The sequence below is a fragment of the Roseobacter sp. genome (genome assembly GCF_039970775.1).
Classification (GTDB): domain Bacteria; phylum Pseudomonadota; class Alphaproteobacteria; order Rhodobacterales; family Rhodobacteraceae; genus Roseobacter.
Window position 1 is genome coordinate 56,716 of the sequence record NZ_JBDVLG010000046.1, and the last position, 57,671, is coordinate 114,386.

The window sequence follows — 57,671 nt, forward strand, 5'->3', positions numbered from 1 at the left end:
CGGGTTGGTAGGCGGCGCTGGCGGCGAACAGCACCCCAGACGTGCCCAACGATATAAACGCCTGCCCCGGTTTCACGACCCCCATGCCAACGGCCGATGCGGCATTGTCACCGGCGCCGCCCGCCACGATAACGCCTTTGGGCAGGCCCCACCGGGTCGCCAATGTGTCGCGCAACTGCCCGGACGCGGCGGATCCTTCGACCAAACGCGGCATGTGATCGCGGGTCAGCCCGCTGACCTGCAACAACGCATCAGACCAATCGCGCGCGCCGGTGTCCAACCAACTGGTGCCTGCCGCATCTGACATCTCTGACACCGCATCACCGGTCAACCACAAGCGCAGGTAGTCTTTGGGCAACAATACCTTGGCGGTTTTTGCCCACACATCAGGTTCGTGCACGCGCACCCATGCGACCTTGGGCGCGGTAAAGCCAGGAAACACGATATTGCCGGTGATGTCGCGCCACTGCGGGTCAGCGTCCAGATGGGCGGCTTCGGTGTGGCTGCGGGTGTCGTTCCATAGCATGCAGGGGCGCAACACATCGCCCGCCGCATCCAGCAATGTGGCCCCATGCATCTGACCGCTCAGGCCAATACCGCGCACCCCGTCCAGCGGGTGTTGGGCCGCCAGCGCGGTCATTGCGTCTTGGGTCGCGGTTAGCCAATCGGCGGGGCGCTGTTCAGACCACCCGCTGTGGGGGCGTTGCACGGTCAATGGTGCCGTCGCTTCGGCCAGCAGCCGTTGATCTGCGTCAATCAGCACCGCTTTGAGCCCCGAGGTGCCCAGATCCAACCCTACAAACATACCTTAGGCCGCCTGATCGGGTTTCTTGCCCATGATGATCATGCTCAGAATATCGTCTTCGGTCACGTCTTCGACCCGTTCGGTGCCGATCATCTGGCCGTTTTTCATCACCGACACGCGGTCACATAGTTCCAACATCTCGCGGGTGTCATGGCTGATCAAAAAGATGCCCAAGCCTTGTTTTTTCAGCTCTTGGATCAAATCTGCGACCATTTGTGTTTCGTGCACACCCAAGGCCGCCGTTGGTTCATCCATGATCAGGATCTTGGCGTTGAAATACACCGCCCGCGCGATCGCCACCGATTGTCGTTGCCCGCCCGACAGCGCGCTCACCGGTTCTTTGAGCTTGCGGAAATTGGGGTTCAGCCGCGCCATGATCTTGGCGGTCTCGCTCTCCATTTTCGCGTCATCGACAAACCCCGCACCGGTGACCAATTCGCGGCCCAAAAACAGGTTCGAGGCGGCATCAAGGTTATCGGCCAAGGCCAGCGTCTGATAGATCGTTTCAATGTTGTGATCGCGGGCGTCACGGGGGCTGGTGATCTGCGCCTGTTTGCCCTCTATCCAGATCTCGCCACTGTCTTTTTGGTAGGCGCCCGATAGGATCTTGATCAACGTGGATTTGCCCGCCCCATTGTGGCCCAGCAGCCCCACGACCTCGCCGGGGTACAGATCAAGGCTAACGTGGTCGACCGCCCGGATGCCCCCAAACGAAATGGAGATATCCTTGAGCTGAACCAGCGGTGTTTGAGACATATCTTTCATGGTATTCCCCCTCACTTGGATTTGCGGCGATACAGGATGTCGAGGTAGACGGCCAGCACCAACACCGACCCCACAACGATCTGTTGGATGGCGGCGTCAAAGCCAATAAGCACCATCCCCGTTTGTAGCGATTGCATCACCAACGCGCCTAATATCGCGCCATAGATCGTGCCCACACCGCCCGCCAGCGACGTGCCCCCGATCACAGCCGCGGCAATCACGTAAAGCTCATCTAGGGTGCCCAACGCATTGGTCGCTGACCCCAACCGTGCAGAGGCCACAACCGCCGACAGCCCGGTTAGCGCGCCCATCAGCGCGAAGATTTTCACCGTCATCCAACGGGTGTTGATGCCCGCCAGTTCGGCGGCTTCGGGGTTGCCACCGATGGCATAAACGTACCGCCCAAACCGGGTGCGCGACATCAGGATCGTCATGAAAATCGCAACCGCGATCAGGATCAGCACCGGAATGGCAAAGCCATGCGAAATGAACAGCCCGCCTTCAGGCACGGTGATGCCTTCGGCCTGCGCATAGCGGCGCACAATGCCGCGCGGCCAGGGGTAGGCATTGACCAACAACACCGCGCCAATCACCGCGCCACAGCCCACAATGGCCAGAAATGTTTCGGCCCAGACCGGGCGTTGAGCGATCTGAAAGGTCGTGCGTTTGCGTCGCCCGATCACCAACATGCCCAACACCGCCGCACAGCCCAGCACGCCCACGATCCAGCTGCCGGTGGACCCGATGGCCCCGTAAGGCCCGCCGCCCATCAACGCGAATGTCGGGTCAACCGGCGAGATCGTCTCGCCGCGCGCGACCAAAAACGCAGCCCCCCGCCAGACCAGCAGCCCCCCCAATGTCACGATAAACGCAGGGATCTTGCCGTAGGCGATCAACGCGCCGTGGAATGCACCAATAAACGCGCCGCATATGACGCCCACAATCACCGCGATCACCCAGATCAACGGATGCCCCAGGCCCAACACCTGCGGCAATAGGTTCACCTGCACCACGCCCATGGCAATGGCGCAAAACCCCAACACAGACCCCACCGACAGATCAATATGGCGGGTGATGATCACCAACACCATGCCGGTCGCCATGATCCCGATAGATGCGGTCTGCACCGAGAGGTTCCACAGGTTGCGCGGTGTCAGGAACGCTCCGAACCCGTTGACCGTCGCGCCATAGACATGGAAGCCGATCCAGATAATGGCCAGCGCGCCCAACATCCCCAACAGGCGGGTGTCCAGTTCGGTCGCGCGGAAAAACCGGGCTACGGGGCCCTGAGGCGGCGCGGTGGCGGCCGTCAGGTCAGAGGTGGGGTCGGTCATGGTACAGCGTGCCTTTTGCAGATCACCTGCCCCCGTCACGCCATATGCGCATCAAGGCAGGTCAATTGGCTGAATGATAAATGGGATGGGTTGGAATGAGATCTGGGCGCAGCACCCTGCGCCCAGATCAAAGCCGTGCTGGATTAGCAGCCAGACACACCTTCAACAGCACCAACGCAAGCCTTGGACTGGTCAATGTGGCCAGACGAAATCGCATCGCCCAGGTTGTCTTTGGTGATCGGCGTGGGCGACAGGAAGATCGCATTCATCTCGACGCCCTTCTCACCACCGGACCACTTCACAGCCCCGTCGATTTTATCAAGCGATGTGCCATTGGCCAACGCCACCGCGATATTGGCCGCAGCCCCGCCCAAATGACGCGCGTTTTTCCAAACAGACACGGTCTGTTCGCCACGGGCCACCCGGTTGAGCGCCGCATGGTCGCCATCTTGGCCACCCACAGGAACGTTCAGACCTTGCGCTGCAAGGGCCGCAATCGCGCCACCCGCCATGCCGTCATTTTGCGACAGAACCGCGTCGACGTTGTTGTCGTTCGCCGTCAGGATCTGTTCCATGTTCTTTTGCGCATTGTCTGGCTTCCAGCCATCGCTAAACGCCTCGCCCACGATCTTGATCTCGCCGCTGTCGACCTTGTCGCCAATCACTTCCATCATGCCTTCAAGCAGGAACGCCGCGTTGGGATCCCCCTTGTCGCCCTTGATGATCGCGAAATTACCGGTTGGCTGAGCGGCCACAACGGTTTCTGCGATGATCCGGCCCACGCCCTTGTTGTCAAACGTTAGGTAAAACGTGCGGTCGTCTTCGATCAGGCGGTCGTAGCCCACCACCGGGATGCCTTCGTTGTCGGCCTGATCAATCGCCGGGGCGATCGCGTCTTTGTCCATCGCAAGGATGATCAACGCGTCTGCGCCTTGTGCGATCAACGCCTCAACATCGGTCAGCTGCTTGGCGGCAGAGGCCTGCGCATCTGAGGAAATATATTTGGCACCGGCCTCTTCGAGGGCGGCCTTGATTGCGGCCTCGTCGGTTTTCCAGCGCTCTTCTTGAAAGTTCGACCAGCTGACGCCGACGGTTAGGTCTTGTGCAAATGCGGCCGTGCTCAGGGCAGCCGAAACGGCCATGCCCAGTATCATCATCTTCTTCATTGTATCCTCCCGGTTGGACAGTTCTGTTGACTGTTCATGCCTGTCTCCAAACATGGCATGCGTTAAAGGATTGACTGTTTTAATTCAGCTGTCAAAATAAATTTGAAGATATTCAGCATAAATATCGGGCGATCCCCGATTTCGCCGCCTTTATTTTGGATATTTCAAATATTTACGGGCTATTACTTTTGGAGAGTGAATAAATGTACGTGGACATCTCCCAGAAGGATCCGGCCGAAATGCCCGCCGGTTGTGGGCCGATTCGACCTGAAACAGAGGGCGTGGGCACGTCTTTGCGCCACCGGGTCTTCGAATCTGTGCGCGCAGCGGGGCAAATTTCGCGGATCGACGTGGCCAAGCAACTCAAGGTCAGCCCGGCCTCTATTACCGCGCTGGTGGGCGAATTGCTTGAGTTGGGGCTCTTGCGCGAATGCACCGACACCGCGCGCAGCACCACACGCGGGCGTCCGCCCGTGGCGTTGGCTGTGCAACCGGATGCGGGATATGTGGTGGGCATCAAACTGGCCCGTGCGCAGCACACCGCGCTGCTGGTGGATGCGGCGGGCAAACCGCTCGCTCAGGCGAGCCTAAGCTGCCAGCCTCGGCGCCGGTCCCTTGATCAGGTCTTGGTAGAAACCGGCGAGGTGCTGGATGCGTTGCTGCAACAAGCCAACCTTGCGCGCGCCGATATCGCCTGTATCGGGCTGGGTCTGCCCGGCATGATTGATCATGCGGCGGGGCAAATGGTGTGGTCCCCCCTGTTGACCGACCTCGACAAACCCCTGCGCACCATGGCCGAAGATGCGTTTGGCGTGCCCGTGGCCGTCGACAACGACGCAAACATCGTGACCTTGGCCGAATTGTGGTTTGGCAAGGGGCGCGCGATGGCGGATTTTGCGGTCGTCACCGTCGAAGAAGGCGTGGGCATGGGGTTGGTGATCAACCACCGGCTTTACCGGGGCGCGGGGTCACTGGGCATGGAGATCGGCCACACCAAGGTGCAAATGGACGGCGCGTTGTGCCAATGCGGCCAACGCGGATGCCTCGAAGCCTACATCGCCGACTATGCATTGGTACGCGAGGCCTCCACCGCATTGGACCCCACAGATGCCACCGGCACCGCCCCCGATGTGATGCTGCAACAGCTGTTCGAACAGGCAAAGGCCGGCAATGAAGCCGCCCGCGGGATCTTTCGCCGGGCGGGGCGGTTTTTGGCCTTGGGGCTGGCCAATGTCGTAAACATGTTCGACCCCCCGTTGATCATTCTGGCCGGGGCGCGGATGCAATATGACTACCTCTATGCCGATGATGTGCTGACCGAAATGCATGCGTTGGCGCTCAACCGTGGGGCCGCGCCGCAAAAGGTTGAAACCCACGCTTGGGGTGATCTGATGTGGGCACATGGCGCGGCGGCGCTGGCGCTGTCGGATATCGCGGATGCAATGGCGGAGGGCCGCGCATGAGGGTGTTGGTGTTCTGTCTGATGGCCCAAACGGCCACCGCCGATGTGGTATTTGAGAACCTGTCGCACACCCTGCCCGCCCACAGCTACACCGGCGGGTGGGACCATTTCGTGGGCGGCGGCGTGGCGGTGTTTGATTGCAACGGCGACGCCCTGCCTGACCTGTTGGCGGCAGGCGGCACGCGCCCGGCGCATCTGATGGTCAACCAAGGCGGTATGCAATTCGCCACCGCGCCCCTGCCCGACTTCGACGCCACCACCGGGGCCTACCCGCTGGATGTGGATGGCGATGGCCACCTAGATGTAATGCTGCTGCGGGTGGGCGAAAACCAACTGCTGCGCGGGGATGGAGCCTGTGGTTTCACCCCCGCAAACGCCGCGTTTGGGTTTGACGGCGGCGCCCGATGGTCCACCGCGTTTTCGGCAACATGGCAGGGGGATGCCCCCGTCATGGCCATCGGCAACTACGTGGACCGCGACGACCCCAACGGCCCGTTTGAGGCCTGCGACGACAACAGCCTGCACCACTGGACGGGCGATGCATTTGCCGCGCGCGATCTGTCGCCGGGGTTTTGCGCTTTGTCGGTGCTCTTTGCCCAAGACGCCAGCGGCGCCAAACGGCTGCGCCTGTCCAACGACCGCCATTACTACGTGCGTGCGGGCTCCGAACAGATGTACGACCTTGACGCGCAACGGTTTTTAGGCCCTGAGGACGGTTGGAACACCTTGCGTCTGTGGGGTATGGGGATCGCCAGCCGTGACATCACTGGCGATGGCCGCGCCGAGGTCATGCTAACGTCGATGGGCGACCAGCTGATGCAGATCGCCCAACCTGACGGCAGCTACAGCCGTGCCCCCTATGGGTTGGGCACCTATGCGCAACGGCCGCATCTGGGCGACGACGGCCGCCCATCCACCGGCTGGCACGCAGAATTTGGCGATGTAAACAACGACGCGCGCCCCGATTTATTCATCGCCAAGGGCAATGTGGACCAAATGCCCGGCCTCGCCATGGAAGACCCAAACAGCCTATTGGTCCAGCGCCCCGATGGCACCTTCTATGAGGCGTCCGTTGCGGCGGGGGTGGCCACGGTAGAGAGGTCGCGCGGCGCGGCACTGGCAGATCTGGATGGCGACGGGCGGCTTGATCTGGTGGTGGTGAACCGGCGCGCGCCGATGGAGCTATACCGCAACATCACCCAAGGCACCGGGCAGTGGCTTGCCATCGATCTGCGACTGGATGGGCCCAACACCCGCGCCGTTGGGGCCCGTGTGACATTGACCGCGGGCGGCGTCACCCAGACCCAAGAGGTCACGGTTGGGGGTGGCCATGCGGGCGGTCAGGCCGGGCCGTTGCATTTTGGGCTGGGGGCGGCAGATGCGGCGGATATCGTTGTGCACTGGCCCGATGGGCAGGAAACCCGCCACAACGGCATCAACGCAGGGCAACGCGTGACGCTGCGCCCCTAACGGTCGATGGGCAGGCCGCTGGGCACGGCGTCGGGCACGCCCATGCGCCCGCGCAACGCGGTTGGGTCGCTGAGCGTTTCCAGAAACGCGACCAAGGCTGCGATATCGGCGGCGGGCAATGACACCGCAGGCCTCGTGATCACGGCGCGCAAGGCGTCTTGTTCCACCGGGTCATTTATATGTTGCCAGTCGTCGACATCGGCAAGATCTGGCAGGGCCACGGATGCGGGCTCGAACCTGTCGAGCGCCGTCCGAGGGGAAAGATGGTCAGTGATGAAACCCGTCAGATCCGCATGGCTGCCGGTGTGCCCATATGGCCCGGTCTGCGCCACATTACGCAGGGACGGCGTGCGAAACGCATAGGCATCTTGCGCCCGCCCCGTCACCCGCATACGGCCCGTGTCGCGGGCGTGGCTTTCGAACCGCGCGCCCTTGCCCGGCCCAAACTGCGCGACCCCCATGGCGTGAAAGGCGTGATCGGTTTGGAACGCGCCTGCGTGGCACGTGCCGCAGCCCGCCGCCCCGTAAAACAAGGTTTTGCCCAAGACCGCCTGCGCAGGCAAAGCCGCCTGCCCGCGCAGATGCGCATCGTACAGGCTTCCGTCAGAGCGCCATTCAAACGCGACAAACGCGGCAATCGCATCCGAGATATCGGTAAAGCTAAGCGTCGCGGCATCCCCAAATGCCTGTGCGATCAGCGGCTGGTACGCCGGCGTCTGCACCACCCGTTGCGCCAGCAAATCCCACGCGCCCCCCGGCCCCGTGATACGCCCCTGCCGGACCGCCTGCGACACGTCGTTTTCGCTGTAATGCCCGGCCATTTCATCGGCGCTCAGCACCGGGAACATGGTCTGCGCCGACAGCAGGTTGGCAAAACCCTGCGTCATCTCGGCGCCCATGGGGGTGCGCAACCCGCCCGGTTTGTCCCTGTCGACCTCTATCCGGCCATCATGGAACATGCGCGTGAATTCATAGGCCCCCAGATTGAACAGCGCGGGCGCGTTGCGCGGAATGCGCTGTTCGGGCATGTTTTCGGGGTCGGCACGGCGCGCGGGGCCAAGCCCAATACCCCCCTCGCCCAGCGACAGCGCCACACCATCGGCGGTCGCAAATTTCGGGTGGTGGCAGGTCGCACATGAAATATTGCGATTGCCCGACAGGATGGGATCGTAGAACAACATCTGCCCCAACTGCACCTGTGCCGCATCAACAGGCATATAATCGCTATCGGCCACGGGCGTTTGCGCCACGCCCGCCCCCGCGCCTGCAAGCGCCACCGCAACGGCGCAGATATATCGTTGAAGTCTCATGGCATCCCCGTTGTGGGTGGTCTTAGGTCTTCACGTCAGGGTCGGTACGACCGATCAAGGCCTGCATCTTTGTGATCTCGACCACAGCATCACGGACCTGTTGCAACGCCACATCTGGATGCAGGGTGTGATCCGCGCCAGATGCCGCGTATTGTTCCAGATAGACCCGCAAAGTGGCCCCTTCAGTGCCCGTGCCCGACAGGCGCAACACCGCGCGCGCTTCGCCTTCAAACCAGATGCGCAGACCTTGGTTGTGGCTCACTGATCCATCCACCGGATCGTGATAAGAAAATTCGTCCGCCGCCGTCACGCCAAGGCCTGCGACCTGTGTGCCGGGTAATGCGTTCAACCCGTCACGCACCCCTTGCATCAAGATGTTGGCGGCCTCGGTTGGGACGGCTTCGTAGTCATGGCGCGAATAATAGTTGCGCCCGTAAGTCGCCCAATGGTCGGTCAAGATATCGGCCACCGATTGGCCGCGTTCTGCCAGAATGTTCAGCCACAACAACACCGCCCAAAGGCCGTCCTTTTCGCGCACGTGGTCCGACCCGGTGCCCGCACTTTCTTCACCGCATAACGTCGCCTTGCCCGCATCCAGCAGGTTGCCGAAAAACTTCCAGCCCGTCGGGGTTTCAAACGATCCGATGCCCAAGCGTTCGGCCACCTTATCGCTGGCGCCGCTAGTCGGCATAGACCGCGCAACCCCCGCCAAGCCACGCGCGTACCCCGGCGCCAATTGCGCATTGGCTGCCAACACCGCAAGGCTGTCGGACGGCGTGACATAGCGCCCGCGTCCCACGATCATGTTGCGGTCACCGTCCCCATCAGAGGCTGCGCCAAAATCAGGCGCCGCGTCGGACATCATCTCGTCCATCAGGGTTTTGGCCCACACCGGGTTTGGATCAGGGTGCCCGCCGCCGAAATCTTCGGACGGCACCGCGTTGATTACTGTGCCCACAGGTGCGCCAAGCGCGCCTTCCAAAATGGCCGTGGCGTAGGGACCCGTGACCGCGTGCATCGCATCAAACCGAATGCGGAACCCACCGGCGATCATGGCGCGGATTTTATCGAAATCAAACAGCTGCGCCATCAACGCTTGATAATCCTCGACCGGGTCAATGATCTCGACGGTCATGCCGCCCAGCTGCGCGGCGCCACAGGCCGTCAGATCCAGGTCCGGGGTGTCTAATGTGGTGTATTGGGTGATGGCTTGGGTCTGCTCAAACATCGCGTCGGTGATGTGTTCGGGCGCAGGCCCGCCGTTACAGACGTTGTATTTGAGCCCAAAATCCTGATCGATGCCGCCGGGGTTATGGCTGGCCGACAGCACAAAGCCCCCATCCGTCTCGCGCAAGCGGATCAGATGCGACACCGCAGGCGTCGACAGCAGGCCGTTTTGCCCAACGATCGCTTTGGTGGCCCCGTTGGCCGCCGCCATCCGCAACATGATCTGGATCGCCTCACGGTTAAAAAACCGCCCGTCACCGCCGATAACAAAGGTCTTATCTGCCGCGCCGCCAATGGCGTTAAACGTGGCCTGCACAAAGCACTCCAGGTACCCCGGCTCCATAAAGACGCGGGTCTTTTTACGCAGCCCAGAGGTGCCGGGTTTCTGGCCCTCGAACGGTCCTTTTGAAATCGTCTGGATGGTCATATGCGTGCCTTTCAAATATCTGTTTTCGGTCCGCCGCGTCCGGCCTGCGACATGATGCGGGCGGTTTTGGCGATCTCGGGGGTGTCGGTCATTTCATCTAAGGGTACAGGAGTTTTTCGCCGCCAATTGGGGTGCGCGTCGATGGTACCGGGTAGGTTTTGGGCGGCTTTCACACCTAGGATATCATCCAATTGAACGGCCGCAAGGGCCGCCGGACCTTCGCCCAGAGTGCGGTGCGCGGTATCGCGTAAATCTGCCGCATCATGACGTGCGAGATCCGCGACAGTGGTGCCCAACAGATCTGCTTTTTCGTCGTCTCGCTGCTGTGTGGCCTTGGTGCGACTGGCGTCATCGATCCAACCCAGTTTGTGCCACCATCCGATGTCTTCGCCCGCCCAAAACCCCGCGATTGTGGGGGTGTCATGGGTGCCAAAGCACGCCAGTGACTGGGGCCGTACGGTTTGCGGATCGCGGAATGTCCCCTTGGGGGTCTTTTCATATTGCAACACCGTGTAGCCATAGAACCCCTTGGCCGCCATGGTGTCGCGAAACCCGTCGGGCACCAGTCCAAGGTCTTCGCCCACGATCAAGGTCCCTGCCCGGTGCGCCTCTAGTGTGATAATCGCCATAAGCGATTGAAACGGTTGGCGGATATACCCGCCCGGGCTGCCATCTTCGGGAATCCAATAGCTGCGATTCATCCCCAGCGCATGATCAATCCGCAACACCCCACAATGACGCATCGCGGCCCGCAACACCTGCCGTAGGGGCGCGTATTGCGCCGCCGCCAACTGAAGCGGCGCATAGGCGGCCAATTGCCAGTTTTGCCCCGCCGGGCTGAGATGATCGGGCGGCGCCCCCAACGCCACACCGGCGGCCAATGTATCGCCCGCACCCCATGCCTCGGCGCCGTCCAGCCGCGCGCCCACGGCCAGATCCAGATACAACCCCAACGCCATCCCGCTCTCGCAGGCGCGACGCTGGGCCTGCTCTAGCTGCGTATCGGCCATCCATTGCAACCAAATATGAAACCCCGCGCCGTCTGGCAGTGCACCCTGTCGCGCCAAATCAGGCGTGCGCAGATCTGCGGGCCACATCCGCCAATCCTGCCCCAAATCAACGCTAAGGCTTTCGAAACGCGCGAAATCCTGCAACGCGGTGCCGCCCTCTTGGGTAAAGCGCGCCAACGCCGCGTGGTCAGCCTGCGCGGCGTGGTCTTGGAACCTCTGATACGCCGCCTGCAATGCCGCGCGGTGGTGCGTGTTATGATGCGCATAATCGATCAGATCGCCGGCGGCGGGTGCGTGATCTGATGCCATTGCAATATGTTGCGTGTTCAAAAACCCGCGGTGGGTCGGCGAATACGGGCTGATCACATCCCCCGCAGCCCAGCCAAGCGCATGCACCGGGTTGATCCCCAAAAACGCAGCCCCCTGCGGGCCGAATATCTCGGCCAATCGCGCCAGATCTTCGAAATCACCCAAACCTGCGTTGCGGTCAAACTGCACCCCGTAAAGCCCCGCAACCACGCCCCACACGCGCGGCACCCCGGCCACGTCGGGTAACATCGGCGTGCGGGCGGGCGCGCAGATCACCACACAAGTCGCATCCGATGCGCCCTGCCGGACAGATAAGGTGTGCACGCCCATGGGCAGTGCTGGTAGGTGAATATCGTCGCGCGCGTGGCCTTCGGCAAACACTACCGTTTGCCCTTCCAGCACCACGTACCACTCTGCCGCGAACGGACAGGGCAGCGTGTAAGGGACGTCGCATGTCATCACCAGTTCTGGTGGAATGATCCGCGCCTGTTGCCCTGCGCGCAGGTGTTCTAATGTATCACGAACCTCGGCTTCGGTCCCGACCGCCAGCCCATTGGCCCGCAACAGCGCGCGGTAAGTGTCGGGGTTGGTGGGACGGGTGACGCCATCCAAATCAACAAAGCGATCAAAGATACCACACAGCTGGGCGAGCGCGGTCAGATTGGCCTGCGCTGTCATTGCGTGCCCGTCTCATCCGCCAGGACCAACACCAAAACCGACGGCCCGGACACATCAATGCGGTCAACCGGGACAGCCCCGCGCACCGTTTGCATCGTATCCAGCGCACAGACCCACATCCGGCCCTCGGGCGCAGCAGGGACAACAACCTGTGCGGCGGTTTCGGCGCGGTTGAACACCACAAACGCCACGTCATCGGTTTGGGCGACGGCGGGCGCTTCGGCGGATCCGCGCAACGTCACGCAGAGGCTCGACAGGCCGGGATCGCGCCAATTCAGGGCGTGACCGTCGAAATCAGACCATTCCACATCAGGCAACCCGTCAGACGGGCGCCGCGCCGCATGCAAAAACCGCGATTGGCGCAAGGCCGGATGCGCCCGGCGCAAGCCCGCCAATTCCGCCACAAACGCCAGCAGGTCTTCGTCGGCCTGCGCCCAGTCCAGCCAAGTGGTTGCATTGTCCTGACAGTAGGCGTTGTTGTTGCCGCCCTGCGAATGCCCGATTTCATCGCCCGCCAGCATCATCGGCGTGCCTTGGGATAAAAACAGCGTGGCCAGCATGTTACGTTGACGTTGTTTGCGCCGTGTCTTGATTGCGGGGTCGTCAGTTGGGCCTTCGACGCCAAGGTTATCGGAATAGTTGGCGTTGTGACCATCGCGGTTATCTTCGCCGTTGGCGTGATTGTGGCGATCAGAATAGCGGGTGATATCGGCCAAGGTGAACCCATCGTGCGAGGCCAGAAAATTCACCGATGACCACGCTCTACGGCCGCCGCGGTCAAATTCGCCGGCGGATCCCATCAACCGCGCACCCAGATCCTGCGCGCTATGTGCATCGCCCCGCCAGAACCTGCGCACCGTGTCGCGATAGGCATCGTTCCATTCGCCGAACTTGGGCGGGAACTGCCCCAAACGGTAGCCACCGGGCCCGATATCCCACGGCTCTGCGATCATTTTGACCCCGGCCAGCACCGGATCTTGGCGCAGCGCATCCAGAAAGCCACCGCGCGGGTCAAACCCATGATCTTCGCGCGCCACGGTCGTGGCCAGATCAAACCGAAAGCCATCAATGCCCATGCATTCCACCCAGAACCGCAGGGAATCCATCACCAACCGCAGCACTTGCGGATGAGACACATTGACCGTGTTACCGGTGCCCGTGTCGTTCACGTAATAGCGCGGCTGGCCGTTGATCAGGCGGTAGTATGAGGCGTTATCAAGCCCCCGAAACGACAGGGTCGGGCCGCGGTGGTCGCCTTCGGCGGTGTGGTTATAGACCACATCCAAAAACACCTCGATACTCGCGTCGTGGAACCGGCGTACCATCTGGCGGAACCCCACCAGACCGGCAGGCCCAAAATACCGTGGTTCGGGCGCGAAAAAACCAATTGTGTTGTAACCCCAGTAGTTTGTCAGACCTTTTTCAAGTAAAAATCCGTCGTTGATAAACCCATGCGTGGGCAAGAGTTCAATGGCCGTGACCCCCATCCGGTGCAAGTGATCTATCACCGCATCCGACGCCAGACCTTCGTAAGTGCCGCGCAGGGCCTCGGGCACATCCGGGTGCAACTGGGTCAGGCCCTTTACGTGGGTCTCGTAGATCAACGTTTCGTCCCACGGGGTCAAGATGGGCTGCGACGTATCGCCAAACAGCGCAGGGTCAGACACCACCGATTTGGGCACAAACGCCGCCGAACACCGGGTGTCAAACGACAGATCCTGCGCGCTGGAGGATTGGTCGTACCCCAAGGTCGCCGTGGTGTTGCGCCACGCACCGCGCATTTCGCGGGTGTAGGGATCAAGCAACAGCTTGTGGGGGTTAAACCGGTGCCCCTGTTCGGGCGCATAGCTGCCATGGGCGCGGTAGCCATAAAGCGCACCGGGCACCAGCCCATCCACATGCCCGTGCCAGATATCGCCGGTCCGTTCGGGCAAGGTCAGACGGGTGGTTTCACGGTTACCATCGGGGCTGAACAGACAGAGTTCGATTTTGGTCGCATTGGCGGAAAACACTGCGAAATTAGTGCCTTCGCCGTCAAAATGCGCCCCGATTTTAACCGGGCTGCCCGAAGATATTGCATAAGCCATTGAGGTCAGTCCTGCGTTACACGTGCGTCGCAAACTGCCGCGTAGATATCACCATATGCCTGCGCAGAGACATCCCACCCCACGCCATGCCGCATGCCCCGCCGGACCAGCCCTGCCCATTCGGTGGGTTGCGCGTAGATATCGCAGGCCCGGTGGATCGCCTGTTCCAAGGCGCTTGCGGTGACCGGGGCAAATTGCACGCCCGTGGCGCATTTTGCACTGCGCGCGGCCTCGTTGGCATCAATCACCGTATCGGCCAGACCACCCGTGCGCGCCACCACCGGCACCGTGCCATAGCGCAACCCATAGAGTTGCGTCAGCCCGCAGGGTTCAAACCGCGATGGGATCACGATGGCATCACTACCCCCCTGCATCAAATGCGACAGCGGTTCGTCGTAGCCAATGATCACCCCAATCGCACCGGGATAGCGGTGGGCGGCCGCAACAAACCCCGCCTCGAGGTCTTTGTCCCCGCTGCCCAGAACCGCCAACTGCGCCCCCCGCGCCACCAACGCGGGCAAGGCGTCGAGCAACAGATCAAGCCCCTTTTGCGTCGTTAGGCGGCTGATGACACAAAACAACGGCCCCCGCTGGTCCGGCGCGAGACCAAAGCGTTTTATCAAAGCGGCGCGGTTGATCGCCTTAGATTTGAGACGTTTGACGGTATAACCCGCCTCAAGGGCGGGGTCGGTTTCAGGGTTCCACGCGTCGAGATCAATGCCGTTGAGAATGCCAACCAAGTCCGAACTGCGCGCACGCAAGAGCCCTTCTAGACCCATGCCAAATTCGGGCTGCATCAATTCGCGCGCATAGCTTGGGCTGACAGTGGTGATTTTATCAGCATAGACCAGCCCGGCCTTCAGAAACCCGATGTGGCCGAAATATTCAATACCATCAGGGGTATATAGCGTCGATGACACGCCCAAAGTCGTCATCAGCGCCGGGTCAAACAGCCCCTGAAACGCGATATTATGGACGGTCATCACACAGGGCGGCGTGGGTGCATCGCGTTGGTGCAGATAGGCCGGCACCAGCCCCGCTTGCCAGTCATGGGCATGCACGACATCAGGGCGCCAACCGTCCAGCGCCCCCATCGCGACCTCGGCCGCGACATAGGACAGCGCGGCGAACCGCACCCCGTTGTCGGGCCAATCGCGGCCATCGGTGCCCAGATAAATCGTACCCGGCCGATCATAAAGATGCGGCGCGTCCAGCAACAGCAAATCAATGCCCTCGGCCTGACAGGCCACCAACCGCACAGGACCCCCATGCAGGGCCCGTTGCCGCCAGACCTCTTGGCCCGTGGCAACAATATCTGCCAATGCAGGGTACGCGGGCAGCATCACCCGCGAGGCCACCCCCAACGTCGCCAACGCCTTGGGCAACGCGCCCACCACATCCGCCAGCCCGCCCGTTTTGACAAAGGGCGCGCATTCTGAGGCCACACACAGCAGTTTCACGTCATAGATCCAATTTATCGATCATGGGTTGGGTGATCAGGCAGGTGCCTTGGTCCGTTCGGCGGAACCGCCGGGCATCTTCGATGGGGTCTTCGCCCACCACCAGACCTTGGGGGATCGTAACGCCCCGATCAACCACAACATTCGTAAGTTGCGCATTGCGGTGGATCTGCACATAGGGCAGCGCGACAACGCCATTCAGTTGCGAAAACGAATGGGTACGCACGCCAGTAAACAGCAGACATTGATCCAGACTAGACCCCGAAATAATACACCCCCCCGACACCATCGACGACACCGCATGCCCGCGCCTACCGTCTTCGTTGTGGATGAATTTGGCGGGGGCTGTCAGTTCCGAATAGGTCCAGATGGGCCATTCATTGTCAAAAAGATCCAGCTCTGGGGTGAAGTCCGTCAGATCCACATTGGCCTGCCAAAAGGCATCCACCGTGCCCACGTCACGCCAATAGGCTTTTTTCTCGATGCCTGAACGCACACAAGACCGGCTAAACGGGTGCGCGATCGCTTTGCCGTCCCGCACGATCCGGGGGATGATATCACCGCCGAAATCATGCCCATACCCTGGTTCAGCCGCGCATTCCGCCAGAATTTTGAACAAATATTCCGTCGCGAACACATAGATGCCCATGCTGGCCAGCGCCTGGTTTGGGTCTCCCGGCATTGCGGGTGGGTCGGCGGGCTTTTCAACGAAATCCAGAATGCGGTCTTCGGTGTCGACCTTCATCACACCAAAACCTGTCGCCTCCATGCGGGGCACTTCGATGCAGCCCACGGTCACATCGGCGCCGCTTTCCACGTGGTGGCGGATCATCAGGGAGTAATCTTGTTTGTAGATGTGGTCGCCCGCAAGGATCACGATATATTTGGGCCCGTAGCCTTCGATGATCTCTTGGTTTTGGGCGACAGCATCCGCGGTACCTTTGTACCAATTTTCATTGTTCAGCTGCTGCGATGCTGGCAAAATATCAAGCGATTCATTGCGTTCAGCGCGAAAAAAGCTCCACCCGCGTTGCAGGTGTCGGATCAGCGAATGCGCCTTGTATTGTGTGGCCACGCCAATACGCCGGATGCCGGAATTTACCGCATTGGACAGCGGAAAATCGATAATCCGGCTTTTGCCGCCAAAATACATCGCCGGTTTCGCCCGCCGGTCGGTCAGTTCATACAGCCTGCTGCCGCGCCCCCCCGCCAGCACAAAGGCCATGGTCTGTTGTGCCAATCGGTGTGTTTCTCTGTCCATGCTTTGATCTCCCCCCAAAGTCGTGTTTTTGTACGTTTAGCTGCGCTCCAGCTCAAAAAAGAGCGTGGTGAGCGGCGGCAGCGTCAGGCAAATAGACACCGCTCTGCCCGATGCGGCCACCTGTTCGCTGTCGACACCGCCCATATTGCCTTGGCCGTCCCCACCGTAGACATCTGCGTTGGTATTCAAACGCTCAACCCAGCGGCCTTGTTCCGGCACACCGATGCGGCGGCCCGTGCGCGCCACCGGCGTCAGGTTGCACACCACCAACATAGGCGCCGCGCCGTCGGTCCCGTGACGGACCCAAGCAAAAATGGATTCCTCGCCGTTGGTTTCCTCAATCCACTCAAACCCCTCGGGCTTGGTATCTTGCGTATAAAGCGCCGGTTGATCCCGGTAGAGCCGGTTAAGATCGCCCACCAGCCGCTGCATGCCCTTGTGCGGGTCATACCCCAGCAAATGCCAGTCCAGACTGCTGTCGTGGTTCCATTCTGCGCCTTGGGCAAATTCACAGCCCATAAACAGCAGCTTTTTGCCCGGATGCCCCCACATAAACCCATAATAGGCCCGCAGGTTGGCGAATTTATCCGGCCCTGTGCCGGGCATTTTATCCAGCAACGACCCTTTGCCATGCACCACCTCATCGTGGCTCAGCGGCAGGATGAAATTTTCCGAAAACGCGTAATGCAGCCCGAATGTCATCTTGGAATGGTGGTATTTGCGGTTAATCGGGTCCTCGGCCATGTAGCTGAGGGTGTCGTTCATCCAGCCCATGTTCCACTTGAACCCAAAGCCCAAACCGCCCCCATCGGTGGGCGCGCTGACCCCCGGAAAGGCGGTGGATTCTTCGGCCACCGTCATGATGCCGTCGACCTCGCCATAGGCCGCCACGTTCATCTTTTGCAAAAACGCGATGGCCTCAAGGTTTTCGCGGCCGCCGTCTTTGTTGGGGATCCATTCGCCGTCTTTACGGCTGTAATCGCGGTACAGCATCGACGCGACCGCATCCACGCGCAGCCCGTCAATGTGGTGTTCTTGCAACCAATAGAGCGCGTTCGCGATCAGGTAGTTCGACACCTCGACCCGGCCATAGTTGAACACCATCGTGTTCCAATCGGGGTGAAAGCCCTCCTTGGGGTCGGCGTGTTCATAAAGCGCCGTGCCGTCGAATTTCGCCAACCCGTGCGCGTCTTCGGGGAAATGCCCGGGCACCCAATCCAAGATCACGCCGATCCCAGTTTTGTGCGCGGCCTCGATAAACGCGCGGAATTCACCCGGCGTGCCATGCCGGATCGTAGGCGCAAAAAGCCCCACAGGTTGGTAGCCCCAAGACCCATCAAAGGGAAATTCGGAAATGGGCATCAGTTCGATATGGGTAAAGCCCAGATCTTTGACGTAGCTGATCAATTGGTCGGCATGTTCCAGATAGCTGAGCGGGCGGTTGCCGTCTTCGGGCACCCGGCGCCACGACCCAAGATGCACCTCGTAGATCGACATAGGTTGATCAAACCGCTGTGCTGCGGCGCGTTTGGTCATCCAGCCCGCATCTTGCCACTGATGCGTGGTGATATCGCGTACCACCGACCCCGTGCGCGGCGGGTGTTCGGCGCCAAACCCAACCGGGTCGGCCTTTTGCGGCAACAGCTGGCCATCAGCGCCCAGAATTTCGAATTTATAGACCTCGGCGGGGCCGATTGCGGGGACGAATACCTCCCACACGCCGGTCTGGCCGCGCTTGCGCAACAGCGTGCGCCGCCCGTCCCACGTGTTGAAATCTCCGACCACCGATACCCGCGCGGCGTTCGGCGCCCAAACGGCGAAATGGGTACCCGAGACGCCCTCATGATCACAAGGGTGCGCGCCCAGAACTTTCCACAACTGCCGGTGCGTGCCTTCGCCCAGCAGATATTCATCCCATTCGCCCATAACAGGCCCAAAGCGGTAGGGATCATCGGTGATCCAACTGTGCCCGTCGCGGGTGATCTTGAGATGATAGGCAAACCGGTTCTTGCGGCGGGTTGCCCGGCCCTCAAACGCCCCATCGGTGTCACCTACGGGCGCGAGCGTCACGATACGCCGCTTGGTCTTGGGGTCGAGCACCTCGATGCTATCCGCCCCCGGAACATAGGCCCGCACAGTCCATTTGTCTGCGATCTTATGCAGGCCCAACACAGAAAACGGATCTCCGTGTCGGCCTGCGACAATTGCATCTATATCCTGTGCGTCCAATTCCAAATCACAATCCCCCTAGGCGACATCCTTGCGCGCAGCACCCGCCCCGGTCAAGCGAGACGCCCCCCAAATATCGCGCGCATAGCCCGCAATTGTGCGATCAGACGAAAACCACCCCACGCGCGCCGTGTTCAACGCCGCCATCCGGGTCCAACCTGCGGGGTCAGCAAAGGCTTTGTCCACCACACGTTGCGTGTCAAAATAGCTGTCAAAATCGCAGGTCACGAGGAAATAATCGTGATCCATCAAGCCTTGGACCAACCCCGCATACCGGCCTTTGTCAGACGGCGAAAACACGCCGCTTTCGATTTGGTGCAACACACGGGCCAACCGCGGGCTGGCCTCGATGGCGCGGCGTGCATAGTTGGGTTCGGCGCGGCGGGCTGTCACCTCTGATGCCGTCAAACCAAACAAAAAGAAATTCTCGGCGCCAACGCAGTCGCGGATTTCCACGTTCGCCCCATCCAATGTGCCGATGGTGGGCGCGCCGTTCAGGGCAAATTTCATGTTGCCGGTGCCGGATGCCTCTTTGCCCGCTGTCGAGATCTGTTCTGACAAATCCGCCGCCGGGATCAGCAATTCGGCCATCGAGACGTTGTAATTTTCGGGGTAGACGATCTGCAGATAGTCGCGCGTGACAGGGTCGGCGTTGATCAATTTGGCGGCATCGTTGATCAGGTGAATGATCTCTTTGGCCACCACATAACCGGGGGCCGCCTTGCCGCCGAATATCTTGACGCGCGGGGTCCAATTGCCGTTCGGATTGTCGCGGATGTCGTTCCACAGGGCAACCGTTTCGAGCAGGTTCATCAGCTGGCGCTTGTATTCATGCAGCCGTTTGATCTGTACGTCGAACATCGCGGATGGGTCCAGCGACACCCCATCGCGCGCCTTCAACCAGTTGGACAGACGTGCCTTATTGGTGGTTTTTGCGTCCTGAAACCGTTCAAGAAACGCGGCGTCATCCACGTGACCGCTCAGCGCGTCGAGCTGTTGCAGATCCGCAGGCCAGCTGGTGCCGATGGTGTCGTTGATCAGCCCGCGCAGCGCCGGGTTGCACGAATACAGCCACCGACGCGGGGTGATCCCGTTGGTTTGGTTGATGATCCGGCCGGGATAGTCACGGTTGAGGTCGGCAAAGACGGTTTCCTTGACCAGATCAGAATGCAACGCCGACACGCCATTGACGTGGTGGGCCATGACAAAGGCCAGTTCGCCCATTTTGACCTCGCCGTGCTCGAGGATCCGCACGTCGCTGTTGGTTTCGGCCAGATGCGCCGCCTCGATCAGTTCGATAATCCGGTGGTGGCGTGGCAACACCCGGATGAAAAGGTCCTCAGACCAACGCTCCAACGCTTCGGGCAGCAATGTGTGGTTGGTGTAGGCCAGGCACCCGCGCGCGATGCTGATGGCTTGCGCGACCTCAATGCCATGATCATCCGCCAACAGCCGCACCAGTTCGGGGCCCGCAATCGCGGGGTGCGTGTCGTTGAGCTGGATCGCGACGTGGTCGGCCAATTGCGTCAGGTCGCCCCCTTCGCTGAGGAACCGGTGCAGCAAATCTTGCAGCGACGCCGAGGTAAAGAAATACTCTTGCTTGAGCCGCAGTTCCTTGCCGATCTCGGTGGTGTCATCGGGATAAAGCACGCGGCTGATCGTGCGGGCCAAGGCCTCGGGGGCGCTGGCGCCCATGTAATCGCCACGGTTAAAGCTGGCCAGATCAAAGGCCGTTACCGGTTTGGCCGCCCACAGCCGCAAGGTGTTTGCCCACGTGCCCTGCCAGCCCACAACCGGCGTGTCATAGGCCGCTGCCATGACGGTTTCGGCCGGGTGCCACACGGGTTTGCCGTCGGTGTCACGGATGTCACCGCCGAAATTGATCGGGTAGGAGACCTCGGGACGTTCGAATTCCCACGCGTGGCGCTGCGCGAGCCATGTTTCGGCGGTTTCCATCTGGGCACCATCTTCGAAATGTTGCTCAAACAACCCGTGCTCATAGCGGATACCGTAACCGTAGGCCGGGATGCCCAACGTGGATAGCGAGTCCATGAAACACGCCGCCAACCGGCCCAACCCGCCATTGCCCAGTGCCGCATCCGGTTCACTGGCCACGATGGTTGCGTAATCCTGACCCAAATCTGTCAATGCCGTCTCGGCGACCTCATCAAGGCGCAGATTGACGGCCACGTCTTCGATCAAACGCCCGATCAGAAATTCCATCGACAGGTAGTAAACACGTTTGCCTTTAACGGCTTGGGCTTTGCGGGTGCTTTCCAGCCACGGGTTAACAACCTGATCACGCAGCGCCAATGACAGCGACATGCGCCAATCATAGGTCGATGCGTCACTGGCATCTTTGCCTTGCGATTGTTTGAGGTGGCGCAGAATGTGCGCGCTGAAATCTTGGGGCGAAACAGGGGGGATCGTCATGTCAGACATCATCGCTCTTTTCATCTTGGTGTCACCGTGTCGGAGCACGGTAAGGTCCAGTTCATCCATCGCGCCGGTTGTGCCGCACAGACATCAACCAGCCGCAGTTACAGTTCGTTGGCCCAAGGCGGGTTGGCCCCCGCACGCGACACGGTCACCGCAGCAACCCGCGCTCCAAGCGCCAACGCGCGGCCCAATGCCTCTGGCCCGATTTGTGACACCGCGTCCTTGGACAGCAGCCCATCTTGCGCCAATTGCGCCAGCACGCCAGAATTAAACGTATCGCCCGCCCCGACGGTATCGACGATCTCGACCCGTTGCGCGGGCACATCGATCATCGGGCCCTTTGCGAAAACGCCCGATGCCCCATCGGCACCGCGCGTGACGATCACCGCATGCGGACCCGCAGCCAGCATAGTGCGCGCCTTGTCTTCAAGGCCGCCCGCGCCCGGTATGATCCAATCCAGATCTTCGTCCGACACTTTCACAATGTCCGACACCGCGATCATCCGGTCCAATCGCGCGCGGTACCGGGCCTCGTCGCGGATAAAGGTCGCGCGGATGTTGGGGTCCAGCACGATCAACCGTGTCGCGGTTTCACGCTCGGCGAGGGCCGCGTAGAAATCGGCGCAGGGTTCGCTGATCAGGCTGATCCCACCAAAATACAGCGCCTGCGCGCTATCTGGCAGGTCCGGTAGGCTGTCAGGTGTCAGGCTGCGCCCGGCGGTGTTTTCGTCATAAAACGTATAGCGCGCCTGCCCGTTGGTCAGTTCTACAAAGGCCAAAGTCGTGGGCAAATGCGACCGGATCACATGGCTGCAATCCACGTTGCTGTCTTCGAGGGCGCGCGACAGCTGCACACCAAACAGATCATCCGACAGGCCCGTGACGAACCCAGTTTTCTGCCCAAGCCGCCCCAAAGCGATGGCAGTGTTGAACACCGCCCCGCCGGCATGGGGCGCAAAACAGGGCCGCCCGTCTTGGGCCGCCGTTGGGATCATGTCGATCAGCGCTTCGCCGCAACAAATAATCATCGCCCCACTCCCGATGTTTTATGCCGCCCCTACCGGGGTCAGGCCGTTAGTTTGGCCGCATCGCGCGCCAATGCTTCGATCCCGGCCCAGTCTCCTTTGACCACCAGATCCGATGGCGCCACCCAGCTGCCGCCAGCACACAACACATTGGGCAGGTCCAAGTAGCTTTGCGCGTTGCCGGGGCTGACACCGCCGGTCGGGCAAAACGAAATCTGCGGCAATGGCGCGCCGATCGCCTTGAGCGCAGGCACACCACCCGACGCTTCGGCGGGGAAAAATTTGAGCACGTCATAGCCACGTTCAAACAACCGCATAGCCTCTGAGGCCGTCGCAGCCCCCGCCAGCAACGGCAGATCTTCGGCCTCACAGGCGTCCAGCAACACGTCTGTCGCACCGGGCGACACACCGAACATTGCACCCGCAGCCTTGGCGTTTTTGACGTCTTGCGGCGTGACCAACGTACCAGCCCCCACAATGCCGCCCGGCACTTTGGCCATCTCTGCGATCACCTCTAACGCGGCGGGCGTGCGCAATGTGACTTCAAGCGCAGGCAACCCACCGGCCACCAAGGCCTCGGCCAAAGGGCGCGCGTGTGCGGCGTCTTTGACGACAAGCACCGGTACAATCGGCGCACGGGTGCAAATTTCACGCGCGCGTGCGCTGGCCTCTTGCGGGGTCATAAAGTCATCCTTCCTTCGTCAAAAAAATACGCTGGCGCCGGTGTCTGCCGTGCCAACGGACCGCCGGAACTGCGCGAATAATTCGCGGCCCAGGCCGTATTCATTGGCCCCCAGATTGATGCGCACCGCTTCGCGATCCAACACACCGGGGGTTTTGATATCCAATTCGCCGGTCACCGCATCCACACGCAGCACGTCACCGTCTTGTAGTTTGGCAATGGCACCGCCGTCCAGTGCTTCGGGGCTGACGTGGATCGCAGCGGGCACAGACCCCGACGCGCCCGACATCCGGCCATCGGTGACCAGCGCCACATTGATCCCCCGCCCTTGCAGGTTTTTCAACAGCGGCGTCAGGCTGTGTAATTCAGGCATGCCGTTGGCTTTGGGCCCCTGAAACCGCACCACAACCACAGTGTCTTGGGTGATTTCACGCGCTTTACAGGCCGCTTTGACTTCTTCTTGGTCGTTGAACACCCGTACCGGAGCCTCGACAACCTGATGTTCGGGCTTGACCGCAGACACCTTCATCACCGCATTCCCCAGCGACCCGTTGAGCCGTTTAAGCCCGCCTGTCGGTTGGAACGGGTCCGCCACGGTACGCAGAATTCGGTAGTTTAAGCTATGAGAGGTGCCCTCTTCCCAGCTCAGCGTCTCGCCTTTGAGCTTGGGTTCTTGGGTGTAGGCATCCAGCCCGCCACCGCCGACGGTTTTGGTGTCTGCGTGTAGCAGCCCCGCGCCCAGCAGTTCGCGGATCATGTAACCCAAACCACCCGCCGCATGGAAATGGTTTACATCTGCCAGACCGTTTGGATAGACCCGTGCCAGCAACGGCGTGACCTCGGACAGGTCCGAGAAATCCTGCCAATCCAATATGATACCACCCGCCCGCGCCATCGCAACCAAGTGAATAAGCAGGTTTGTGGACCCGCCCGTGGCATTCAACCCGATGATGCCGTTCACATAGGCTTTTTCGTCCAGAACATCGCAGACCGGCAGATAGTCGTCGCCCAGATCAGAATGCGCCAGCGCGCGTTGTGCGCCCGCCTTGGTCAGTGCATCGCGCAACCCACTGTTGGGTTGCACAAAGCTGGTACCGGGCAAATGCATGCCCATGAATTCCATCAGCATCTGGTTGGTGTTGGCGGTGCCGTAAAACGTGCAGGTGCCGGGGCCATGATAGGCGCCCATCTCGGCCTGCATCAGTTCGTCGCGGCCCACTTCGCCTGCGGCGAATTTCTGCCGAACCTGCGATTTTTCTTCGTTCGACAGGCCTGATGACATCGGCCCGGCGGGCAAAAACACCGTCGGGATGTGGCCGAATGTATGCGCCGCAATGATCAAACCCGGCACGATTTTGTCGCACACACCCAGATACACCGCCGCATCAAAGGTATTGTGCGTCATCGCGATGCCCGTGGCCATCGCGATAAGATCCCGTGAAAACAGGCTGAGTTCCATGCCCGGCTCACCTTGGGTGACACCATCGCACATCGCCGGCACACCGCCTGCGACCTGAGCGGTCGCGCCCACCTCACGTGCGGCTTCGCGGATCAGATTAGGGTAGCGCTCAAAGGGTTGATGCGCCGACAACATATCGTTGTAGGTCGTCACGATCCCCAGGTTGGGCGCCTGCTGCGTGGCCAGCGCGGATTGATCCGGACCGGCCCCTGCAAAGGCATGCGCCTGCCCGCTACAGCTGAGATGCCCGCGCGCGGGGCCCTTTAGACGCGCCGCACGCATGCGCGCAAGGTATTCGCCTCGCGGCCCTGCACTGCGGGTGATGATCCGGTCGGTGACGCGGGCAATAGTATCGTTCAGATGCATCTCGGTTCCTTCTGGTCCCTGGACGTTAAAACACCCGCGCGCAGCGTCAGGTTTTCGACAGTTCGGCCAAGCGGCGACCTGTGTCGATCATCCGGTTGGCGAACCCCCATTCGTTGTCATACCAGCTGACCACACGCACAAGACCGTCTTTTGTGACGCTGGTTTGCGGCGCTGCAAAGCTTGATGAATGGGCATCGTGATTATAGTCGATCGACACGGTTGGGTCTGTCTCGTAGGCCAACACGCCCTTCAGCTCGCCTTCGGCTGCGGCTTTGATGGCGGCGTTGATCGCCTCTTTGGTGGCTGGTTTTTCGGGTGTGAACACCAGATCAACCAACGACACGTTCGGCGTTGGCACACGCACCGCGGACCCTTCGAGGCGCCCTTCCAAATGCGGCAACACCAGCGAGATCGCCTTGGCCGCACCGGTTGATGTCGGGATCATCGACACAGCGGCGGCGCGCCCACGATACAGATCTTTGTGCGGCGCATCGTGTGACGGCTGGTCGCCTGTGTAGGCGTGGATCGTGGTCATGTAGCCGGTTTTGATGCCAAACGCCTTGTCCAGAACATAGGCCACCGGGGCCAAGCAGTTCGTGGTGCAGGACGCGTTGGAAATAACGATGTCGTCTTTGGTCATGTCTTTGTCGTTCACGCCAAACACAACCGTGCGGTCAGCGCCTGCACCCGGTGCAGAAATCAACACGCGGCGCGATCCGTTTTCCAGATGCTGGGCGGCTTTTTCACGCGCGGTGAACAGGCCGGTGCATTCCATTGCCACATCGACGCCATCCCATGGCAGTTCGGCAGGATTGCGGATCGCGGTGACGGCGATGGACTTGCCGTTCACAACCAAGGCGTCGCCCGACACGGATACATCTGCATCCAAACGGCCATGCACACTGTCGTATTTCAGCAGGTGCGCCAAAGTTTCGGGTGAAGACAGGTCGTTGATGGCTGTCACTTCGACATCAGAGACCTTATTTTCGATTAGGGCGCGCAACACACCCCGCCCAATGCGACCAAAACCGTTGATTGCAACTGTATGAGACATTTTATTCCTCCGGAACTATTGGTGCCAGAGGCCAGTCTGGCGGTATTCACGCTTGTTAGCGCTAACGACCACATTTCCGAACAAACATCAATGGCCGATTTTTGGCATCATAGTTCGCATTGTCGCATAAATCAGCTTTTTCTTAGATATACGGGGCCGTTGCGTCAAAAACCACATCCGCCAGCACCGACTGTTCCTGAACCAAACGCGCATTTTTCAGGTCGTTGCCTTCGGCACGCGCAAGGGCTGCAGCAGGTGCCAGCCCTTCGTGCAACCAACGATCCACCAGCCGTTGACGCAAGATATCTATGGGCACGTCAAGCCGCACACTGATGTCCCAACCCGCAGATAAATCCGCCCATCCGGGCGCATCCAGCAGCAGATAGTTGCCTTCGACGATGACCGTATCGCAATGCGCATCCAACGTCCCTGCCCCGGCGATCGCGATATCGCGGGTGCGGTCAAAAACCGGGTAATACACAGGCGTCTGGTCGCCCAAAGCCGCCATCAACCGCGCAAACCCCGCGACATCAAAGGTGTCAGGTGCGCCTTTTCGGTCCAGCAGCCCCAACCCTGTCAGGATCCGGTTGTCTAGGTGGAACCCATCCATTGGCACGACTTGGGGCGTGCACCCGGCCTCGCGCAATGCCCCGGCCAAGGCCTCGGCGAGGGTGGATTTGCCGCTGCCCGGCGGCCCGGCCAAGGCCACCAGCCGCCGCTTGGATTTGCGCGGTGCGGCCATGATGCGCGCAGCCAGTGGCCCCAGTGGGTGCGTCACGCGGCGGCCCCTGCCACGGGCGGTTCTTTGGCGCCGGTCATAAAGGCCACCGCATCGGACATGGTGTAATCCTTGGGGTCAATCACACATAGACGCTTGCCCAACCGGTGCACGTGAATGCGGTCTGCGACCTCAAACACATGCGGCATGTTGTGGCTGATCAGGATAATCGGAATGCCGCGCGATTTCACATCCATGATCAATTCCAACACCCGGCGCGATTCTTTAACGCCCAACGCTGCTGTCGGTTCATCCAGAATGATCACCTTGGACCCAAACGCCGCAGCCCGCGCCACAGCGACCCCCTGGCGTTGCCCCCCTGAGAGGGTTTCCACCGCTTGATTGATGTTTTGGATCGTCATCAGGCCCAGTTCGGTCAGTTTGTCACGGGCAATGCGTTCCATTTCGGCGCGGTCCAACTGGCGCAACCATGTGCCACGAAACCCCGGTTTGCGAATTTCGCGCCCCATAAACATGTTATCGGCAATCGACAGTGCGGGTGACATGGCCAACGTCTGGTAGACGGTCTCGATGCCTTCGTGGCGTGCGTCGATGGGCGAGGTAAACTGCACCTTGCGCCCTTCTAGAAACACCTCGCCTTCATCTGGGATAACAGCCCCCGACACGGCCTTGATCAACGATGATTTACCCGCGCCATTGTCGCCGATCACCGCCAAAATTTCACCGGGCATCAGATCAAAATCGCAGTGGTCCAACGCGGTGACCTTGCCGTAGCGTTTGACCAGATTGCGGCCCTTGAGAATAGGTTCCATCAGACCGATACCTTTCTGATCCATTGATCCACACCAACCGCGCCGATGATCAGCACACCGATCAACAGATAGGTCCATTGGGCATCCGCCCCCATCAGGCGCAGCCCCAACGTAAACACACCCACGATCAGCGCACCAAACAACGTGCCCATGATCGACCCGCGCCCCCCGAAGAGGGAAATACCACCGATCACCACGGCCGTAATGCTTTCGATATTGGCCAATTGCCCCGATGTTGGCGACACCGACCCGATCCGCCCGATCAGGGCCCACCCCGCGAAGGCACAGATCAACCCGGCCAGCGCATAAACAGAGATCAGCGTGCGCTTGACGTTCACGCCTGACAGTTCTGCGGCTTCTGGGTCGTCGCCCACCGCATAGACATGCCGCCCCCACGCCGTATGTTTGAGCGCATAGGACAGCACGAAAACCAGCACCAGCATAAAGACCACGCCAAAGGTCAGCCGCGCGCCGCCCAATTGGATGGTATTGCCAAAGAGTTGCAGCAAAGGCGCGTTGGCCTCGATGTCTTGCGACCGGATGGTTTCATTGGCGGAATACAGGAAATTCGTAGCCAGCACGATCTGCCACATGCCCAGCGTCACGATAAAGGGCGGCAGTTTGGCCCGTGCCACCAGCCAGCCGTTCAGAAACCCGATCAGCGTGCCGCACAGCAGCCCGCACGCCACCGAAATTTCGACCGGAATGCCATAACGAAAGGTAAATTGCCCCATCACCACCGACGACATCACCATGATCGCCCCGACGCTGAGGTCGATCCCGGCGGTCAGGATAACAAGGCTTTGGGCGGCCGCGACGATCCCCACGATTTGCACCTGTTGCAAGATCAGCGTCAGCGCGAAGGGCGAAAAGAATTTCGTCCCCAGCAGGATGCCGAATATCACAATCGACGCGATCAGCACGATCAGCGGCACCAGCGACGGGTTGATGTGCAGCAGGTGCTGCACCGTTCCGATTATCCCGCGATGGGTGTTTTCGAACTCGGCGACGGTCTCTTGTCGCTTTGACAGCTCTGCCTCGTAGTCTTGAGATTGCCCAGATGCGTCTGACACAGCTCTCCCTCTCCCTGCATGCGGGTCATATCGATCCGTCTTGACGTAGATTTGTGGATTGGGCCGGATCATCACCCCAACGACCGGCCTGCGTGTGACGCGCGTAGTGCCGCGCGCCACTGGCTATGATGTGGGTTTTAGCCCCAGCAGAGCTCTTTGCCCTCGGATACCGAGATCGATTCAACCCCATCTGCAGGCGCATCCGTGACCAGTGCAACACCGGTGTCAAAGAACGCTTTGCCGGGCGTTGGCTCTGGCTTCACGCCATCCTCGGCCCAGGTTTTGATCGCCTCGACGCCCAGAGCCGCCATCGACAACGGGTATTGCTGAGACGTCGCACCGATCACGCCATCCGCGACGTTTTGCACACCGGGGCAACCGCCATCAACCGACACAATCAGCACCTCATTTTCACGCCCGATCGCCTTGAGCGCCTCGTAGGCCCCTGCAGCGGCCGGTTCGTTGATGGTGTGTACCACGTTGATAGATGGGTCTTTGGCCAATAGGTTTTCCATGGCACGGCGACCGCCTTCTTCGTTGCCGTCGGTGACATCACTGCCCACCAAACGCGCATCGTTTTCGTCGCCGATCACAGACGGGTCGGCCAGATCGACACCAAAGCCTTCAAGGAAGCCCTGATTGCGCAGCACGTCGACTGTTGGCTGACTAACGTTCAGATCCAGTGTCGCGATTTTCGCGTTATCTGCCGCGTCGCCCAATTGCGCCCGCGCCCATTCACCGATCAAGACACCGGCCTTGTAGTTGTCTGTCGCAAAGGTCGCATCTGCTGCGTCAATCGGATCTAGCGGCGTATCCAATGCGATCACCAGCAACCCAGCCTCACGCGCCTGCGTCACCGCAGAGACAATCGAAGACGTATCAGAGGCAGTGATCAAAATGCCCGACGCGCCATCCAAAATGCAGGTCTCAATCGCCTGCACTTGGGTTTCATGGTCGCCGTCAACCTTGCCCGCAAACGCCTTCAGCGTCATGCCCAATTCAGCGGCTTTGGCCTCGGCGCCCTCTTTCATCTTGACGAAAAACGGGTTCGTGTCGGTTTTTGTAATTAGGCACGCGGTGACATCATCCGCAAGGGCCACACCGCTGGTCGCACCCAAAGTGCTGAGACCAAGGATCGTGCTGGCGAGTAATTTCTTCATGGTTTCCTCCCAAAGAAACGTTTGTTTCATCTCTTGAGGCGCGGAATGCGCGCCCATGCCCTGCCGACTTCTCCCCCGGTAGGACACCGTCAAGACACATCATTTACAAGGGGCTGTCAATAAATAAATAAACTTGATTTATTAATTGACGGGCGTCAAAATATGCAAAGAACTAGGGGGGATATGCGATCCCATGGATGGCGATAAGGTCAAAGGCCTCAGCATTGGTGTGAACCAGCGCGGCGTGCGCAATTATAACGAGCGCCTGCTGCTATCGATGTTCATGCGGCACGGCCCCCTGCCCGGCAGCGACCTTGCGCGTATGGCGGGGCTGTCGCCACAAACCGTGTCTGTGATCTTGCGCAAACTCGAAAAAGACGGGCTGTTGATGCGCGGGGAACCACAGCGCGGAAAGGTCGGAAAGCCCTCTATCCCCATGGATTTATCGGCCACAGGTGTCTTTGCATTTGGGATGAAAATCGGACGTCGCAGCGCGGAATTATTGCTGTTGAACTTCAAGGGTCAGGTGATCCGCCAATTGCATCTGGCCTATACCGCGCCCACCCCCGAGGTCGTGTTTGGGTTTTTGGCCGATGGCATCGATACCTTGATGAACGACATGACCGCAGCACAACAAAGCCGGCTCTGCGGGATCGGCGTCGCCTCGCCGTTTGAGCTGTGGAAATGGGACAGTCTTGCGCGCAATTCGATGCAAGACTTTAGCGCGTGGAAAGATATCGATTTTGCCCAAGAAGTCGCGCAGTTCAGCGCCCTGCCGATTTTCCCCTACAATGACGCAACAGCCGCCTGCCGGGCCGAACATCTGTACGGATTGGGCAAGGAATACCGCGACTATGCGTATTTCTACATCGGCTCGTTCATTGGCGGTGGTGTCGTGCTGAACCATACCGTGTTTGAGGGCAATCAGGGCAATGCAGGCGCGTTGGGCTCGCTGCGCAGCACGGGACCTTTGGGCGAAAGCCGTCAGTTGGTTGACGTCGCCTCGTTGCACCTGCTCGAGACGCGACTGGTCGAGGCCGGGATCGACCCCGAAATGTTGTGGCGGATGCCGCAGGACTGGTCTGCGCTAAAACGTTATGTCGATCCATGGATCGGTGAAACCGCGCAGGAATTGGCCAAAGCGGCCCTGTCTGTCTGTTCGGTCATCGATTTTGAGGCCATCTTGGTTGATGGCGCCTTCCCACAGCCCGTACGCGCGGCATTGGTCGAACGGGTGCGCCGCTATCTGGTCACGCAAGACACCCGCGGCCTGCTGACCCCGCGCATCGAGGCCGGCGATATCGGCGGCAACGCGCGCGCCATCGGGGCCGCCAGTGGGCCGATTTTTTCACAATTTTTCCTGAACACCAATGCCGGGTTGTCGTCGATCTGACAGTTAGATCGCCTGCTGCATGACCTTGACCAACACATTGGCGGGCAACACGCAGGGGTTGGCCTGCATCGATGACGCAGAGGCCGCCTCTTGGGCGATCTGCATCAGATCAACCTGCGGGGTCACCCATTGCCCCAACCGCGCAACACCCCATTTGTCCAGATGATGGGGCAGTGTTTCAAAAACACTGCTGGGATCCATATCAAACCCTGCGCCCAACCATTGAGCGACCTCTTCGAACCGCGTATTATCGGGCAACGCAGTGGCGTTCGCCGCCAACACCGGCCCCAGCAAACGCCCGCATATCAACCCATGCGGCGCGCCCAAACGCCCCCCCATAACGCCCGCCAATCCGTGCACAGCCCCAAGGCCCGCATTCGCCAACGCCAGCCCGCCCATCAGGCTGACAAACGCCATATCATCGCGCGCGCCTTGGGTTTCGGCCTGTGCCAGTTGGCTCAACGCACGTGCACCTTGTGGGATCGCGGCACGGCACAGCGCGTCGGTCAACGGATTGGCGCGGCCCGACAGATAGGGTTCAACCACCTGCGTCAACGCATCCAACCCAGAGGCCAGCGTTTGACCGCGCGGCGCGTTATCTGTCAAGGCAGGGTCGATCACGGCCAGATTGGGCAGCATACGGTTGTCCCGTAGGCTGACCTTGCGCCCTGCGGCGGGCACTGCGATCACGGCGTTTTTGGTGACCTCGGCCCCGGTGCCCGATGTTGTCGGCACGGCGACAAACGGCAACGGATCCGCGCCCAACGGCTGCGCGCGGCCCACGCTCTCTAGATGGTCCATGATATTTGTAGCGCCGGGTACCAGTGCGGCCACCGCCTTGCCCAAGTCAATCACAGACCCGCCACCGACGGCCAACACCACATCACAGCCCGCCGCCCGCGCCACGCGCACCGCGTCATCGACCATGTCAATGGTCGGCTCGCCTTGGCAAATGACGGTGGTGGTCTGCGCGCCCAACGTCGCGGCCAAGGTATCAACCCAAGACACCGACCGGCCCCGCACCAACAAAACCCGCTGGCCCATGGCGCGCACCGCAGACGCAACCACGTCTGCTTTGCCCCGACCAAAGACAATGCGCCCCGCGGTCAGGAAATCAAAAACCGACCCGGTCAAAACCGCAGTGTGGCGTCAACCGCGCGCTTCCATGCGTCGTATTTTGTGGCGCGGTCTGCGTCGTTCATCTGCGGGGTGAATTGCTGTTCCAGCGCCCAGTTTTTTGCAAACCCGGCCTTGTCTGGGTAAATACCCGCGCGCTGGCCTGCCAACCACGCCACCCCAAGCGCCGTGGTTTCCAGCACCTGCGGGCGGTCCACCGGGGCCGCGATAATATCGGACAAAAACTGCATCGCCCAATCAGACGCCGACATGCCGCCGTCCACACGCAATGTTGCGCGTGCGCCCGTGCCCTGCCAATCGGCCTGCATCGCCTCAAGCAGGTCGCGGGTCTGATAGCCCACACTTTCCAACGCGGCCTTGGCGTATTCTTCGGGCCCCGAATTGCGCGTCAGCCCAAACACTGCGCCGCGACATTCGGCGTTCCAATAGGGCGCACCAAGGCCCACAAACGCGGGCACCAACACGACGTTTTGATTGGGGTCTGCATTTTCCGCCAAGGGTTGGGTTTCGGCGGCATCGCGGATAATTTTCAACCCATCACGCAACCATTGCACAACGGCCCCCGCCACAAAAATGGACCCCTCAAGGGCATAGGTCGGCTTGCCGTCAAACTGATACGCAATGGTGGTCAGCAACCGGTTTTGCGATGCCACGGCCGTGTCGCCGGTGTTCAGCAGCGCAAAACAGCCCGTCCCATAGGTGGATTTTAGCATGCCCGGCTCAAAACACGCCTGCCCGATCGTCGCGGCCTGCTGGTCCCCCGCCACGCCCAAAATCGGGATGGGGCGGCCAAACAGATCGGGCCGCGTGGTGCCGAAATCTGCGGCGCAATCGCGCACCTCGGGCAGCATCGCCATGGGGATGTCAAAAAGCGCGCAAATAGACGTGCTCCAACGGCCCTTGTGAATGTCATAGAGTGACGTGCGCGCAGCATTGGTGGCATCCGTCACATGCGCGGCACCTCCGGTGAGTTTCCAGATCAGAAAGCTATCAACCGTGCCAAACAGCAATTCGCCTGCCTGCGCTCGCGCCCGCGCGCCGTCTACATGGTCAAGGATCCATTTGAGTTTGGTGCCCGAAAAATACGGGTCGGCCAGCAGCCCTGTCTTGGCAGTGATCATCGTGTCATGACCGGCCTCGCGCAATTCGCGACAATACTCTGCCGTACGGCGGTCCTGCCAAACAATAGCGTTATGAATGGGTTGCCCGGTGGATTTGTCCCACGCCACAACAGTTTCGCGTTGATTGGTGATGCCGATGGCGGCGATGTCATCGGGGCCTAGGTTCGCCTTTTCGATCACCGCGCGGCAGGTGCCGGCCGTGGTGGACCATAAATCACCCGGATCATGTTCGACCCAACCGCTGTCGGGGAAATGCTGCGGGAATTCTTCTTGGGCGCTGGCGATGATTTTCATGTCGGCGTCGAAAATGATCGCGCGCGAGGACGTGGTGCCCTGATCAATCGCAAGAATATGGGTCATGGGGTCCCCCGGATATCACTGAATTTCGTGGGGCAATTTCGCCCGTAAAAAAGCCGGGGCACAATGGATGCGCCCCGGCGAAAGGTCAAAGGCTTACTGCCAAGACTTGATCAGCTCGTCGTAGCTGATGGTCTGTGGTTGTTCTTCTTCGTCCGCCAGTTTGGCGTAGGGCGCACCCGGCTGTGCAAACCAGTGATCCGCGTCCATTTCGTCATTCATGACGGGGCCAAGGTCACCCTGAACACCGGCACGTTCGAGACGGACAAGCACTTTTTCCTGATCGGAACACAAGGCATCCAACGCTTCCTGAGGCGTTTTGGCGCCCGACATGGCATCGCCAATGTTCTGCCACCACAGTTGCGCCAGCTTTGGATAGTCTGGAACGTTTGTGCCTGTTGGTGACCATTGAACGCGTGCAGGCGAACGGTAGAATTCGACCAAACCGCCCAGTTTATCCGCGCGATCCGTGAAGTGATCACTGTCGATGGTCGATGAGCGAATGAACGTCAAACCCACGTCAGATTTCTTCAGATCGACCGTTTTGGACACCACGAACTGCGCATAAAGCCACGCGGCTTTGGCACGGTCCACGGGTGTGGATTCCATCAAAGTCCAGCTGCCTGCATCCTGGTAACCGATCTTTTGGCCTTCTTTCCAGTATGCCCCGTGCGGCGAAGGTGCCATGCGCCACTTGGGCGTACCATCTTCGTTCATCACGGGCAGATCAGGCTGCACGGTCGCGGCGGTAAACGCGGTGTACCAGAACATTTGCTGGGCCACGTTGCCTTGCGCCGGGATTGGTCCCGCCTCGCCAAATGTCATACCAGCCGCGGCAGGGGGCGAGTATTTTTGCAGCCAATCAATGGCCTTGGTCACCGCATAAACGGCCGCTGGTGAATTGGTCGCACCACCCCGTGACACACAGGACCCGGTGGGTTGCGAATTCTCATTCACCCGGATGCCCCATTCATCAACCGGCAAACCGTTTGGCTCGCCAACGTCGCCCATGCCCGCCATGGACATCCACGCGTCTGTGTAGCGCCAGCCTAGGCTCGGGTCTTTTTTGCCGTAATCCATGTTGCCGTAGACGTCGCCGTCAACACCCATGCGCGACAAATCACGACCGGTGAAGAATTCCGCGATGTCTTCATAGGCCGACCAGTTCACCGGAACACCCAGCTCGTAGCCATATTTCTCTTGGAAATCGGCTTTGTTTTGCGCGTCGTTGAACCAATCATAGCGGAACCAATAGAGGTTCGCGAACTGCTGTGTGGGCAGTTGGTACAGTTTGCCGTCCGGGCCAGTCGTAAAGGACGTGCCGATGAAATCATCGACATCGAGGCTCGATAGGGTCACATCTGCGCCCTCGCCCGCCATCCAATCCGTCAGGTTACGCACCTGTTTGTAACGCCAATGCGTGCCGATCAGATCACTGTCGTTGACATAGGCGTCATAGATATTTTCGCCCGACTGCATTTGTGTTTGCAGCTTTTCGACCACATCGCCTTCGCCGATCAGGTCATGGGTCACCTTGATGCCGGTGATCGCGGTGAAGGCCGGAGCCAAAACTTGCGATTCATATTCATGGGTGGTGATCGTTTCCGATACGACCTTGATGTCCATGCCCACAAAAGGCGCCGCCGCATCGACAAAGAATTGCATCTCTGCTTCTTGTGCGGCACGATCCAGCGTGGACAACCCGGCGATTTCACCGTCAAGAAACGCTTTTGCGGCCTCCATGTCGCCCCAAGCCGGCAGTGCCATACACGCGATCATCGCGCCCACGGCTGTGGTTGATTTTAGTGCAAAGTTCATGTGGTCCTCCCAAGACATTGTTGAACTGTTTTCAAGCCGCCCGTGATCGGGTCGACCCCCTCCTTTCTGGTTACACCCAGCGGAACACCGCCACGGCATAAACCAGGCACGCCAACAGCGCATAGGGCTGTGGTGCGACCTCAAGACCCAGCCAGATCAGATTGATAAAGGCCGAGCCCAGCAGGGTGATAAACAACCGATCCCCCCGCGTCGTTTCGATCCGCAAGATGCCCACGCGGGGCGTCTCGGGGTATTTGATTGCGAGTATGGTAAAGGTGATCAGCAAACAGGCGATCACCGCAAAAAAGAGCGCCGTCGGTACGGTCCATGCCATCCATGCCATATCAAGATCCTCCTTTTATACCCGCCCGAGGGCAAAGCCCTTGGCGATGTAGTTGCGCACGAAATAGATCACCAAGGCACCCGGCACGATGGTCAGCACCCCTGCGGCGGCCAACACGCCCCAATCGATGCCCGCGGCCCCTTGGGTGCGGGTCATGATGGCGGCGATGGGTTTGGCGTCTACGGTTGTTAGGGTCCGGCTAAGCAGCAATTCCACCCATGAAAACATAAAGCAGAAAAACGCGGCGACACCGATCCCCGACGCGATCAGTGGCGTAAAAATACGCACGAAAAACCGCGGGAAGGAATAGCCATCAAGGTATGCCGTCTCGTCGATTTCTTTGGGCACACCGCGCATGAACCCTTCCAAGATCCAGACCGCCAGCGGCACGTTGAACAGGCAATGGGCCAGCGCCACAGCGATGTGCGTATCAAACAGCCCCACGGACGAATACAACTGAAAGAACGGCAGCGCGAAAACCGCAGGCGGCGCCATCCGGTTGGTCAGCAGCCAGAAAAACAGATGTTTGTCGCCCATGAATGTATAGCGCGAAAACGCATAGGCCGCAGGCAGCGCCACTGCGAGGCTGATCACCGTGTTCATCACCACATAGATCAACGAGTTGATATACCCGATGTACCAGCTCTCATCCGTGAGGATCTTGATGTAGTTCGCCAGCGTCAGATCACGTGGCCAAAGCGAGAAAGAGCCCAAAATTTCGGTGTTGGTTTTGAGGCTCATATTGAGCAACCAGTAGATCGGCAGCAGCAGGAACACCAAGTAAACCCCCATAACGATGGCCGACCGGTTGATACATTTGCCCGATTGCGAAGTGGTCTGAGACATCACACGCCGTCCCTTTTGTCGAGGTTGGTCATGACGGTGTAAAACACCCATGAAATCAACAGGATCACCAGAAAATACATGATCGAGAACGCCGCCGCAGGTCCAAGATCAAACTGCCCCAGCGCCATTTTCACCAGATCAATCGACAAGAAGGTCGTCGCATTGCCCGGCCCTCCCCCGGTGACCACGAAGGGTTCGGTGTAGATCATGAAACTATCCATGAACCGCAACAAGATGGCGATCATCAGAACGCCCGCCATTTTCGGCAGCTCGATATAACGGAACACGGCCCAACGGCTGGCTTGGTCGATCTTGGCGGCCTGATAATACGCATCCGGGATCGATTGCAGCCCCGCATAGCCCAGCAACGCCACCAGCGACGTCCAATGCCAGACATCCATCACGATCACGGTGACCCATGCGGCAAAGATGTCTTGGGTGTAGTTGTAGGAAATACCTAATTTATCAAGCGTGTAGCCCAGAAGACCAATGTCGACACGGCCAAAGATCTGCCAGATCGTGCCCACCACATTCCACGGGATCAGCAAGGGCAGCGACATCAGCACCAGACAAAACGACGCCCAGAACCCCGATTTGGGCATGTTGAGCGCCACGAAAATCCCCAATGGGATTTCGATCGCGAGGATAATCCCCGAAAAGGTAATTTGGCGCCACAGCGCATTCCACATGCGGTCGTCTTGCAGCATCTCTTGGAACCATTCGAGCCCGGCCCAAAAGAACTGGTTTTGCCCAAAGGTGTCCTGCACCGAATAGTTCACCACCGTCATCAACGGGATCACCGCAGAAAACGCCACCAGCACCAGCACCGGCAACACCAGAAACCACGCTTTTTGATTGACTGTCTTGTTCATCAGGCGGCCTCCCCTGTTGGTGCCACGCGCCAATCGTCGGCGTAAACATTGATCCCTTGCGGGTCGAACGTGATGGTTTGGCTATCGGCGCTGAAACTGTCGCCTTCGCCTGCGATGGCGCTGATCTCATGGCCATCCACATCCAGCCGCACGATCTTGTGCCGGCCCACATCTTCGACGCGGGTGATGCGCGCAGGCACACCCGTGCCCCCCGCCGTCAGCTTGATAAATTCGGGGCGCACACCAACCTGCACCTTGCCGCCCGTGGGCACGTAGCCTGCCCCCAGCGGCACCTGAACACCGGCAATCTGGGCGGTCGCGCCGTCGATTTTGGCATCAAACAGGTTCATCCCCGGCGAGCCGATGAAATACCCCACGAAGGTATGAGCGGGCCGCTCGAACAGTTCTTGCGGGGTGCCGATCTGCACCACACGGCCGTCAAACATCACCACAACCTTGTCTGCAAAGGTCAGCGCCTCGGTTTGGTCATGGGTCACGTAGATCATCGTGTGCCCAAATTCATGGTGCAGGGATTTCAGCTGCGTGCGCAGTTCCCATTTCATGTGGGGGTCGATCACGGTCAGCGGCTCGTCGAACAGCAGCGCATTCACGTCTTCGCGCACCATCCCGCGCCCAAGGCTGATCTTTTGTTTGGCATCCGCCGTCAGCCCGCGCGCCTTGTTGCCCAATTCGGCTTCCATGCCGATCATCTGCGCGATCTGCTGCACCCGCTGCGCCACATAGGCCGGATCGGCACCGCGATTGCGCAATGGAAAGGCCAGGTTATCGCGCACGGTCATGGTGTCGTACACAACAGGAAACTGGAACACCTGCGCGATATTGCGTTCGGCGGTTGGTGCATGCGTGACATCGCGGTCGTTGAACAAGATGCGGCCTTGGCTGGGGTGTAGCAACCCCGAAATGATGTTGAGCAACGTGGATTTGCCGCACCCAGAAGACCCAAGCAACGCGTAGGCCTCGCCATCCACCCAATCGTGGTTCAGCTCTTTGAGCGCAAAATCGTCTTCGGATGCGGGTTTAGGCAGATAGGAATGCGCCAGGTTATCAAGCGTGATCTTGGCCATTATGCCGCCTCTGCGTAGGGGGCCGCGGCGACCAGCGCGCCGTCTTGCCCAAAGATATAAACATGCGCCGGGTCCAAATAGACCTCTAGGTCTTGGCCCGGTGTCAGATGTTGCACACCATGCACCAGACCTACCCAACGTTCGCCGTGGTGGTCCATATGCACAAAGGTTTCAGAGCCGGTGATTTCTGTCACAGTCAGCCGGGTTTTGAACGACATGGCCCCTGCAACATGCGCCGACAGTTCCAGATGGTTGGGCCGAAAGCCCGCTGTGTAGGCGCCATCTGGCAGATCCGCGGCACCTGCCGGAGTTGGCACAGACTGCCCATCGCCAAAGGCCAACGTGGCGCCGGTTTTGGTGATGTTCAGGAAATTCATCGGCGGGTCGGAAAACACCCGCGCCGTGGTGGCGTTGACCGGCTTGCGGTAGACCGATGGCGTGGGGCCAAATTGCGTGACCTTGCCTTCCCAAAGCGCGGCGGTATTGCCGCCCAACAAAAGCGCCTCTTCGGGTTCGGTCGTGGCATATACAAAGATCGACCCGGATTTTTCGAAAATTTTAGGGATTTCGGCGCGGAGTTCTTCGCGCAGTTTGTAGTCCAGATTGGCCAGCGGTTCGTCCAGCAACACCAAGCCTGCGTTCTTGACCAATGCGCGCGCCAGTGCACAACGTTGTTGTTGCCCGCCCGACAGTTCCAGCGGTTTGCGATCCAACATCGGGGTTAGCTTCATCAAATCGGCCGTCTCGCGCACCCGCGCATCAATCTCTTGGCGCGACTGGCCCAACAAACGCATCGGCGAGGCGATATTGTCATAGACCGTCATCGACGGGTAGTTGATGAACTGCTGATATACCATCGCAACCTTGCGATCTTGCACACGCATGCCTGTCACATCATCGCCCTGCCAGATCACCCGCCCGGTGGCCGGCACATCCAGACCCGCCATCAACCGCATCAGCGATGTTTTACCCGATAGTGTCGGCCCCAAAAGCACGTTCATCGTGCCTTTTTGCAATTCAATATCTGTTGGGTAAATGTGGGTCGCCCCCCCAACAGTCTTAGACACCCCTTCCAAAATCAAAGTCATGTCTGGCCCCCCCGCCTATTCTGCCGCTTTGGTCTTGCGCGCTGCAAATGCAGTTCGCAGAAAGTCCTCCAAAGCTGTCACGTCCTGTTTCGCCAGCCGCAGCCCCAGTTTGTTGCGCCGCCAGATGATATCTTCGGCCGTGCGCGCGTATTCATTGTCGCACAGCCAAATGACCTCGCGTTCTGTCAAGGTGGCGCCAAACGCCTGCCCCAGATCGCCTTGTTCTTTTGCGTCCCCCATCACCGCCCATGCGTCGGTTCCGTAGGCGCGCACCAAACGGCGGGCCCAGACGTCGGTCAAAAACGGATAGGCATCGCCCAGCCGGTCGACCAAAGCGTCAAACCCATCGACCGCAAAATCGCCGCCCGGCAGGGCAACGCCTGCGGTCCAATGGCTGGACGTGCCGGGAAAGAATGGCACGATCTTGTCCATCGCGTCTTCGGCCAATTTTCGATAGGTGGTGATTTTGCCGCCAAATACGTTCAAAATCGGCGCGCCGCCGGTGTTATCCACCTTTAGCGTATAGTCGCGCGTGGCCGCCGTGGCGCTGCTGGCCCCGTCGTCATAAAGCGGGCGCACCCCAGAATACGACCACACCACATCGTCGGCGCTGATGTCGTCCTTGAGGTATTGGTTGATGAAATTCAGCAGATAATCGCGTTCTTCATCGGTGCATTCAGGTTTGACACTGGGGTCGCTGTGTTCGGCATCTGTGGTGCCGATCAGGGTAAAATCGGTCTCGTAGGGGATCGCAAAGATGATCCGCCCGTCCGTGCCCTGAAAGAAATAGCATTTGTCGTGGTCGTATAGCTTGCGCGTCACAATGTGACTGCCCCGCACCAACCGCACCCCTTCGGTGGAATTGATCCGCACCTTTTGCTGGATGATATCACCCACCCATGGGCCACCTGCGTTTACCAACATACGGGATCGCACGGTTTTGACCTCACCGGTAAGGGTGTCGTGCAACGTGATCTCCCATAGGTCATCGACCCGCGCAGCGCTCGCAACTTTGGTGCGCACCATGATTTCGGCACCGCGCGCCTGCGCGTCGCGGGCGTTCAGCACCACCAGCCGGGAATCTTCGATCCAGCAGTCGGAATATTCAAAGGCCTTTTCAAACCGGTCATCAATCGGCGCGCCCTCGGCACTGCCTTTCAACTGCAAGGTCTTGGTGGCAGGCAAAATTTTCCGCCCGCCCAGAGTGTCATACAACATCAGGCCAAACCGGATCAGCCACGCAGGGCGCCGGCCTTTCATCCATGGCATGACCGTGTTGAGAATACGCGATGTGGGCGTGGACCCTTCGAACCGCATGTCTTTGTGGTAGGGCAACACAAACCGCATCGGCCAACTGATATGCGGCATCGCCTTGAGCAACACCTCTCGTTCGGTCAAAGCATGGCGTACCAAGTTGATCTCAAAATATTCCAGATAGCGCAAACCACCATGGAACAGCTTGGTCGATGCCGAAGATGTGGCAGACGCAAGGTCATTCATCTCGGCCAGAGCGACGCTGAGCCCGCGCCCCGCCGCATCGCGCGCAATGCCACATCCGTTGATGCCGCCGCCGACGATGAACAGGTCATATGTCTTGGATTGCTCTGACGTTGATGACACGAGACCCCCCAATCTGTGTGTGTGTTTTGTCGCGGCGCGCCACATTGACACACCCGACGTCGCAACGGGTAGCGCAGCCTGCAAGCGCAATCAAGCGTTCTTTTTTCGTTTATGTTCGCTTTTGCGCGAACCACAACAAGACGTAGAAACAGGTAGCACCACGACCGCCGCTGACCCGATAGTGGCAGGCATGCGCTCCTCGCCCTGCTGCGCAGTATGGTCCATGAAGGTCGGCGCAATAAAACAATAGAATTATGGCGCGTTATTGGTTACCTAGCCTCAAGGAGAACATTCATGTCGCAGACCTTTCGCCATCCTGACATCCTGAAAATCGCACAACGCGAGGGCAAAGTGACTGTCGATGGATTGGCCGAACATTTCGGTGTCACCTTGCAAACCATTCGCCGTGACCTGACCGAACTGGCCGAAGCGAACAAACTCGAACGTGTGCACGGCGGTGCGATTCTGCCGTCTGGCACCACCAACATCGAATACGATGAACGACGGATCCTGAACCAATCGTCCAAGCTGGCCATGGCACGCGCCTGTGCCGCCGAAATCCCCGATGGGTCGTCGGTATTCCTCAACATCGGCACCAGCACCGAAGCCGTGGCCCGCGAATTGTTGCAACACCGTGACTTGATGGTGGTGACCAACAACATGAACATCGCGCATATCCTGATCGACAACCCCGACTGTCAGGTCATGCTGACGGGCGGTGTTTTGCGACGATCAGACGGCGGTTTGGTCGGCACGCTGACCATCAACACGATCCGGCAATTCAAGTTCGATATTGCGGTCATTGGGTGTTCGGCCATGGACGATGACGGCGATATTCTGGACTTCGACATCCAAGAGGTCGGCGTTAGCCAAACGATCATCGCGCAATCTCGCAAGTGCCTGCTGGTGGCGGATCATTCCAAATTCAGCCGCACCGCGCCAGCCCGCATCGCCTCGATGAGCGCGGTCTCGACCGTCATCACCGACAAACCGCTGCCCAGCCAATTGCAAACCCAATGCGCCGACTGGGGCACCCATGTGATCGTGGCAGGCTGACAGCCAACATCAACCGCGCGGCAGATCCGTCTGTCGCATCTTATGCAGCAGATCGACAAACCCCGCCACCTGATGCCGGGCCGCGGCGGCGCCTTTTTCAGCCGTGCCCAGATGTGCTTCGCCCACGGTGCCTTCGGGGTTCAGATCGCTGGCGATCCAACCATATGACACCGGGCCAATCGGCGGTATTGCACTGTGTTCAGCCGTTGATCTGAAATCTTGCGCGGCGGACATGTCGACGGTTTTAGGCCGAAAATGCAGCATCAACGATGTTTCGACGTCTCCCCCATGAATGCCAAACTGACGTTCTTGTTCAGAAAACAGCCCCTCGGGCGTTCCAAACGCGCTCCATTGGCATTTCACCGCCAACATACCGGCCTGCACCCGCAGTTCGCGCGATAAAATCGAAACCAAATCAAGGTTTCCCCCATGGGAATTCACAATTGCAATCTTGCGAATGCCCGCACGCGCCACACTCAGGCCGATCTCGGTCCAGACGGCCAGCGCAGTGGCCGCTGTCAGGGTCAAAGTCCCCGCCGCCCACAGGTGTTCATTCGATTTACCGACGGCTTGTATTGGCAAAATGCGCAGGTCCATGTCGCTGGGGGCTTGGCGGCGCAATTCATCCAACATGCCCTGCCCGATCAACGTATCCGTGCCCACCGGCAGATGCGGCCCGTGCTGTTCGATGGCGGCAGTGGGCAAAACCGCGATGGTTTTCATCGGGTCGATATCGGTGAAATCGGGGGCGCGGAAATCGGCCCAATCCAATGATTTTGTCATGTCAGGTCCCTAGAGGCATAGATCGATTGTAACACGTTACGCTCGCACCGCGCGCTGTTTGGCGGGGGCCGCCCCGACAAAGCGGTCCATTTTGCGCGCGACCTTTTCCAGATGCGCGCGGCGGCTGGTGGCGGAAGAGCTATCCATCAAATAATGCGCCGCGAAACTTGTCTTGCAACGGCGCGCGCAGATCGCCCGCACACCCCGCAGGATCGTGCGTTTGCCCGGTGCGCCAATCAATTGCGTCAAACCCCAGCTGGCCCCACATGTCGTAAACACCGCCAACCGGTTGATGTGGGTCAGTCCTGCGCGGATGGTGTCGTTTTCACCGTCGGGCATCAAAAACGCCACATCCGGCAGCAGCACCCTATCCAGCCAGCCCTTCAACATTGCGGGCAACCCGTACCACCACGTCGGGTACACAAATATCAACGTATCGCACCACAAAACGTCATCAACATCGGCGGCAACAGGCGCGCGGTTGGCCGGGGCGTCAATGTATGTATCCAGTTCACCGCCCGTCAAAACAGGCGAAAACCCGCGGCGGTACAGGTCAATCACGCGGGTTTCTGCCCCCGCAGCCGACAGTTTATCTACGACCAAATCACGCACCGCGGCGTTAAAACTGCCGGCTTTGGGATGGCAATAAACAACAAGAGCACGCATTCAAAATCTCTCCATTTCCGCACCGACCCGCGCAAGAAAATGCTTGCGTTGTTGGTCTGTAGCGCGGTTCATATCGTAGCGCGCGAGGTAGCGCGTTTTCTCAGGCCGGCAGACGTGCCAGACCGCACGGGTCACGGTTTTGCGCGGCGGATCCCCCACCAACATCGCACGCATTCGGCTGCCACCATAGGTCGTGACCGCCGCCAATTTGCGAATGTTGCGCAAGTTTGGCGCGACCTTACCGTTTTCCAGTTTGAACGACACGCCCGGCAAAAAAACCCGGTCAAAGAACCCCTTTAAGATCGCCGGATAGCCGAAATTCCAGACCGGAAACATCAACACCAGCGCATCGGCCCGTTGCAAGCGATCCACATACCCAGCAACCGGCGCGATATTGGGGCCTTCGTCATGATACCCGCGCCGTTCTTGTGCAGTCAGCACAGGTGAGAACCCTTCGGCGTTCAGGTCACAATCATCGACATCCCAGCCCCCTTGTGCCAACCGGTCCACGACACAGGCATGCAGCGCCGAAGAATAACTTTCTTGGCAGGGATGGGCATAGATGACCATGGCACGGGGCATGGTTACTGGGCCCCGCGCAACTTAGGATAAGCATACATCTGATCAAACCCAAAATCGGGGTCGTCCCAAGCGATCATCTTGCCGGGGTTCAACAACCCCTTTGGGTCCGCCTCGCGTTTGAAATTCAGCTGCCGGTCGTCAACGGTTTGCCGCCCACCTTCCTCCAACGTGTAACGGTGCGGGTTAAAGACAAGTGCGCCCGCGTCCTCATGCAGCTTGATGATCTCGTCCAAACGCGCCTCGGTGGTGAATTTCACAAGGCTGAGCCCCGCAAACATAACCTTGCCGTTTTCTTTCATGACCTCAAGGTGTTGCAAGACCTCGGGGCTGAGGGCGTCGCGCATCTTTTCGATCAACGGCAGATGTTCGGGGAACCCATAGCGCACCTGCAAATAGGTGATGCTGGGATCCACCTTAAGGGCGCGCAGAGTCGTGTGGTTCCAGCCGTATTCGAACACCATGCCCGGCCCGCGCGGCCAATCGTGATCGTCGCTGCGGTAGATCAATCGCGCGGCGGGGCGGCGCCCCAGAAAGGTTTCAAACCCATCCATCGACTGCGGCGCGACCATCAACCCTATCAGGTTGGTGTCTTTTTCGACGTGGGGCGCTATGCGTTGAAAATAGTCCTTGGCGATGGGGGCCTCGAATACGGTCGCCAGCTTGATCAAGATACCGTCTTGGTTGGCCAGCTCTTCTGCAAAACGCGCGGCACCCATGAAATCATCAGTGGCCACGAACATCTCGACCCAATCATAGGCAGGTGCCAGCGGCACTTCGATTTCGGTGATAATGCCGTTGGTGCCATAGGCATGGCTGACGCGAGCCAATTCTTCGCCGCGAAATTCCAGCACGCGCGGCTCTTGCTCCATCGTGACGACCCGAAGGCGGATAATGTTACCCAAATCGCGCAACGACCCCCAATTGCACGACCCAACGCCACCAGACCCGCCCGCGATGAACCCACCAATGGTCGCCGTGGCCCAAGTGGATGAAAACATGCGCAGTTCCTGACCAGAATGGTCCTTGCACGCCGCATCCAGATCTTTGAGCAGGCACCCCGGTTCCACCACGACGCGCCCCGGTTGGATATCCTTAACGGCCGTCATATGCCGCAAATGCATCACGCAGCCCCCCGCCAGCGGCATCGCTTGGCCGTAGTTGCCGGTGCCCGCGCCGCGTGTCGTCACCGGTACGTCATGGGCATAGCAGGCGCGCAACACCTCGATCACCTCGGCCTCGCTGCGCGGCGATACGACGAAATCAGCGCTCACATCATCCAAACGCGCCTTAAGCACGGGCGAATACCAGAAAAAATCGCGGCTTTTGGCTTTGATGCCCGCGCCGCTGTCTTCGAGATCAAGGTGCGACAGGGCTGCTTTGGCGGCGTCGATATTGGCGGTCATTGGATCCTCATGAGATGGTCAAGTTCGGCGTAGTCGGGCAAGGTTCGGTCAATCTGTTGGCCCGCGCGCAGCACAATCCGGTCGGCCTGTGGCCGGGCGAAAATTTCCGTCCAACTGCGCGCCCGGCAGATCACCAGATCGGCGGGCGCACCGGGGGCAAGGCTGGGCGCGTCAAACCCGCAGGCCTTGGCGGGGTTGGTCACAAAGGCCTGCGCCCAATCGGTTGCGGAATGATCCAAATGCCCGATCCGCGTCGCCTCACGCATGACCTCGATCATATCCAGATCACCGTAGGCGTAAAACGGGTCGCGCGTGTTGTCAGACGCAAACGACACATTGACCCCGCGCGCCTTGAGTTCATGCACCAACGTGATGCCGCGCATGCGGGGCGTGCCGGTCTGGCGGTCTTGCAGATAAAGATTGCACATCGGCAACGACACCACATTCAAGCCCGCCTGCGCCACCAGATCCATGGTGCTGGCCGCCCGTGCGGGGTCTTGGGCGGAGAGTGAACACAAATGCCCCACTGTCACCGGTGCGTCAAAACGCGTGTCGATCACCGCCTGTGCGATCACCCGCAATGTCTCGGACCCCGGATCAAGGGTTTCGTCGACGTGGAAATCAGCCTCGAGGCCGCGGTCCGCCGCCAGTTGCAAAAACAACCGCACGCGCGCGTCAATGTCGGGCACCGGATAGGTCACCATGCCCAAAACGCCGCCCGTCTGCGCGACCAGATCGGCCGTCTGCACATAGCCGCTGTCTAATGCAACGGCGTCGCAGCCCACCAAACATGCCGCCTGCAGGTCTATCCGCCCGTGCCACTGGTCGCGCATGTCTTTGAACACCGCCCACGAAATCGTATCTTGCGGCGGGACACTATCGAGATGGGTGCGAATGGCGCGCGTGCCGTGTGCATGGGCACAGCGCAGGGCGAAATCCATGCGGGTGGCCACGTCTGCCGCGCTCCAATTGGCCTGCCGGTCTGTGCTCACAGTGCGCAACGCGCCGTCAAAACTGCCGTCCGGGTTGGCCGCGCGTGGCCAGATATGGCCCTTGTCCAGATGCGTGTGCATATCGACAAAGGCGGGAAACAGCATCGCGCCTTTCATATCTACCGGCTGTCCGGGGGCGTCGGTAACGCGGCCTGCGTTTACCGACAAATCGGCGGTCACCAAATTCCCCTTTTGGCCTAGAAAACAACCCGGTACGGTCAGGTTTTGCAAGGTCACATGCCCGGCAGGTAACGTCATAAAATCCATTAGTAGTCTCTCTTTAGCGCGCTTTCATGCCACTTGCGCAGCAACATATGGCTCAGAAAACTGAGGCCGGCAAAGATGATCACCCCGGTGACCGCGATCAAGATCAAGGCGGCGAACATGCGCGGGATATTCAGCCGGTAGCCTGCCTCGAGGATACGAAACGCGAGGCCAGATTTCAGCCCCCCCGTGCCCGCGACGTATTCCGCCACGACCGCACCGATCAACGACAAGCCCCCCGCAATGCGCAGCCCGCCAAGAAAATACGGCAAAGCCGAGGGCAATTGCAAAAACCGCAGCGTCTGCCACCGCGACGCCCCATAGATGCGAAACAGGTCACGCAGGTTGTGGTCGGCCGAATTGAGCCCCAACGTCGTGTTGCTCAGTACAGGGAAAAACGCGACCAGCCACGCGCACATCAAAAGCCCGGCGATGCGGCTGTCCACATAGATAAAAATCAGCGGCGCGATCGCCACGATGGGGGTGACCTGCAAGATCACCGCGTAGGGGTAAAAGCTCATCTCGACCAGCCGCGACTGGGTAAACAACACCGCCAACCCCACGCCCCCCAACACCGCAACCGCCAGCGCCATCAGCGTGATTTGCACCGTAACCAACAGCGCTTCAAACAGCATCGCCCAATCTGCGATTAACGTTTGCAACACCAGCCCCGGACCCGGCAAAATGTAATGCGGGATCTCGTTCCACACCACAATCCGATCCCACACCGCCAACATCACCACCAACACCAACGCGGGCAAGATCCATTTGCCGAATGTTTCCAACCGGCGGCGCCGCAACCGGGCGATTTCATCGGCGTCAGGTGGCATGGCCGGGGTCATGCAGTGTCTCCCATGGCTTGATGCAATGCATCGGTGGTTTGGCGCGTATAAACGGCATATTCCGCAGATGTTCGGAAATCTTCGGCGCGCGGATAAGATGCGTCTACGTTGACTTCGGTGATCACCCGCCCCGGACGCGCCGCCATAACAACGATCCGGTTCGATAAAAAAACGGATTCGAACACCGAATGCGTCACAAATATCACCGTGCAGCCGATGGTGTCTTTCAACGTCAAAAGATCATTGTTCAACTTGAACCGGGTGATCTCATCCAACGCCGCAAAGGGTTCGTCCATCAAAATCAAACGCGGCCGCGTCACCATGGCGCGCGCAATCGACACCCGCATTTTCATGCCACCCGACAATTCACGCGGATAACTATTTTGGAACTTTTCCAGCCCTACCAGTTTCAGCGCCTCTCGCACCTGATCCTTAACGTCATGGTAGGTTTTGCCGCGCAAACGAAACGGCAACCACACGTTCTGTGCGACCGTCGCCCAAGGCATCAGGGTCGGTTCTTGGAACACGACGCCCAAGTCGCCAGCCGTCTGACCGCCTGCCCACGTGATGCGCCCGGATGTGGGATGCAGCAGATCCGATATCAGCCGTAACGCCGTCGATTTACCGCACCCAGATGGCCCCAACAGCGACATAAAATCGCCCTCGCGCACCTCAAGCGACATGCCTTTCAACGCCACAACATCGCCGTTAAACGTTTTGTCGACCTGTTCCATACGCAACAGTTCAGGCCGCGTGTTTTGCGGCCGATCCGGTATCGTCATACGTCCCCCTGAACGGTTGGTCCGGACACCGCGCGCCCGGACCAACCCCCTATTTGCTTAGGGTTTGATATCTTTTCCAACGGATTTATTGGTGAACTCAAGCGTGTAGGCCGCTTGCCAATCCAGCCCCTCTTCGAGCACGCCGGACGCCACCATTTTCGTGTAGAAATCTTCGATCACATCATCGGTCATGGACCCGATCCCCAGATCAATCGCGCGACCACTATCGACGATGCCCTGTTCGATCATCATCTTTTTGGCAAAGTCGATCTTGTCTTGCGACATATCCGGGTTGGACGCCTTGATCAGGTCATCGGCGCCACTGCTGTCGCCATAGAGATAATTGTACCAGCCCGTCAGTGACCCATCGACAAAACACGCAACCTTGTCGGGATTATCGGCGATTGTGTCAGCCATCGTCTCGATTGTAGTGGCGTATGAGGAATAGCCCGCATCCGCGATAAGGAACACATTTGGTGCAAATCCTGCTTCTTTTTCAATCGCATACGGCTCAGAGCTAAGGTACCCCTGCATGCCTTTTTGCTTGTCTGCGATAAAGGGCGCGGGGTTGTATGTGTAGGGCTGGCGCTGTGCGGCCGTAAACCCGTGCTCGGCGATCATCCATTGGTAATACGACGTATAGCCATTGTCGCCAATCAGCAGCGTCAGATCTTTGAGATCGTCCCAGCTGTCTGCTTGCCCCGGGTGCGCAATGATCACCTGCGGGTGTTTTTGGAAAATCGCGGCAACGGACACAACGGGAATGCCCTCTTTGACCGCGTTGAAGGCCTGCAGCATGTCGCCGCCCATGTGGAAGTCGATGCGCCCTGCCAACATCAATGCGCGGTTGTTGACCTGCGGCCCGCCCGAAATGATCTCGACGTCGAGCCCGCATGCCGCGTAGGTGCCGTCGGCAACAGACTGATAAAACCCACCGTGTTCCGCCTGCGCCAGCCAGTTCGTACCAAACACCACCGGTGTAAGCGGGTCGTCCGCAAAGCTGGCTGTGGCTCCGACGCTGAGCGCGCAAGCAAGGGTCGAAATTCGAGAAAGGGTCATGGCGTCCTCCTGGTTACGGTTGGTTCACATGGTTCGGAGCGCACCGTGCAAGGGAAGCGAGATACCGAGGTTTTCCGACATCAGCCGGATATTCGCCTAATTTATAGCCCAATTCCGCAGCTGTGGGTAAAATTTAGCCAAATTACGGTTTCCATCCCTCTCGCTATAGGGGAATTTTGGTCCGGCATACCGTTTTATTTACATGTAAATAATCATCCGACCCGCGCCCAACAGGATAAAATTTCGTCTAAGTTTGCACAGTCGAAAACAACCCAGATCCGACGCTGATCCACGCAGGCACATAGAACCGCCAGACCATCGCCCACCGCTTCGGTCCAGATCGTCAAACACGGGCCGCTGGCGGGTTCTGCATGAGGCAGATCCCCTGCGTGGGTTTCTAACTGCTGCAGTTTTTCAATGAGCCCGCCCTGCCCCTGACGGCTATGCCCCCCGTCGGCGCAGCTGTCGAGCATTGCCAACGCGGCGGCCGACATTTGCGCACATGCGATTTCAACCGTGATCAGGTTTTGGGTCATCGGCGTCGATACCGACGCGTCGATGTCGCGCATTAAATCCGCCACCGACAAGCCCGACGCACCCGCTATCCAACGGGTGGGTTGAACGATATAACTCAGCTGGATCGTGGTGGCCGACGCGCAAAATTTCCTAATATTTGCAGCGACTTCTATGCCGTCGGCTTGGGTCAAATGCGGGGTGGTTTCGTTCTGCCCCAGACGGATCAAACGGCGTTCAGCCACGTCACAAGTCATGACCTGCCCGTCATCGCGGGTCAGATGCAAACGTCGTGGTAAAACCGCCGCGTCGATCGCAGCAAGCACCGTGGTTACTCCGGCCGCGGCACCATCAAAGGCCGTTGGGAAACACTGCGGGGTCGGATGAGTTGCTGCACGGATAAGATCGCGCAACCTTTGTGCATCTTCGGGTGGCCCATTGGTCATGACCTATCCCTCACCGGAGAGGTCAGACAACAGCACCTGCCCTGCGCTCATTACTTCACCCATCGACGTGCCCAAATCACACAAAAGGCACAGCACTTCTTGAGAGGACGTCGACGCGCGCAAGGCACACGATATACCATTCCCCTCAAAGGACAGCGCCGCTGCAGGCCCGCATGTTTCACGAAACATCACGTTCTTCAGCTGCTGCGCCGCCACCCCCGTCAGGTGATCGGCGGCTTGCGATGCAACCTTATCCAAATTTTCGCGCGGGATGGTATCGCGCGTGCTTGCGGCAAAAACCACGCGGCTAGAGACGTCCGCATAAGCCACAATGATGCACCCGGAAAACCGGATGCGAAACTCATCCAACTTATCCTGTACGGTCATCACGCCCCTCAATTCCGTCGTGCGCCAATGCATACCATCAGACCATGTTGGTCTGGTTAATAGGTGACATATTACGGGGTTGCGGTCCCTCGAACGTGCGGAAAAACCGGATCAGGCCGGCAGGTCTTGGACTGCGCGGTGGGTCGGCGGGGCGTTACTTGATCTACGGTTTCATCTTTTGGCGGTGCGTTGACAACGGGCAGCGGCTGCCCCGATATCTCGGCACTCAACACCTTGAGGATATGCATGAACGCGTCCACAAACGGATCAACACCGCTCGCCTCCCACATTTGGGCATCATCACCCGCATCGCGGGCCTGCGTCAGCGACACCATCATGGCTTGGTGAAACATGCCATCGGTCATGGACTGCACGCGTCGCAGCACTTTCGCCCGATCCGTTTGCGTCACCAACATATCACCGCGCGTTAGCAACAAGAACGACCTGCGCTGGATCCGGTCAGGCACCGTGTCCCAAACTGCGGCTTCGCTTTGCCGCCACGCCTGCGTCGCAGGACTGCACCAAATCACGGCGTCAGCCAACGGTAAGATCCGCTCCCAGACGTCCGGTGACATGTTTGGGTCAGAAATTCCGGGCATGTCGATAATGTCACATAAAGTCAGAATGTTATCTGTGTACTCCAGCTGAACAAAGGCGGTATCCTCAGGCGATATCTCATGCAGCCGCGTTACATCACACGCCGATTGGTCGCCGCCGAGGCCAACAACACGGGGCGCGGCATTCCCATGGCTGATCCAAATGGGAGGCAGTTGTGTGGCAATGACCTGAACAGGCAACGGATCGCACCCGATCATCAAATTGGCCAACGTGCTTTTCCCCGCACAGAACTCTCCCATCAGCGCGATACGCGGTTTGCGGGGGCCCGTCAGCGCCTTTTCAAAAGCCCGCGCGACCTCTGGGGGTGGGGCGTGCTTCACGAGACGTATGGCTCGAGGGCTTGCATAGCGCGCGCCAGTTCCACCTGCCGGTCAGGCGCGGCCACTTCGGCAAAATGCGCGCGCGCAGCGTCTGGGTCTGCCTTTGCCATATCTTCCAAGACCGCAAAAACAGAGGCTTGCTCTGCCACGAACCCCTCAAATACGTCCAGCGCAGCGTCTTTGATTTCTGCGGCCAGATCATCGCGTAATTCATGAACAAAAGGGTCGGTTTCCGCTTTGATCATGTCGTAAAAATTTGACGTATACGCCTTGTATCCACGCCGGTTCTTCCACCAACGGTTCCACCAACTGCTGGATAAATCCAGCGCAATCGTCCGCCCCAACCCGACCGGCGAGGCGACCTGAGGTGCCACCGGTTTGGCGATAGACAGCTGATCAGAGGCAAGGTCAAAGGCCTGTAAGTAAAGCTGCGCCAAATCATGTGACACCGCCGCCACCGACCCATCAAACGCAGCCTTGCTTTTGCGCACCAACACCTTGTGGGATGAACTGAGCAACATGCGCAATCCGGCCGGATCATACGACCATGCCACCTCGTCACCGTAGGTTTCAAGATGTGCAATCAACGACGCCGTGGCGCGGTCAAGAAAGCTCGCTTGCACACGGTCCATCCGGGCCCCGAACTCCGTCAGGATCGCATCAAAATGCGACTTCAGCACCTCTCTTTGGGCGGTCACGGCCTCATCAAGACGCGCTCGCGCCGCCCCAGTGTCGAGCGGCGTTGACGGCGTGCGATCGCCCCCCTTGGTGAACAGATCTTGACGCGCGATATCCGCCTGCACCAGGTTCAACGCACTGCGGCCAATACGACCCAAAACGCTTGCTGCCGGGCCGTCAACGATACGCGTCGCAATGGCGTGTTGCAGCGCGGGAACGCCGGACAAGGCCCAAGCCTGATGTGCCGGATCGGTGCTGTTTGGCGCGGGGATGTTCGGGGCGACCTGCGCCCAATCGTCCAACACCTGCGCGCTGTTAGGGGGCAGATCCGCCAACCGCCCATCCAACGCGTGTGAGGCCCATAGCGCGCTGCCAAAAATTACGTCTGCGTCTTCGGGCCCGTTGTGTTTGGCCAGGGTTTCAAAAATGCTGTGTTGAATTTGCGGGATCTGGGTCGCGGGGTCTGAAAGTTCATCAACCCGGTTCACGAAGATAATCACATCCCGTGATTTCATATGAGTAATCAACCGGATCAGCGCCATATCTGTTGACGATAACGCCTGATTTGCAGACAAAACCACTACGCAAAGACGGCTGTCTCGGATTGCGCGAATGGTGATCTGTTCGCGCACCATGAATGTATCGTTGACACCGGGCGTGTCGCGCAAACACAACCGCACCGGCAAAGCCGCGCGCGACATAGTTAGATCCGCCGATTTGGTGATATCGGCAAAACGGCCCAGTGTTTCGGTGGCACTGGCACCTTCGGGGTCGTTGGCATCAAGGTCCTCGCCCAAACACACATACCGCTGGATCAAGTCCTCATCTATATATTCGTAATCGTGTCGTTGACCCAGCAAAATTTCGAATTTACACCCCAGTCGGTGACGCGATTTTTCTTGTATATCAGCGGCTTGTGATTTGATCTTATCCAGTTCGTCATCGGCACCTGCGCGGCGTGCCAATTCGCCAATACGCCCCCCGCCTGAAATCAAACTGTCCCATTCGTCTTGGTCAAAGAACTGAAACCGGGCGGTATTGGGCACGGTTTCGGCCTCAGGGTGCAAATGCAATGACGTCACGACCGACGTCCAAGGGTTCACATCCGCAGGCAACAGGCCCGTCGTCCCGGCCAACGCGTTGACCACAGATGTCTTTCCCGATTTGATCTGTCCAATCAAGGTCACGCTTGGTTCAAACCCATCAAGCTGGCGCAGCAAACGATCAGCGCGTTTTGCGGTGGGGCCGGTCGCCACAGCGCCCAATGCCTGCCGCAACGCCGCGATTGAGCTTGCGACCGTTTGCAACGGTTCAAGCCCATCCCCCAGCAAACACGTCGGCGATGCCTGCGAGATCTGGGTCTGATCTTTTTGGGGCACGGCATTCATCCTCCTACCCCCACGTGGCAGAAAACATGATCGCACGGAAAACACCTGTGCACAGCCCTTGTTTTCAAGGATATATTACGCCGAAGACCTTTGGACATACCCAATTATGGCGCATAAAAGTGTATCAAATGTGTCAAAGCATCGGCATACAAATCAAAAATAGCTCGAATTTTACCGGGCAACGCGGCGCTCAAGATCCTGTCGAAGTTGCAGTATAACCGCCACCCCATCCGCCGCCGACCGCGGGTCGTTTTCCAGGCCCATTAATATGACCTTGTCACTGGCCTCATAAAGATCATTGCGCCAGATATCGAAGTCTGCGTCACCGTCCGCATGTGCGGCTGCAAGCTCGGCGAGGTCCTCGGCAATTGCGCCGCACACCGACAAAACCTGCGCTGGTAATTCCGGGCCTTCCATTAATGTGGCAAAATCAGGCGTGCGGGCCTGCACCAACGACAACGCTTCGCGGTAGGTCTGTGCATGTGGTGCGGGCGCATCAACGGGCGCAGGGCGTTCGGCCCCATAGCGTTGCAGCAATGCGACGGCGCTGTCTTTGTCGGCCTGCTGGCCCGATGCCACCAAATGGGACACCGTCAGACGCAGCGCCTTGACACCGCTGATGGCGAGGTCTTCGTCCTCCACCGCATGGTGTTCACACAATGATTTATGCGCATGACACATCGACACCGGGAAAACACTGTGGAATTCTTGCGCCGCGACATCTTGCAAGGCGGCGAGCTTTTGGTGCAGCTGCCCACCTGTCATCCAACGGTCTACCTTGGTCACAACCAACACGCTATGGTCCTTGATGTATTCGGGGGTACGCGCCCATAGGGCGGCCTCGACGGGGCCGAAATCATGGGTGCACCATAGGACAATATCGGCGTGTTCTATCGCGGTGTGCACGTCGGGCTGGGCACTGAGGGCATCCGCAGGCAGGTGGCTGTCGGTCAATGTGGCAGATGTTAACAACCCTGCCAGAACTGGCACAACCTGCATGTGTGCCGCTACGTCCAACGTAGGATCATAGGCAGGATCCGCATAACACACTGACATCTCGCCCGCCCCATCAACGGGCGCACGCCCGACCATCAAATGACACAGGTGCGACTTTCCAACCCCCTGAGGCCCCAAAACCACAATACGGACCCTGCGGCGCAAACGATCCCGCAACCCTTCGGCCTGAGACCGCACCGCCTGCGGCCAATGCCCCAGGGCCAGCCCGTGCTCTAACGCGGCGACCACCTGCCCCATGGACGGGTTATCCAACACAGCGGATCCCTTGTTTTGCTCCGGTAGCCACAGCCGCCAGTCTATGCGTTTGCGGGGCTTTCAGACGCACCACCGAAAAAGACACATTGTCTTGGTCCGGGTCTTGCAAAACATCGATCCGTTGCAAAAATCGGTCGGTGAGTTCGGCGCTGGTGGCGTTGGGGTGCGCACGCATCACATCTGCGATCTGCGCGTTGCTGAGAAACTGCAACCCGTCGCTGGCCACGATCAACACATCATCCGGCCACAGGGCAAACGGGTCGGTCGGGCAATCAATCCGCGCCACATCGGTGCCCGACAACGCAGATGTCAGGCTGTTGCGTTCGGGGTGGCGCCGGGCATCTTCGCGGCTCAACACGCCGGACCGAACCATATATTCGATCTGCGGAGCCATGGAATGGTCTTCGTTCAACTGCGACAACACCCCATCGCGAAACAAAAACAACGGCGAATCCCCGATAGAGATCCAGTACAAGTTGCGGTTGATAATCACCGTCGCCACCAACGTCGCGCCCATTCCCCGCGTTTCGGGATAGACGGTGATGTGTTGGTTCAGACAGGCGTTGGCCGCCAATGCCGCATCCTGCAGATTTTGCGTGACCGACCTTTCAAACGCGGCAACATCTCCGCGCTGAAACATCAGTTCGCTGAACACTTCGGTGACCACGATCTTGCTGGCCACATCCCCCGCCGCATGCCCCCCCATACCGTCAGCAAGCACCGCCAGCCCGACCTCTGAGCCGCGCGCATAATCCGCGATCACCGCGTCCTCTTGGGTGCACCGCCGCCCCTGAGTAAGCGCCGAGGCCGCGTCGAAATCAAAGGGTGCCGCCATCACTGCCCCCTGACATGTCCCACTGAAAATCGGCGCCACATAACGCCACAAATCGCAAGGTCGTTTCGCCGATGCGAATGACATCCCCGTGGGTCAGTTCTTCGGTGCTGAGCACGGGGCGGCCATTGCGGCGGATGATGTTGGATTTGCCCCCGTGCCCGATATAAAACCGTTGGTCTTCGTGGTCATAGGCGACCGACGCATGGGTATCGCGCGAAATGCTCGTATCGCCAAAGTCCAACCGAACACATTGGTCTTCGCCGCGCCCAATAACGGACACCCCCGTAGATATGCCAAACGCATGGCCCGTCCCCGGCCCCGCCACAATGGCCAACCACCCAACCGGAAACATATCGTCCGGCTGATCTTTGGGGGCCGCATGTGCCGCGGTGATTGGGTCAAGGGGGGTGTCATCGGGCCGGTTGAACCCCAAAAGCCGGGTGCGTACGCGGCCGGCCCCCCGCCCTGCGCGCCCGACCAGCGGGGCGGGCACTGCGCCCTGCCCACCCGGTTCGGGAGCGTGGCCTGAGAGCGCCAGTTGGTGTTGGGCAAAGGCCGCGATATCCGTTGCAGCCTGTGGGGGTTGGGCGGGCTGCGGGCCGCCGATCATCGGTTGCGCGGGTTCATCGGCAAAGGGGGTTTGTGCAGTGTCCTCTTGCGATGTCTGGTCAGGCTGCGGGGCGATGTCAGGTGAACACTGCATTGCAAGCAGTTGCGCGGACGGTTGGGCCGCCGTGATGTTTGCACCAGTTGCATCTGGTTCGGGCGTCGGTGCCGTTGGTCCAACGGAGCCGGACGGCACATCTGCATGCGCGGGGTCTGAGGCCACGATACGCGTCGCGGCGTCTGGGGTGCTTTCGTCTGCAACAGCCGGGGTTGCATCACTGTGAAAAACCTTGCGGAAGAGTGTCATATAGTCCCTTTCCTATGCCTTACCTTGTCTTTGCTTGTCGGCCATCCCTGACCCGTTTTGAATACCCCGCAACGGGTCTATCCGCCCGCCGCGACGCCCGCGCCCCAATACCCATAGCTTTGTCCCAGCGCGATAATCTGGCCTACCGTTGCGCGGTGCAGATCATCAAAGCCCAACACCGTATGGCCCAATGCAGCATACACCACTAAAACCGCCGGGATCAGCGCCAGCCGCCGCAGCTTGGCCGCGCGTGAGGTCGCCCGTTTCACCTTGGCCGCAGCGTCATACTCTTTTTGCGAAATCACCGTGGGCAATGCCGCATGTGCGCGGCCACGTTGGCCCGGTACCGCCTCGGGCACCTGTGGCCCGTCAGTGCCCGTCTG

The 57,671-nt window shown here is 59.5% G+C and carries 49 protein-coding genes (2 of these 49 only partly in view); 4 read left to right on the forward strand and 45 right to left on the reverse strand.

Annotated features, from left to right (window positions below):
* The 4 genes from xylB to ABJH13_RS11265 form a co-directional block, all read right to left on the reverse strand.
* Nucleotides 1-805, reverse strand: partial view of a xylulokinase gene (gene xylB, locus ABJH13_RS11250; RefSeq protein WP_348406304.1) — the 5' portion only. It extends 635 nt beyond the left edge of the window; 805 of the gene's 1,440 nt are visible here — the first part of the coding sequence; the start codon lies at nucleotides 803-805; its stop codon lies beyond the left edge, outside the window.
* Nucleotides 806-808: 3 nt separating this feature from the next.
* Nucleotides 809-1,570: an ATP-binding cassette domain-containing protein gene (locus ABJH13_RS11255; protein ID WP_348406305.1), complete on the reverse strand. Its 762-nt coding sequence runs from the start codon at nucleotides 1,568-1,570 to the stop codon at nucleotides 809-811.
* Nucleotides 1,571-1,581: 11 nt separating this feature from the next.
* The gene (locus tag ABJH13_RS11260; protein WP_348406306.1) at nucleotides 1,582-2,904 is read right to left on the reverse strand and encodes a sugar ABC transporter permease; all 1,323 of its coding nucleotides are present in this window, start codon (nucleotides 2,902-2,904) and stop codon (nucleotides 1,582-1,584) included.
* Nucleotides 2,905-3,047: 143 nt separating this feature from the next.
* Nucleotides 3,048-4,070 (reverse strand): substrate-binding domain-containing protein, encoded by a 1,023-nt coding sequence (locus tag ABJH13_RS11265; protein ID WP_348406307.1) that lies wholly within the window; start codon nucleotides 4,068-4,070, stop codon nucleotides 3,048-3,050.
* Nucleotides 4,071-4,309: 239 nt separating this feature from the next.
* Between ABJH13_RS11265 and ABJH13_RS11270 the strand changes: the two genes are divergently transcribed.
* A complete protein-coding gene (locus ABJH13_RS11270; RefSeq protein WP_348406308.1) occupies nucleotides 4,310-5,533 on the forward strand; it encodes an ROK family protein in 1,224 nt (407 codons plus the stop codon).
* Nucleotides 5,534-5,553: 20 nt separating this feature from the next.
* Nucleotides 5,554-7,002 carry a CRTAC1 family protein gene (locus ABJH13_RS11275; RefSeq protein WP_348406309.1) on the forward strand — a complete coding sequence of 483 codons (1,449 nt, stop codon included), beginning with the start codon at nucleotides 5,554-5,556 and terminating at the stop codon, nucleotides 7,000-7,002.
* Here the strand turns inward: ABJH13_RS11275 and ABJH13_RS11280 are convergent.
* The 16 genes from ABJH13_RS11280 to ABJH13_RS11355 all read right to left on the reverse strand — a co-directional run bounded on the left by ABJH13_RS11280 (nucleotide 6,999) and on the right by ABJH13_RS11355 (nucleotide 29,809).
* On the reverse strand, nucleotides 6,999-8,312 hold the full coding sequence (locus ABJH13_RS11280) for a cytochrome-c peroxidase (RefSeq protein WP_348406310.1): 1,314 nt from the start codon (nucleotides 8,310-8,312) through the stop codon (nucleotides 6,999-7,001). The two genes, ABJH13_RS11275 and ABJH13_RS11280, sit on opposite strands and share 4 nt — an antisense overlap.
* Before the next feature lie 22 nt (nucleotides 8,313-8,334).
* Complete coding sequence (locus ABJH13_RS11285) at nucleotides 8,335-9,966, reverse strand: alpha-D-glucose phosphate-specific phosphoglucomutase (RefSeq protein WP_348406311.1); 1,632 nt, start codon at nucleotides 9,964-9,966, stop codon at nucleotides 8,335-8,337.
* An 11-nt stretch (nucleotides 9,967-9,977) separates the two neighbouring features.
* Nucleotides 9,978-11,963, reverse strand: a complete 1,986-nt coding sequence (gene malQ / locus ABJH13_RS11290; RefSeq protein ID WP_348406312.1) for a 4-alpha-glucanotransferase — start codon at nucleotides 11,961-11,963, stop codon at nucleotides 9,978-9,980.
* Nucleotides 11,960-14,050, reverse strand: a complete 2,091-nt coding sequence (glgX, locus tag ABJH13_RS11295; protein ID WP_348406313.1) for a glycogen debranching protein GlgX — start codon at nucleotides 14,048-14,050, stop codon at nucleotides 11,960-11,962. The genes malQ and glgX overlap by 4 nt, the downstream gene beginning before the upstream one ends.
* Nucleotides 14,051-14,055: 5 nt before the next feature.
* A complete protein-coding gene (gene glgA / locus ABJH13_RS11300; protein ID WP_348406314.1) occupies nucleotides 14,056-15,510 on the reverse strand; it encodes a glycogen synthase GlgA in 1,455 nt (484 codons plus the stop codon).
* A 1-nt stretch (nucleotide 15,511) separates the two neighbouring features.
* Nucleotides 15,512-16,771: a glucose-1-phosphate adenylyltransferase gene (gene glgC / locus ABJH13_RS11305; RefSeq protein ID WP_348406315.1), complete on the reverse strand. Its 1,260-nt coding sequence runs from the start codon at nucleotides 16,769-16,771 to the stop codon at nucleotides 15,512-15,514.
* A gap of 36 nt (nucleotides 16,772-16,807) precedes the next feature.
* Entirely contained in the window at nucleotides 16,808-19,006 is a 2,199-nt protein-coding gene (gene glgB, locus ABJH13_RS11310) for a 1,4-alpha-glucan branching protein GlgB (RefSeq protein WP_348406316.1), read from the reverse strand.
* Nucleotides 19,007-19,018: 12 nt separating this feature from the next.
* On the reverse strand, nucleotides 19,019-21,442 hold the full coding sequence (locus tag ABJH13_RS11315) for a glycogen/starch/alpha-glucan phosphorylase (protein WP_348406317.1): 2,424 nt from the start codon (nucleotides 21,440-21,442) through the stop codon (nucleotides 19,019-19,021).
* A 98-nt stretch (nucleotides 21,443-21,540) separates the two neighbouring features.
* Nucleotides 21,541-22,467, reverse strand: a complete 927-nt coding sequence (locus tag ABJH13_RS11320) for a carbohydrate kinase (RefSeq protein ID WP_348406318.1) — start codon at nucleotides 22,465-22,467, stop codon at nucleotides 21,541-21,543.
* 38 nt (nucleotides 22,468-22,505) lie between these two features.
* Nucleotides 22,506-23,147, reverse strand: coding sequence for a bifunctional 4-hydroxy-2-oxoglutarate aldolase/2-dehydro-3-deoxy-phosphogluconate aldolase (eda, locus tag ABJH13_RS11325; RefSeq protein ID WP_348406319.1), 642 nt, complete (start codon nucleotides 23,145-23,147; stop codon nucleotides 22,506-22,508).
* Nucleotides 23,148-23,165: 18 nt separating this feature from the next.
* Nucleotides 23,166-24,971 carry a phosphogluconate dehydratase gene (gene edd, locus ABJH13_RS11330; protein ID WP_348406320.1) on the reverse strand — a complete coding sequence of 602 codons (1,806 nt, stop codon included), beginning with the start codon at nucleotides 24,969-24,971 and terminating at the stop codon, nucleotides 23,166-23,168.
* A 46-nt stretch (nucleotides 24,972-25,017) separates the two neighbouring features.
* Complete coding sequence (gap, locus tag ABJH13_RS11335) at nucleotides 25,018-26,025, reverse strand: type I glyceraldehyde-3-phosphate dehydrogenase (protein WP_348406321.1); 1,008 nt, start codon at nucleotides 26,023-26,025, stop codon at nucleotides 25,018-25,020.
* Between the two features lie 142 nt (nucleotides 26,026-26,167).
* Nucleotides 26,168-26,803 carry a nucleoside/nucleotide kinase family protein gene (locus ABJH13_RS11340; RefSeq protein ID WP_348406322.1) on the reverse strand — a complete coding sequence of 212 codons (636 nt, stop codon included), beginning with the start codon at nucleotides 26,801-26,803 and terminating at the stop codon, nucleotides 26,168-26,170.
* A complete protein-coding gene (locus ABJH13_RS11345; protein ID WP_348406357.1) occupies nucleotides 26,800-27,576 on the reverse strand; it encodes an ATP-binding cassette domain-containing protein in 777 nt (258 codons plus the stop codon). The genes ABJH13_RS11340 and ABJH13_RS11345 overlap by 4 nt, the downstream gene beginning before the upstream one ends.
* Nucleotides 27,576-28,649, reverse strand: coding sequence for an ABC transporter permease (locus ABJH13_RS11350; protein WP_348406323.1), 1,074 nt, complete (start codon nucleotides 28,647-28,649; stop codon nucleotides 27,576-27,578). Before ABJH13_RS11350 ends, ABJH13_RS11345 begins: the two co-directional genes overlap by 1 nt.
* Nucleotides 28,650-28,786: 137 nt before the next feature.
* Nucleotides 28,787-29,809: a sugar ABC transporter substrate-binding protein gene (locus tag ABJH13_RS11355; protein WP_348406324.1), complete on the reverse strand. Its 1,023-nt coding sequence runs from the start codon at nucleotides 29,807-29,809 to the stop codon at nucleotides 28,787-28,789.
* Between the two features lie 193 nt (nucleotides 29,810-30,002).
* Between ABJH13_RS11355 and ABJH13_RS11360 the strand changes: the two genes are divergently transcribed.
* Complete coding sequence (locus ABJH13_RS11360) at nucleotides 30,003-31,202, forward strand: ROK family transcriptional regulator (RefSeq protein WP_348406325.1); 1,200 nt, start codon at nucleotides 30,003-30,005, stop codon at nucleotides 31,200-31,202.
* A gap of 3 nt (nucleotides 31,203-31,205) precedes the next feature.
* Here ABJH13_RS11360 and ABJH13_RS11365 read toward each other — a convergent pair whose 3' ends face one another.
* The 9 genes from ABJH13_RS11365 to glpD all read right to left on the reverse strand — a co-directional run bounded on the left by ABJH13_RS11365 (nucleotide 31,206) and on the right by glpD (nucleotide 41,489).
* Entirely contained in the window at nucleotides 31,206-32,336 is a 1,131-nt protein-coding gene (locus ABJH13_RS11365; protein WP_348406326.1) for an iron-containing alcohol dehydrogenase, read from the reverse strand.
* Nucleotides 32,333-33,820: a glycerol kinase GlpK gene (glpK, locus tag ABJH13_RS11370; RefSeq protein WP_348406327.1), complete on the reverse strand. Its 1,488-nt coding sequence runs from the start codon at nucleotides 33,818-33,820 to the stop codon at nucleotides 32,333-32,335. The genes ABJH13_RS11365 and glpK overlap by 4 nt, the downstream gene beginning before the upstream one ends.
* A 93-nt stretch (nucleotides 33,821-33,913) precedes the next feature.
* Nucleotides 33,914-35,635: an ABC transporter substrate-binding protein gene (locus tag ABJH13_RS11375; protein WP_348406328.1), complete on the reverse strand. Its 1,722-nt coding sequence runs from the start codon at nucleotides 35,633-35,635 to the stop codon at nucleotides 33,914-33,916.
* Nucleotides 35,636-35,705: 70 nt separating this feature from the next.
* Nucleotides 35,706-35,978 (reverse strand): DUF2160 domain-containing protein, encoded by a 273-nt coding sequence (locus ABJH13_RS11380; protein WP_348406329.1) that lies wholly within the window; start codon nucleotides 35,976-35,978, stop codon nucleotides 35,706-35,708.
* 15 nt (nucleotides 35,979-35,993) lie between these two features.
* Entirely contained in the window at nucleotides 35,994-36,824 is an 831-nt protein-coding gene (locus ABJH13_RS11385; protein WP_348406330.1) for a carbohydrate ABC transporter permease, read from the reverse strand.
* Complete coding sequence (locus ABJH13_RS11390) at nucleotides 36,824-37,696, reverse strand: sugar ABC transporter permease (protein WP_348406331.1); 873 nt, start codon at nucleotides 37,694-37,696, stop codon at nucleotides 36,824-36,826. Before ABJH13_RS11390 ends, ABJH13_RS11385 begins: the two co-directional genes overlap by 1 nt.
* A complete protein-coding gene (locus ABJH13_RS11395) occupies nucleotides 37,696-38,781 on the reverse strand; it encodes an ABC transporter ATP-binding protein (RefSeq protein ID WP_348406332.1) in 1,086 nt (361 codons plus the stop codon). The genes ABJH13_RS11390 and ABJH13_RS11395 overlap by 1 nt, the downstream gene beginning before the upstream one ends.
* Nucleotides 38,781-39,869, reverse strand: coding sequence for an ABC transporter ATP-binding protein (locus ABJH13_RS11400; RefSeq protein WP_348406333.1), 1,089 nt, complete (start codon nucleotides 39,867-39,869; stop codon nucleotides 38,781-38,783). Before ABJH13_RS11400 ends, ABJH13_RS11395 begins: the two co-directional genes overlap by 1 nt.
* Nucleotides 39,870-39,884: 15 nt before the next feature.
* Complete coding sequence (gene glpD / locus ABJH13_RS11405; RefSeq protein WP_348406334.1) at nucleotides 39,885-41,489, reverse strand: glycerol-3-phosphate dehydrogenase; 1,605 nt, start codon at nucleotides 41,487-41,489, stop codon at nucleotides 39,885-39,887.
* A 294-nt stretch (nucleotides 41,490-41,783) separates the two neighbouring features.
* Between glpD and ABJH13_RS11410 the strand changes: the two genes are divergently transcribed.
* Nucleotides 41,784-42,545 (forward strand): DeoR/GlpR family DNA-binding transcription regulator, encoded by a 762-nt coding sequence (locus tag ABJH13_RS11410; protein WP_348406335.1) that lies wholly within the window; start codon nucleotides 41,784-41,786, stop codon nucleotides 42,543-42,545.
* 9 nt (nucleotides 42,546-42,554) lie between these two features.
* Here ABJH13_RS11410 and ABJH13_RS11415 read toward each other — a convergent pair whose 3' ends face one another.
* The 16 genes from ABJH13_RS11415 to ABJH13_RS11490 form a co-directional block, all read right to left on the reverse strand.
* Nucleotides 42,555-43,328 (reverse strand): creatininase family protein, encoded by a 774-nt coding sequence (locus ABJH13_RS11415; protein WP_348406336.1) that lies wholly within the window; start codon nucleotides 43,326-43,328, stop codon nucleotides 42,555-42,557.
* A 36-nt stretch (nucleotides 43,329-43,364) separates the two neighbouring features.
* The gene (locus tag ABJH13_RS11420) at nucleotides 43,365-43,994 is read right to left on the reverse strand and encodes an NAD(P)H-dependent oxidoreductase (protein ID WP_348406337.1); all 630 of its coding nucleotides are present in this window, start codon (nucleotides 43,992-43,994) and stop codon (nucleotides 43,365-43,367) included.
* Nucleotides 43,995-44,576, reverse strand: coding sequence for an NAD(P)H-dependent oxidoreductase (locus ABJH13_RS11425; protein ID WP_348406338.1), 582 nt, complete (start codon nucleotides 44,574-44,576; stop codon nucleotides 43,995-43,997).
* A gap of 2 nt (nucleotides 44,577-44,578) precedes the next feature.
* Entirely contained in the window at nucleotides 44,579-45,979 is a 1,401-nt protein-coding gene (locus tag ABJH13_RS11430) for an FAD-binding oxidoreductase (RefSeq protein WP_348406339.1), read from the reverse strand.
* Nucleotides 45,976-47,238 carry a cytosine deaminase gene (locus tag ABJH13_RS11435; protein ID WP_348406340.1) on the reverse strand — a complete coding sequence of 421 codons (1,263 nt, stop codon included), beginning with the start codon at nucleotides 47,236-47,238 and terminating at the stop codon, nucleotides 45,976-45,978. The genes ABJH13_RS11430 and ABJH13_RS11435 overlap by 4 nt, the downstream gene beginning before the upstream one ends.
* Complete coding sequence (locus ABJH13_RS11440) at nucleotides 47,238-48,077, reverse strand: ABC transporter permease (RefSeq protein WP_348406341.1); 840 nt, start codon at nucleotides 48,075-48,077, stop codon at nucleotides 47,238-47,240. Before ABJH13_RS11440 ends, ABJH13_RS11435 begins: the two co-directional genes overlap by 1 nt.
* Nucleotides 48,074-48,859, reverse strand: a complete 786-nt coding sequence (locus tag ABJH13_RS11445) for an ABC transporter ATP-binding protein (protein WP_348406342.1) — start codon at nucleotides 48,857-48,859, stop codon at nucleotides 48,074-48,076. Before ABJH13_RS11445 ends, ABJH13_RS11440 begins: the two co-directional genes overlap by 4 nt.
* 57 nt (nucleotides 48,860-48,916) lie before the next feature.
* Nucleotides 48,917-49,918 (reverse strand): ABC transporter substrate-binding protein, encoded by a 1,002-nt coding sequence (locus ABJH13_RS11450; RefSeq protein ID WP_348406343.1) that lies wholly within the window; start codon nucleotides 49,916-49,918, stop codon nucleotides 48,917-48,919.
* 212 nt (nucleotides 49,919-50,130) lie between these two features.
* Entirely contained in the window at nucleotides 50,131-50,877 is a 747-nt protein-coding gene (locus ABJH13_RS11455; protein WP_348406344.1) for a hypothetical protein, read from the reverse strand.
* Between the two features lie 3 nt (nucleotides 50,878-50,880).
* Nucleotides 50,881-51,264: a hypothetical protein gene (locus ABJH13_RS11460; RefSeq protein ID WP_348406345.1), complete on the reverse strand. Its 384-nt coding sequence runs from the start codon at nucleotides 51,262-51,264 to the stop codon at nucleotides 50,881-50,883.
* A gap of 71 nt (nucleotides 51,265-51,335) precedes the next feature.
* Entirely contained in the window at nucleotides 51,336-52,202 is an 867-nt protein-coding gene (locus ABJH13_RS11465) for a dynamin family protein (protein ID WP_348406346.1), read from the reverse strand.
* The gene (locus ABJH13_RS11470; RefSeq protein WP_348406347.1) at nucleotides 52,199-54,259 is read right to left on the reverse strand and encodes a dynamin family protein; all 2,061 of its coding nucleotides are present in this window, start codon (nucleotides 54,257-54,259) and stop codon (nucleotides 52,199-52,201) included. Before ABJH13_RS11470 ends, ABJH13_RS11465 begins: the two co-directional genes overlap by 4 nt.
* A gap of 180 nt (nucleotides 54,260-54,439) precedes the next feature.
* Nucleotides 54,440-55,540, reverse strand: coding sequence for a hypothetical protein (locus ABJH13_RS11475; protein WP_348406348.1), 1,101 nt, complete (start codon nucleotides 55,538-55,540; stop codon nucleotides 54,440-54,442).
* A complete protein-coding gene (locus ABJH13_RS11480; RefSeq protein ID WP_348406349.1) occupies nucleotides 55,530-56,375 on the reverse strand; it encodes a protein phosphatase 2C domain-containing protein in 846 nt (281 codons plus the stop codon). The genes ABJH13_RS11475 and ABJH13_RS11480 overlap by 11 nt, the downstream gene beginning before the upstream one ends.
* Entirely contained in the window at nucleotides 56,359-57,288 is a 930-nt protein-coding gene (locus ABJH13_RS11485; RefSeq protein ID WP_348406350.1) for an FHA domain-containing protein, read from the reverse strand. The genes ABJH13_RS11480 and ABJH13_RS11485 overlap by 17 nt, the downstream gene beginning before the upstream one ends.
* A gap of 77 nt (nucleotides 57,289-57,365) precedes the next feature.
* A protein-coding gene (locus ABJH13_RS11490) for a serine/threonine-protein kinase (RefSeq protein ID WP_348406351.1) crosses the window boundary here: on the reverse strand, nucleotides 57,366-57,671 show its final stretch. Its footprint extends 1,212 nt past the window's final position; only the last 306 of its 1,518 coding nucleotides appear in the window; its start codon lies off the right edge, out of view; it ends in the stop codon at nucleotides 57,366-57,368.

Coding starts and splice junctions, on each gene's coding strand:
- ABJH13_RS11255 (WP_348406305.1), bottom strand. CDS start 1,570: ATGAAAGATATGTCTCAAACACCGCTGGTTCAGCTCAAGGATATCTCC.
- ABJH13_RS11260 (WP_348406306.1), bottom strand. CDS start 2,904: ATGACCGACCCCACCTCTGACCTGACGGCCGCCACCGCGCCGCCTCAG.
- ABJH13_RS11265 (WP_348406307.1), bottom strand. CDS start 4,070: ATGAAGAAGATGATGATACTGGGCATGGCCGTTTCGGCTGCCCTGAGC.
- ABJH13_RS11270 (WP_348406308.1), top strand. CDS start 4,310: ATGCCCGCCGGTTGTGGGCCGATTCGACCTGAAACAGAGGGCGTGGGC.
- ABJH13_RS11275 (WP_348406309.1), top strand. CDS start 5,554: ATGGCCCAAACGGCCACCGCCGATGTGGTATTTGAGAACCTGTCGCAC.
- ABJH13_RS11280 (WP_348406310.1), bottom strand. CDS start 8,312: ATGAGACTTCAACGATATATCTGCGCCGTTGCGGTGGCGCTTGCAGGC.
- ABJH13_RS11285 (WP_348406311.1), bottom strand. CDS start 9,966: ATGACCATCCAGACGATTTCAAAAGGACCGTTCGAGGGCCAGAAACCC.
- malQ (WP_348406312.1), bottom strand. CDS start 11,963: ATGACAGCGCAGGCCAATCTGACCGCGCTCGCCCAGCTGTGTGGTATC.
- glgX (WP_348406313.1), bottom strand. CDS start 14,050: ATGGCTTATGCAATATCTTCGGGCAGCCCGGTTAAAATCGGGGCGCAT.
- glgC (WP_348406315.1), bottom strand. CDS start 16,771: ATGGACAGAGAAACACACCGATTGGCACAACAGACCATGGCCTTTGTG.
- ABJH13_RS11315 (WP_348406317.1), bottom strand. CDS start 21,442: ATGTCTGACATGACGATCCCCCCTGTTTCGCCCCAAGATTTCAGCGCG.
- ABJH13_RS11320 (WP_348406318.1), bottom strand. CDS start 22,467: ATGATTATTTGTTGCGGCGAAGCGCTGATCGACATGATCCCAACGGCG.
- eda (WP_348406319.1), bottom strand. CDS start 23,147: ATGACCCCGCAAGAGGCCAGCGCACGCGCGCGTGAAATTTGCACCCGT.
- edd (WP_348406320.1), bottom strand. CDS start 24,971: ATGCATCTGAACGATACTATTGCCCGCGTCACCGACCGGATCATCACC.
- gap (WP_348406321.1), bottom strand. CDS start 26,025: ATGTCTCATACAGTTGCAATCAACGGTTTTGGTCGCATTGGGCGGGGT.
- ABJH13_RS11345 (WP_348406357.1), bottom strand. CDS start 27,576: ATGGAACCTATTCTCAAGGGCCGCAATCTGGTCAAACGCTACGGCAAG.
- ABJH13_RS11355 (WP_348406324.1), bottom strand. CDS start 29,809: ATGAAGAAATTACTCGCCAGCACGATCCTTGGTCTCAGCACTTTGGGT.
- ABJH13_RS11360 (WP_348406325.1), top strand. CDS start 30,003: ATGGATGGCGATAAGGTCAAAGGCCTCAGCATTGGTGTGAACCAGCGC.
- glpK (WP_348406327.1), bottom strand. CDS start 33,820: ATGACCCATATTCTTGCGATTGATCAGGGCACCACGTCCTCGCGCGCG.
- ABJH13_RS11375 (WP_348406328.1), bottom strand. CDS start 35,635: ATGAACTTTGCACTAAAATCAACCACAGCCGTGGGCGCGATGATCGCG.
- ABJH13_RS11380 (WP_348406329.1), bottom strand. CDS start 35,978: ATGGCATGGATGGCATGGACCGTACCGACGGCGCTCTTTTTTGCGGTG.
- ABJH13_RS11385 (WP_348406330.1), bottom strand. CDS start 36,824: ATGTCTCAGACCACTTCGCAATCGGGCAAATGTATCAACCGGTCGGCC.
- ABJH13_RS11390 (WP_348406331.1), bottom strand. CDS start 37,696: ATGAACAAGACAGTCAATCAAAAAGCGTGGTTTCTGGTGTTGCCGGTG.
- ABJH13_RS11395 (WP_348406332.1), bottom strand. CDS start 38,781: ATGGCCAAGATCACGCTTGATAACCTGGCGCATTCCTATCTGCCTAAA.
- ABJH13_RS11400 (WP_348406333.1), bottom strand. CDS start 39,869: ATGACTTTGATTTTGGAAGGGGTGTCTAAGACTGTTGGGGGGGCGACC.
- ABJH13_RS11410 (WP_348406335.1), top strand. CDS start 41,784: ATGTCGCAGACCTTTCGCCATCCTGACATCCTGAAAATCGCACAACGC.
- ABJH13_RS11415 (WP_348406336.1), bottom strand. CDS start 43,328: ATGACAAAATCATTGGATTGGGCCGATTTCCGCGCCCCCGATTTCACC.
- ABJH13_RS11420 (WP_348406337.1), bottom strand. CDS start 43,994: ATGCGTGCTCTTGTTGTTTATTGCCATCCCAAAGCCGGCAGTTTTAAC.
- ABJH13_RS11425 (WP_348406338.1), bottom strand. CDS start 44,576: ATGCCCCGTGCCATGGTCATCTATGCCCATCCCTGCCAAGAAAGTTAT.
- ABJH13_RS11430 (WP_348406339.1), bottom strand. CDS start 45,979: ATGACCGCCAATATCGACGCCGCCAAAGCAGCCCTGTCGCACCTTGAT.
- ABJH13_RS11435 (WP_348406340.1), bottom strand. CDS start 47,238: ATGGATTTTATGACGTTACCTGCCGGGCATGTGACCTTGCAAAACCTG.
- ABJH13_RS11440 (WP_348406341.1), bottom strand. CDS start 48,077: ATGACCCCGGCCATGCCACCTGACGCCGATGAAATCGCCCGGTTGCGG.
- ABJH13_RS11445 (WP_348406342.1), bottom strand. CDS start 48,859: ATGACGATACCGGATCGGCCGCAAAACACGCGGCCTGAACTGTTGCGT.
- ABJH13_RS11450 (WP_348406343.1), bottom strand. CDS start 49,918: ATGACCCTTTCTCGAATTTCGACCCTTGCTTGCGCGCTCAGCGTCGGA.
- ABJH13_RS11455 (WP_348406344.1), bottom strand. CDS start 50,877: ATGACCAATGGGCCACCCGAAGATGCACAAAGGTTGCGCGATCTTATC.
- ABJH13_RS11460 (WP_348406345.1), bottom strand. CDS start 51,264: ATGACCGTACAGGATAAGTTGGATGAGTTTCGCATCCGGTTTTCCGGG.
- ABJH13_RS11480 (WP_348406349.1), bottom strand. CDS start 56,375: ATGGCGGCACCCTTTGATTTCGACGCGGCCTCGGCGCTTACTCAGGGG.
- ABJH13_RS11485 (WP_348406350.1), bottom strand. CDS start 57,288: ATGACACTCTTCCGCAAGGTTTTTCACAGTGATGCAACCCCGGCTGTT.